This window comes from Niallia sp. M35 (genome assembly GCF_050971705.1).
In the GTDB taxonomy this organism is placed as follows: Bacteria; Bacillota; Bacilli; order Bacillales; family Cytobacillaceae; genus Niallia; species Niallia circulans_A.
The window spans coordinates 115,343-173,013 of the sequence record NZ_JBPCEP010000007.1 but is presented as its reverse complement, the minus strand read 5'-3'; the positions used below and the strand labels follow the sequence as shown (position 1 = coordinate 173,013).

At 35.5% G+C, this 57,671-nt stretch carries 60 protein-coding genes, 1 tRNA gene and 1 pseudogene; 15 read left to right on the top strand and 47 right to left on the bottom strand.

Features of this window, described 5'->3' with window-relative positions; all coding sequences use genetic code 11:
* Window positions 1–83 precede the first annotated feature (83 nt).
* A complete protein-coding gene (locus NiCM35_RS11340) occupies window positions 84–581 on the bottom strand; it encodes a P-loop nucleotide/nucleoside kinase family protein (protein WP_433779536.1) in 498 nt (165 codons plus the stop codon).
* 293 nt (window positions 582–874) lie between these two features.
* On the opposite strand from NiCM35_RS11340, the gene NiCM35_RS11335 reads away from it, so the two are divergent.
* The 3 genes from NiCM35_RS11335 to NiCM35_RS11325 are packed head-to-tail and all read left to right on the top strand — an operon-like array spanning window position 875 to window position 2,216.
* Complete coding sequence (locus NiCM35_RS11335; RefSeq protein ID WP_095330214.1) at window positions 875–1,210, top strand: PadR family transcriptional regulator; 336 nt, start codon at window positions 875–877, stop codon at window positions 1,208–1,210.
* Window positions 1,210–1,692 (top strand): hypothetical protein, encoded by a 483-nt coding sequence (locus tag NiCM35_RS11330; protein ID WP_095330215.1) that lies wholly within the window; start codon window positions 1,210–1,212, stop codon window positions 1,690–1,692. The genes NiCM35_RS11335 and NiCM35_RS11330 overlap by 1 nt, the downstream gene beginning before the upstream one ends.
* The gene (locus NiCM35_RS11325) at window positions 1,689–2,216 is read left to right on the top strand and encodes a permease (protein WP_123259040.1); all 528 of its coding nucleotides are present in this window, start codon (window positions 1,689–1,691) and stop codon (window positions 2,214–2,216) included. The genes NiCM35_RS11330 and NiCM35_RS11325 overlap by 4 nt, the downstream gene beginning before the upstream one ends.
* 326 nt (window positions 2,217–2,542) lie before the next feature.
* Here NiCM35_RS11325 and NiCM35_RS11320 read toward each other — a convergent pair whose 3' ends face one another.
* From NiCM35_RS11320 to NiCM35_RS11285, 8 genes are all read right to left on the bottom strand, one after another.
* Window positions 2,543–3,013, bottom strand: a complete 471-nt coding sequence (locus tag NiCM35_RS11320) for an NUDIX hydrolase (RefSeq protein ID WP_123259868.1) — start codon at window positions 3,011–3,013, stop codon at window positions 2,543–2,545.
* Between the two features lie 659 nt (window positions 3,014–3,672).
* Window positions 3,673–5,913, bottom strand: a complete 2,241-nt coding sequence (bglX, locus tag NiCM35_RS11315) for a beta-glucosidase BglX (protein ID WP_433779533.1) — start codon at window positions 5,911–5,913, stop codon at window positions 3,673–3,675.
* Window positions 5,914–5,929: 16 nt separating this feature from the next.
* Entirely contained in the window at window positions 5,930–7,333 is a 1,404-nt protein-coding gene (locus NiCM35_RS11310; protein ID WP_433779531.1) for a sucrose-specific PTS transporter subunit IIBC, read from the bottom strand.
* Between the two features lie 111 nt (window positions 7,334–7,444).
* Complete coding sequence (locus tag NiCM35_RS11305) at window positions 7,445–8,281, bottom strand: AraC family transcriptional regulator (protein WP_047942830.1); 837 nt, start codon at window positions 8,279–8,281, stop codon at window positions 7,445–7,447.
* Between the two features lie 657 nt (window positions 8,282–8,938).
* Window positions 8,939–9,934 (bottom strand): formylglycine-generating enzyme family protein, encoded by a 996-nt coding sequence (locus NiCM35_RS11300; protein ID WP_433779528.1) that lies wholly within the window; start codon window positions 9,932–9,934, stop codon window positions 8,939–8,941.
* A 13-nt stretch (window positions 9,935–9,947) separates the two neighbouring features.
* Window positions 9,948–10,484, bottom strand: a complete 537-nt coding sequence (locus NiCM35_RS11295) for a chromate transporter (protein ID WP_095330222.1) — start codon at window positions 10,482–10,484, stop codon at window positions 9,948–9,950.
* A 12-nt stretch (window positions 10,485–10,496) separates the two neighbouring features.
* A complete protein-coding gene (locus NiCM35_RS11290) occupies window positions 10,497–11,105 on the bottom strand; it encodes a chromate transporter (RefSeq protein WP_095330223.1) in 609 nt (202 codons plus the stop codon).
* Window positions 11,106–11,331: 226 nt separating this feature from the next.
* The gene (locus tag NiCM35_RS11285) at window positions 11,332–12,816 is read right to left on the bottom strand and encodes a sulfatase (protein WP_433779526.1); all 1,485 of its coding nucleotides are present in this window, start codon (window positions 12,814–12,816) and stop codon (window positions 11,332–11,334) included.
* Window positions 12,817–13,054: 238 nt separating this feature from the next.
* On the opposite strand from NiCM35_RS11285, the gene NiCM35_RS11280 reads away from it, so the two are divergent.
* Window positions 13,055–14,284: an anaerobic sulfatase maturase gene (locus NiCM35_RS11280; protein ID WP_433779525.1), complete on the top strand. Its 1,230-nt coding sequence runs from the start codon at window positions 13,055–13,057 to the stop codon at window positions 14,282–14,284.
* 43 nt (window positions 14,285–14,327) lie between these two features.
* On the opposite strand, the gene NiCM35_RS11275 is transcribed toward NiCM35_RS11280, so the two are convergent.
* The 4 genes from NiCM35_RS11275 to NiCM35_RS11260 all read right to left on the bottom strand — a co-directional run bounded on the left by NiCM35_RS11275 (window position 14,328) and on the right by NiCM35_RS11260 (window position 20,373).
* Window positions 14,328–16,262: a beta-glucoside-specific PTS transporter subunit IIABC gene (locus NiCM35_RS11275; protein WP_095330226.1), complete on the bottom strand. Its 1,935-nt coding sequence runs from the start codon at window positions 16,260–16,262 to the stop codon at window positions 14,328–14,330.
* A 136-nt stretch (window positions 16,263–16,398) separates the two neighbouring features.
* Entirely contained in the window at window positions 16,399–17,820 is a 1,422-nt protein-coding gene (locus tag NiCM35_RS11270; protein ID WP_433779523.1) for a 6-phospho-beta-glucosidase, read from the bottom strand.
* A 407-nt stretch (window positions 17,821–18,227) separates the two neighbouring features.
* Entirely contained in the window at window positions 18,228–18,992 is a 765-nt protein-coding gene (locus tag NiCM35_RS11265; RefSeq protein ID WP_433779521.1) for a MurR/RpiR family transcriptional regulator, read from the bottom strand.
* 196 nt (window positions 18,993–19,188) lie between these two features.
* A complete protein-coding gene (locus tag NiCM35_RS11260) occupies window positions 19,189–20,373 on the bottom strand; it encodes an ROK family protein (RefSeq protein WP_163188053.1) in 1,185 nt (394 codons plus the stop codon).
* Between the two features lie 229 nt (window positions 20,374–20,602).
* Here NiCM35_RS11260 and NiCM35_RS11255 point away from each other — a divergent pair, with 229 nt between their 5' ends.
* Window positions 20,603–21,583, top strand: a complete 981-nt coding sequence (locus NiCM35_RS11255) for an aldo/keto reductase (RefSeq protein WP_047942832.1) — start codon at window positions 20,603–20,605, stop codon at window positions 21,581–21,583.
* Window positions 21,584–21,643: 60 nt separating this feature from the next.
* Here the strand turns inward: NiCM35_RS11255 and NiCM35_RS11250 are convergent, their stop codons facing one another.
* The 5 genes from NiCM35_RS11250 to NiCM35_RS11230 form a co-directional block, all read right to left on the bottom strand.
* Window positions 21,644–22,549: a phosphotransferase gene (locus NiCM35_RS11250; protein ID WP_433779520.1), complete on the bottom strand. Its 906-nt coding sequence runs from the start codon at window positions 22,547–22,549 to the stop codon at window positions 21,644–21,646.
* 356 nt (window positions 22,550–22,905) lie between these two features.
* Window positions 22,906–23,421, bottom strand: a complete 516-nt coding sequence (locus NiCM35_RS11245; protein ID WP_249879090.1) for a DIP1984 family protein — start codon at window positions 23,419–23,421, stop codon at window positions 22,906–22,908.
* A 166-nt stretch (window positions 23,422–23,587) separates the two neighbouring features.
* Complete coding sequence (locus NiCM35_RS11240) at window positions 23,588–23,980, bottom strand: DUF454 family protein (RefSeq protein ID WP_176474200.1); 393 nt, start codon at window positions 23,978–23,980, stop codon at window positions 23,588–23,590.
* 58 nt (window positions 23,981–24,038) lie between these two features.
* A complete protein-coding gene (locus NiCM35_RS11235) occupies window positions 24,039–24,212 on the bottom strand; it encodes a hypothetical protein (protein ID WP_163188045.1) in 174 nt (57 codons plus the stop codon).
* A gap of 223 nt (window positions 24,213–24,435) precedes the next feature.
* On the bottom strand, window positions 24,436–24,924 hold the full coding sequence (locus NiCM35_RS11230) for a CBO0543 family protein (protein ID WP_095330234.1): 489 nt from the start codon (window positions 24,922–24,924) through the stop codon (window positions 24,436–24,438).
* Window positions 24,925–25,039: 115 nt separating this feature from the next.
* On the opposite strand from NiCM35_RS11230, the gene NiCM35_RS11225 reads away from it, so the two are divergent.
* Window positions 25,040–25,333 (top strand): hypothetical protein, encoded by a 294-nt coding sequence (locus tag NiCM35_RS11225; protein WP_095258692.1) that lies wholly within the window; start codon window positions 25,040–25,042, stop codon window positions 25,331–25,333.
* Between the two features lie 93 nt (window positions 25,334–25,426).
* Here the strand turns inward: NiCM35_RS11225 and NiCM35_RS11220 are convergent, their stop codons facing one another.
* The 3 genes from NiCM35_RS11220 to NiCM35_RS11210 all read right to left on the bottom strand — a co-directional run bounded on the left by NiCM35_RS11220 (window position 25,427) and on the right by NiCM35_RS11210 (window position 29,776).
* Window positions 25,427–25,828 (bottom strand): hypothetical protein, encoded by a 402-nt coding sequence (locus tag NiCM35_RS11220; RefSeq protein WP_095330235.1) that lies wholly within the window; start codon window positions 25,826–25,828, stop codon window positions 25,427–25,429.
* Between the two features lie 617 nt (window positions 25,829–26,445).
* A complete protein-coding gene (yhbH, locus tag NiCM35_RS11215; protein WP_047942843.1) occupies window positions 26,446–27,621 on the bottom strand; it encodes a sporulation protein YhbH in 1,176 nt (391 codons plus the stop codon).
* Window positions 27,622–27,880: 259 nt separating this feature from the next.
* Window positions 27,881–29,776 (bottom strand): PrkA family serine protein kinase, encoded by a 1,896-nt coding sequence (locus NiCM35_RS11210; protein ID WP_047942845.1) that lies wholly within the window; start codon window positions 29,774–29,776, stop codon window positions 27,881–27,883.
* A gap of 283 nt (window positions 29,777–30,059) precedes the next feature.
* On the opposite strand from NiCM35_RS11210, the gene NiCM35_RS11205 reads away from it, so the two are divergent.
* Complete coding sequence (locus NiCM35_RS11205) at window positions 30,060–31,067, top strand: ketoacyl-ACP synthase III (protein ID WP_095330237.1); 1,008 nt, start codon at window positions 30,060–30,062, stop codon at window positions 31,065–31,067.
* Window positions 31,068–31,219: 152 nt separating this feature from the next.
* Here NiCM35_RS11205 and nfsA read toward each other — a convergent pair whose 3' ends face one another.
* The 7 genes from nfsA to queG form a co-directional block, all read right to left on the bottom strand.
* On the bottom strand, window positions 31,220–31,975 hold the full coding sequence (nfsA, locus tag NiCM35_RS11200; RefSeq protein WP_433779515.1) for an oxygen-insensitive NADPH nitroreductase: 756 nt from the start codon (window positions 31,973–31,975) through the stop codon (window positions 31,220–31,222).
* Window positions 31,976–32,175: 200 nt separating this feature from the next.
* Window positions 32,176–32,649 carry a tRNA (uridine(34)/cytosine(34)/5-carboxymethylaminomethyluridine(34)-2'-O)-methyltransferase TrmL gene (gene trmL, locus NiCM35_RS11195; protein WP_163188428.1) on the bottom strand — a complete coding sequence of 158 codons (474 nt, stop codon included), beginning with the start codon at window positions 32,647–32,649 and terminating at the stop codon, window positions 32,176–32,178.
* 79 nt (window positions 32,650–32,728) lie between these two features.
* On the bottom strand, window positions 32,729–33,607 hold the full coding sequence (locus NiCM35_RS11190; RefSeq protein WP_095330240.1) for an amidase domain-containing protein: 879 nt from the start codon (window positions 33,605–33,607) through the stop codon (window positions 32,729–32,731).
* A 167-nt stretch (window positions 33,608–33,774) separates the two neighbouring features.
* Window positions 33,775–33,900, bottom strand: coding sequence for a hypothetical protein (locus NiCM35_RS11185; RefSeq protein ID WP_283959614.1), 126 nt, complete (start codon window positions 33,898–33,900; stop codon window positions 33,775–33,777).
* Between the two features lie 30 nt (window positions 33,901–33,930).
* Window positions 33,931–34,056 (bottom strand): hypothetical protein, encoded by a 126-nt coding sequence (locus tag NiCM35_RS11180; protein WP_433779514.1) that lies wholly within the window; start codon window positions 34,054–34,056, stop codon window positions 33,931–33,933.
* 238 nt (window positions 34,057–34,294) lie between these two features.
* Window positions 34,295–34,420, bottom strand: coding sequence for a hypothetical protein (locus NiCM35_RS11175; RefSeq protein WP_433779513.1), 126 nt, complete (start codon window positions 34,418–34,420; stop codon window positions 34,295–34,297).
* Window positions 34,421–34,619: 199 nt separating this feature from the next.
* A complete protein-coding gene (gene queG / locus NiCM35_RS11170; protein WP_095330244.1) occupies window positions 34,620–35,753 on the bottom strand; it encodes a tRNA epoxyqueuosine(34) reductase QueG in 1,134 nt (377 codons plus the stop codon).
* 92 nt (window positions 35,754–35,845) lie between these two features.
* On the opposite strand from queG, the gene NiCM35_RS11165 reads away from it, so the two are divergent.
* Window positions 35,846–36,511, top strand: a complete 666-nt coding sequence (locus NiCM35_RS11165) for a B3/B4 domain-containing protein (protein ID WP_095330245.1) — start codon at window positions 35,846–35,848, stop codon at window positions 36,509–36,511.
* Window positions 36,512–36,628: 117 nt separating this feature from the next.
* Here NiCM35_RS11165 and NiCM35_RS11160 read toward each other — a convergent pair.
* Together NiCM35_RS11160 and NiCM35_RS11155 are read right to left on the bottom strand one after the other, a co-directional pair.
* A tRNA-Gly gene (locus NiCM35_RS11160) sits at window positions 36,629–36,702 on the bottom strand.
* A gap of 419 nt (window positions 36,703–37,121) precedes the next feature.
* On the bottom strand, window positions 37,122–38,609 hold the full coding sequence (locus tag NiCM35_RS11155) for an MFS transporter (protein WP_095330246.1): 1,488 nt from the start codon (window positions 38,607–38,609) through the stop codon (window positions 37,122–37,124).
* Window positions 38,610–39,013: 404 nt separating this feature from the next.
* On the opposite strand from NiCM35_RS11155, the gene NiCM35_RS11150 reads away from it, so the two are divergent.
* Window positions 39,014–39,802, top strand: a complete 789-nt coding sequence (locus tag NiCM35_RS11150) for a formate/nitrite transporter family protein (RefSeq protein WP_047942853.1) — start codon at window positions 39,014–39,016, stop codon at window positions 39,800–39,802.
* 6 nt (window positions 39,803–39,808) lie between these two features.
* Here the strand turns inward: NiCM35_RS11150 and NiCM35_RS11145 are convergent, their stop codons facing one another.
* The 3 genes from NiCM35_RS11145 to NiCM35_RS11135 form a co-directional block, all read right to left on the bottom strand.
* Window positions 39,809–40,303 carry a hypothetical protein gene (locus NiCM35_RS11145; RefSeq protein WP_433779510.1) on the bottom strand — a complete coding sequence of 165 codons (495 nt, stop codon included), beginning with the start codon at window positions 40,301–40,303 and terminating at the stop codon, window positions 39,809–39,811.
* 62 nt (window positions 40,304–40,365) lie between these two features.
* Complete coding sequence (locus NiCM35_RS11140) at window positions 40,366–40,788, bottom strand: NusG domain II-containing protein (RefSeq protein WP_095330248.1); 423 nt, start codon at window positions 40,786–40,788, stop codon at window positions 40,366–40,368.
* Between the two features lie 170 nt (window positions 40,789–40,958).
* Entirely contained in the window at window positions 40,959–42,101 is a 1,143-nt protein-coding gene (locus tag NiCM35_RS11135; protein WP_095330249.1) for a zinc-dependent alcohol dehydrogenase, read from the bottom strand.
* Between the two features lie 220 nt (window positions 42,102–42,321).
* On the opposite strand from NiCM35_RS11135, the pseudogene NiCM35_RS11130 reads away from it, so the two are divergent.
* Window positions 42,322–42,910: pseudogene (locus NiCM35_RS11130) on the top strand (IS1595 family transposase); the annotation flags it as partial.
* Window positions 42,911–42,918: 8 nt separating this feature from the next.
* Here NiCM35_RS11130 and NiCM35_RS11125 read toward each other — a convergent pair.
* The 4 genes from NiCM35_RS11125 to NiCM35_RS11110 form a co-directional block, all read right to left on the bottom strand.
* The gene (locus NiCM35_RS11125) at window positions 42,919–43,485 is read right to left on the bottom strand and encodes a nucleotidyltransferase family protein (protein ID WP_123259017.1); all 567 of its coding nucleotides are present in this window, start codon (window positions 43,483–43,485) and stop codon (window positions 42,919–42,921) included.
* Window positions 43,486–43,696: 211 nt separating this feature from the next.
* Window positions 43,697–45,355 (bottom strand): ABC1 kinase family protein, encoded by a 1,659-nt coding sequence (locus tag NiCM35_RS11120; protein ID WP_433779507.1) that lies wholly within the window; start codon window positions 45,353–45,355, stop codon window positions 43,697–43,699.
* Between the two features lie 14 nt (window positions 45,356–45,369).
* On the bottom strand, window positions 45,370–45,669 hold the full coding sequence (locus tag NiCM35_RS11115; protein WP_047942858.1) for a phasin family protein: 300 nt from the start codon (window positions 45,667–45,669) through the stop codon (window positions 45,370–45,372).
* 15 nt (window positions 45,670–45,684) lie between these two features.
* Window positions 45,685–45,945, bottom strand: coding sequence for a hypothetical protein (locus NiCM35_RS11110; protein WP_303985294.1), 261 nt, complete (start codon window positions 45,943–45,945; stop codon window positions 45,685–45,687).
* A gap of 371 nt (window positions 45,946–46,316) precedes the next feature.
* On the opposite strand from NiCM35_RS11110, the gene NiCM35_RS11105 reads away from it, so the two are divergent.
* Window positions 46,317–46,805: a DedA family protein gene (locus NiCM35_RS11105; RefSeq protein ID WP_095330252.1), complete on the top strand. Its 489-nt coding sequence runs from the start codon at window positions 46,317–46,319 to the stop codon at window positions 46,803–46,805.
* Window positions 46,806–47,169: 364 nt separating this feature from the next.
* Here the strand turns inward: NiCM35_RS11105 and NiCM35_RS11100 are convergent, their stop codons facing one another.
* Window positions 47,170–47,535, bottom strand: a complete 366-nt coding sequence (locus tag NiCM35_RS11100) for a MerR family transcriptional regulator (RefSeq protein WP_095330253.1) — start codon at window positions 47,533–47,535, stop codon at window positions 47,170–47,172.
* A gap of 99 nt (window positions 47,536–47,634) precedes the next feature.
* Between NiCM35_RS11100 and NiCM35_RS11095 the strand changes: the two genes are divergently transcribed.
* Window positions 47,635–48,024 carry a carboxymuconolactone decarboxylase family protein gene (locus tag NiCM35_RS11095; RefSeq protein WP_123259015.1) on the top strand — a complete coding sequence of 130 codons (390 nt, stop codon included), beginning with the start codon at window positions 47,635–47,637 and terminating at the stop codon, window positions 48,022–48,024.
* A gap of 353 nt (window positions 48,025–48,377) precedes the next feature.
* Here NiCM35_RS11095 and NiCM35_RS11090 read toward each other — a convergent pair whose 3' ends face one another.
* Window positions 48,378–48,716, bottom strand: coding sequence for a winged helix-turn-helix transcriptional regulator (locus NiCM35_RS11090; protein ID WP_095330255.1), 339 nt, complete (start codon window positions 48,714–48,716; stop codon window positions 48,378–48,380).
* A 106-nt stretch (window positions 48,717–48,822) separates the two neighbouring features.
* Here NiCM35_RS11090 and NiCM35_RS11085 point away from each other — a divergent pair, with 106 nt between their 5' ends.
* Window positions 48,823–49,206 carry a RidA family protein gene (locus NiCM35_RS11085; protein WP_047942862.1) on the top strand — a complete coding sequence of 128 codons (384 nt, stop codon included), beginning with the start codon at window positions 48,823–48,825 and terminating at the stop codon, window positions 49,204–49,206.
* 191 nt (window positions 49,207–49,397) lie between these two features.
* Here NiCM35_RS11085 and NiCM35_RS11080 read toward each other — a convergent pair whose 3' ends face one another.
* Window positions 49,398–49,757 carry a MerR family transcriptional regulator gene (locus NiCM35_RS11080; RefSeq protein WP_433779503.1) on the bottom strand — a complete coding sequence of 120 codons (360 nt, stop codon included), beginning with the start codon at window positions 49,755–49,757 and terminating at the stop codon, window positions 49,398–49,400.
* A gap of 132 nt (window positions 49,758–49,889) precedes the next feature.
* Between NiCM35_RS11080 and NiCM35_RS11075 the strand changes: the two genes are divergently transcribed.
* On the top strand, window positions 49,890–50,732 hold the full coding sequence (locus NiCM35_RS11075) for an SDR family NAD(P)-dependent oxidoreductase (protein ID WP_433779501.1): 843 nt from the start codon (window positions 49,890–49,892) through the stop codon (window positions 50,730–50,732).
* A gap of 55 nt (window positions 50,733–50,787) precedes the next feature.
* Here the strand turns inward: NiCM35_RS11075 and NiCM35_RS11070 are convergent, their stop codons facing one another.
* From NiCM35_RS11070 to NiCM35_RS11045, 6 genes are all read right to left on the bottom strand, one after another.
* A complete protein-coding gene (locus tag NiCM35_RS11070; RefSeq protein ID WP_095330258.1) occupies window positions 50,788–51,066 on the bottom strand; it encodes a hypothetical protein in 279 nt (92 codons plus the stop codon).
* Window positions 51,067–51,205: 139 nt separating this feature from the next.
* Window positions 51,206–51,313, bottom strand: coding sequence for a DUF6980 family protein (locus NiCM35_RS11065; protein ID WP_420915972.1), 108 nt, complete (start codon window positions 51,311–51,313; stop codon window positions 51,206–51,208).
* A 125-nt stretch (window positions 51,314–51,438) separates the two neighbouring features.
* Window positions 51,439–52,047 (bottom strand): transglutaminase domain-containing protein, encoded by a 609-nt coding sequence (locus NiCM35_RS11060; RefSeq protein ID WP_095330259.1) that lies wholly within the window; start codon window positions 52,045–52,047, stop codon window positions 51,439–51,441.
* 210 nt (window positions 52,048–52,257) lie between these two features.
* Complete coding sequence (gene cysK / locus NiCM35_RS11055; RefSeq protein ID WP_095330260.1) at window positions 52,258–53,178, bottom strand: cysteine synthase A; 921 nt, start codon at window positions 53,176–53,178, stop codon at window positions 52,258–52,260.
* Between the two features lie 15 nt (window positions 53,179–53,193).
* Complete coding sequence (locus NiCM35_RS11050; protein ID WP_095330261.1) at window positions 53,194–53,817, bottom strand: lysozyme family protein; 624 nt, start codon at window positions 53,815–53,817, stop codon at window positions 53,194–53,196.
* 202 nt (window positions 53,818–54,019) lie between these two features.
* On the bottom strand, window positions 54,020–55,258 hold the full coding sequence (locus NiCM35_RS11045) for an MFS transporter (RefSeq protein ID WP_095330262.1): 1,239 nt from the start codon (window positions 55,256–55,258) through the stop codon (window positions 54,020–54,022).
* A gap of 319 nt (window positions 55,259–55,577) precedes the next feature.
* Here NiCM35_RS11045 and NiCM35_RS11040 point away from each other — a divergent pair, with 319 nt between their 5' ends.
* Window positions 55,578–55,916 (top strand): hypothetical protein, encoded by a 339-nt coding sequence (locus tag NiCM35_RS11040; protein ID WP_433779499.1) that lies wholly within the window; start codon window positions 55,578–55,580, stop codon window positions 55,914–55,916.
* 280 nt (window positions 55,917–56,196) lie between these two features.
* Here the strand turns inward: NiCM35_RS11040 and xylE are convergent, their stop codons facing one another.
* Entirely contained in the window at window positions 56,197–57,570 is a 1,374-nt protein-coding gene (gene xylE, locus NiCM35_RS11035) for a D-xylose transporter XylE (protein WP_413230964.1), read from the bottom strand.
* Between the last annotated feature and the right edge of the window lie 101 nt (window positions 57,571–57,671).

Below are 57,671 nucleotides of genomic sequence, written 5' to 3'. Positions count from 1 at the left end.
CTATTATTTTACTTCAATATTCAAAAGGTTAGAACACCTCCCCCAAAAAAGCACTCTACATACATGAATCATTGAACTCCTTGTTATTCTTTTCCGCTATACTCTAAAATATTTAAACCCTCAGATGCCTCTGGTGCTTCAAAAAATTTAGTAACATGAATAAACACCGCTTCTGTGTCAAAAGCTGATCTTTCTGGTTGTTCATTACGCCTTTGTGCGATTTGACGTAAGCATTGCTCGTTATTTAGATTAAGGAAAATTAGTTGATGGCTTGCATTGACCTCTGACGCCACATCCAAAAACCACTTTCGCAGTTTTTGAGTGTTTGCTGGAAAATCCATCACTACATCTGTACCAACACTTAATATGTTTTGGACATGCTTTTTCACCAATGACTTGAGTTGCGCTGAGAATTTTAGATAGTCCTCAAATGATGCAATTTGATTAGGATAAAGAGATGAAAGCCATTCATCCTCAGACAACAGTACCGCATGTTTATCTATCGCCAATTGCTTTGATTTAGTTGATTTTCCAGCTCCCATTTTTCCACAGAAAAAGTATAGAGTCCCCAATTTTTTCATTTTTTTAGTTATTCTCCTCTTATTAATATTTAAAAGTTAAGATTTATATCCAGTATACTTATTCTACCGATATCGTTTATTTTCCTTTTTTAGCAAACCCGCTCTTTAATTCCATAAAAAGAGATGCCGTAGCACCTTCTGTTCCTAAATATAAGTCTAGTTAAAATGTAAGCCTCACATTTAATTTTCATTATAAAAAGATTGACACATAACTAACAATAACACTATACTGTTAATAACAGTAATATATTGATAAAAAGTTCATTACATAAAATTAGGGGGTTCTATCTATTATGAAACATACAGGGAGACATACTGGTGCATTTCTTTTGCTGTTTTTAATGGAGGGAGATAATTATGGTGGAAAACTGTTGCAAAAATGTAAGGAAGAGCTTCCCATCAATCCAATTGATAGCGCCATACTATATCGCACACTAAAAAAATTAGAGGAAGAAGGTGCCATTGATTCTTATTTAGATGTTTCTGATCAAGATAAACCGGTAAGGATGTATAAAATTACTACACTTGGAAAAAGAAAATTAGAAGAATTTCAAATTGATATTCAAGAAAAAATTAAAAATTTATCATTTTTCCTGGAAAAATACAAAAAAATGGAATTGCGAAAATAATGGTTAATGGAATTGTTTTATATACGATAGCTGCTATTTATCTGAGCCTGTCTTTTATAAAAGACAAATATAAAACAAAGGTAGCCTTATTAAGCTCATGGAAAATGTTTCGCAATGTTTTACCGGATTTATTAGCCATTATGCTCTTCGTTGGGCTGGCACTTTCTTTATTGACACCGTCTCTTATTTCTTCCATTATTGGGGAAAATTCCGGTTTACTTGGTATCCTTTACTCAACAATCATTGGATCAATTGCTATAGTCCCAAGCTTTATCGTTTTTCCTCTTGGACATACATTAGTTCAAAATGGCGCTGCTCTTCCACAAGTTGCTGTATTAATGTCGACATTAATGTCTGTAGGACTGGCAAGTTTATTTATGGAGCAAAAAACTTTTGGTCAAAGTTTTGCTTATGCCCGAAATATTTCTGCCATAATAATGTCTCTTCTATTTGCATTAATTATTTGGGTGGTGATGACATGAAAAAGCTAAAAAGATATCGCTTCTTTCTCATTTTATTATTAGGGCTTCTGCTTATAGCATTTATGAATCAAACGATTGCTGCAAAAACAGTTCAGTTAACTGGTAAAAATATTTTGGATATGTTAATTCTACTTCCTCCAGTATTTATATTAGTGGGATTATTGGACCAATGGGTAAAGAAAGAAACACTCGTTAGATATATGGGGGAAAAATCAGGTATAATTGGTGTCCTCTTCACCTTATTATTAGCAACAGTAGCTGCTGGACCTCTTTATATAGCCTTTCCAATCGCAGTACTTTTATTGAGAAAAGGAGCTAGCATCCGCTATATAGTGTTTTTTTTAGGGGCTTGGTCAACAGTGAAATTGCCAGTTCTAGTGTATGAATTTACTTCATTTGGTCCTAAATTCACACTTATTCATATTTGTTTCGGACTCGTGTTTTACTATTTAACAGGAATTCTTTTTGAAAAAATGTATAGCCAACAAAAGTTGCTAAAGTATGATACAACTATCGGAAAATAGATTTAAATCATTTAATATTTTAAACCCCACAATTCCAAATTCTTTAGTAGCTGTAGTCATTAAATTGATAACATTCTGTTAGTCTTTTTAAAAGCAATACAAATAAAACTCCAACGAATTATAGAAACTCATTTAATTTAACGTCACATACACTTCGCCCAAAATGCCTGAAACCTCTTGATCAATCTCCCGGTGGAAGGCAATTATATGTTTCTATGGGTGAAGCCATTGAACGAGAGATTGTTAGATTACTTAGGATTGTACTCGTAGTATCTATTATAGAAAGCCTCGGTTAAAGACTATGTATAATTATTTTGAAGTTGAACTTATTTAAATACACCTTTTCTTTTGCAAAGCCAATCTTCTAAGGCATCTTCGTGTTGCTTAGTGAATAATTTCGGTATTTTATTTATTGGAAAGTACTTCAAATCCAATGTCTCAATACCATCTGCAGTAAGTTCCCCATCAATTGGCTTACATTGAAAAAAGTGAGTAATAGTCTGAGCTTTATCTCCGTTCGGAAACTCAGCAGAATATTTAGAGTAGACACCAATAAGATGTTCAACCTTAACATTTAATCCTGTCTCCTCAAGAATTTCTCGTTTTGTTGTTTCTTCAAGAGATTCTCCTAGTTCCATAGCACCGCCTGGAAAACCCCACTCATTTCCATCTCCCCTTTTTTGTAAGAGAATCTCATTTCGTTCGTTATAAACAATACCTCCAGCAAAATTAAGAAATATTAAATCTTGTCCCACTTTTCCACGAATATAGCGAATGTAGTCACTAGATGTAGTCATAAATTTCCTCCTATATATAAAATACAAGTTAATTATATACCAAATAGAATAAAATGGTATTTCAAGTTATATTTTTCCGTCTTCCACTAATTCCCTTTTGTCTAATAACTTAATAAAAAAGCATTAATCCTTCTTAATCTTAATTATGGTATAATAAAGAAAACGTCTAACCCTTATGTATCAAGGGGTTAGACGTTTCGTTTTTATTTTTTATTCTACCAATGTAGAGTTAACATATATTTCTTAATGCTATTATTTTAGTGATCCTAAATATTCCTTTTGATCGATTTAATTGCATTAAAATGCATTCCTTCATGATATAGACAAAAACTTACTAATTCTTTCACTGTTGATAGGGTAAGACCTGTAGAAGTAGTGTAGGGTATTATCTCATCATCTAAACGATCTTCTAAATTTTGCTCTATTCTGTTTAATTGAATTCTTAGTAGCTGAATTAATTAATGAATCGTTGGTAACTCTTGATTTCCCCATTCGGCAGCCTTTATACCCGAACCGAACAATTCCATAAAATCATTTAGTAATTGAGTTTCTTCCCCTATAATTTGAAAACCTTTTAATGGTAGTGAATTTATACATAAAACTAAGGAAAAGTGGTTATATTCCAGCCTTATACTTATTGCATTTCTATATAAATTCATTTAGCTTTGAATTAATTCAAAGCTTTCTTTTAAAGGTAAATCTTCACTACTAGAACCGATATAAACATCAAATTGACCTGGCTCGCTAGCAAAGCTTAAATCACTTTGATAAATTTTCAATTGCTCCTCTGTAATTGTAAATGAGATTGTTTTCACTTCGCCTTTTCTAATAAATACCTTTTTGAAGTCTTTTAGTACCTTTACTGGTCTAGCAGTACTGCCAAACTGGTCTCTTATGTAAAGCTGCACAATCTCATAACCGTCATAATCCCCAGTATTTTCAACCTCAACTGTTACAATTAATTCATCATGGCTATTTTGCCTTATTAAATTTTTATTAAGTGAGACAGAGTTATACTGATAAGTTGTATAAGATAATCCATAGCCAAAAGAGAATAATGGTTTATTAGATTCATCAATATATCGTGAAGCAAAGCGATAAAAAGCATTTTCTGGCAGATCTGGTCTCCCTGTGTTTAACTCATTATAATAAATTGGTATTTGTCCAACACTCCTCGGAAAAGACATCGACAGCTTTCCTGATGGATTACTTATCCCATAGAGAATATTCCCTAAGGCCTTACCTCCCATAATACCAGGAAACCAAGCCTGTATAAGAGCATCTGAGTGTTTTTCTACATCAGTTAAAATTAAAGGACGCCCACTATAAATGATAGTAATTATTTGTTTATTTAATTTTTTTATAGCATCGAATAATTTTTGCTGAGGTTTAGGTAATGTAATCTCTGTACGTGATCCACCTTCACCACTCTGAAAAATACTTTCACCTAATGCTAGTATTACAATTTCAGAGTCCTTTGCTAAGTTAACAGCTTCTTCTATTAATTCATCATTACTTATTCTTTCATTTGGAATTTTATCTTCAAATTTTCCAAGTAAGTGTGCCGTTTCCTTCTCTATTAAATGTGATCCTCTGCAAAAAGGATTCTTATTATTCCCTACAATCTCGTTTATCCCATCTTTCAGTGTAATAGTGTCATTTATATCGCCTTTTATAGCCCACATACCAAGTGTTGATTTTTCATCGTGATATGGTCCAATAATTGCAGCTTTTTTGCTCTTTTCTAATGGCAAGACACCATTATTCTTTAATAAAACAATCGATTCCTCACTTAACATTAAAGCAGTCTTTTTATGCTCAGAACATAAGATACTAGAGTTTTCTGCTGATCTTTCTTTTAATCCTCTATATGGATCTTCGAATAAGCCCAGATCATTTTTTAAGGATAAAATCCTATAAACTGCTTTATTTAGTAAATCCATCATTTGCTCATTGTTATTAACTATTGCACCTAATTCATTAGCAAAAACCGATGTTTTCATATCAATATCTACTGTTGCTTTTAATGCTAGCTGCGCTGCTTCTTTTGGTCCATTAGCATATCCATGAGTAATTAATTCCTCAACAGCTGCATAATCTGAAATAAGTACTCCCGCGAATTTAAATTCATCTCTTAATATCATTTTATTTAACCACTCGTTACCGGTTGAAGGTACGCCATTTAAAGTATTGAATGCCGTCATAACAAGCTTAACTTTTGCTTTTACTGCCGATAAATAACTCGGTAAATATACCTCCCGCAATGTATGCTCAGACATATCTACTGCATTATACTCACGCCCTGCTATAGGGGCTCCATATGCTGCAAAGTGTTTAACACATCCAGCAATTTTATCTTTCGGTATTTTTTGCTCGGAATTACCTTGAAGTCCTTTTATTACTCTTTCTGCAAATAATTCGGCCATAAGCGTATCTTCTCCAGGAGATTCCATCACACGGCCCCATCTTGGATCTCTTACAATATCAACCATAGGAGAAAATGTAACGTGTAATCCTTCTTCATAGGATTCCTTAGCACTAATGGAAGCTGCTTCTTCTATTAAATCAAAGTTCCAACTACAAGTTTGTGCCAATGGAATGGGAAAGATAGTTCTAAATCCATATATAATATCTGCCATAAAAAGCAAAGGGATTTTATGGCTTGAGTTTTCTAAATATTTCTCTTGAATTTTAATTATTTCATGAGCATTAGTAATATTTAAGATTGATCCTGTATGATAAATATTATAATTTTCATTTAATCCTAATTTTTTTATTGGACCAGTTATCGTTTCTTCCGTTTCATTAGTAAAAAAATCTCCAGTTAATTGCACAAGTTGACCGATTTTTTCCTCAACGGACAGAGAATCGATTAAAGCCATAACTTCATTTTTTTGCATCGATACTCCCTCCTTATTATTTTGTTTTTGGGTGATCTTTATATCCAAAAAGATAGGTAAGAATAAATGCCACACCAAACCCGATTAGGGATACTAATAAATATCCAAAAATTTGACTATTCAGAAATAGCAAAGTCCCTGGAATAGCTGTGATAGACATTCCTGTGGCTGATAAGTGCATTAACCCAGCTACAAATCCACCAGCAGCACCCCCTATTAATCCCATAATAAAAGGCTTCCCGTATCTTAATGTAACACCAAAAATAGCTGGCTCAGTAATTCCTAGTAATGCAGACATAGTGGAGGGATATGCAATAGCCTTAGTTTTCACATTTTTTGATTTAACCGCGACTGCAAATGCTGCTCCTGCTTGAGCACAGATCGAAGCAGTACTTATCGGGTTAACCAAATTTTTTCCTGTATCAGCAAGCATTTGGATTTCAATTAAATTAAGAGGATGGTGCAATCCTGTTATAACGATTACTTGATTAATCCCACCATAAATTAAACCACCAATACCAAATGGTAATTCTAAAACATATGTTACTGCATGTAATAATAATAATTCTACTTCATGAAAAACAGGGCCAATTAAGAAAAACGCTAAAACTATCATAATTAATAAAGTGAAGAACGGAGATAAAATTAAATCGAGAGCACTTGGCACTCTTTTTCTAATAAATCCTTCCACCTTTGCTCCCAAAGCCCCAACAATAAATGCAGGAAGAACAGAGCCTTGATAGCCTGCAACTTTTATAATTCCGAAAAATTTTAAAGGCTCTGCTACATTTTGTGCAACATCCCATGATGTGGGCAGACTTGGATGTACAAGCATTAACCCTAACAGAATTCCTAATAATTGCGAACCTCCAAATACTTTGAAAGCAGACCAACAAACTAATACAGGAAGAAATGCAAAAGCAGTATCTGTTAATATTTGAGTAAACTTAATAAAATTATCTGAAATATGATCTGGCGTTAAACCAAATACTGCGAGGATATCAGGTTGTAAAATCAATCCTCTTACTCCCATAAATAACCCAGTAGCTACCAATGCCGGTATAATTGGCACGAATACATCGCCGAACAAACGTATCATTCTTAAAAAGATATTATCATCTTTATCTGAAGCAATCTCTTTCAATTCAGACTTTGTTGTTCCAGATACGCCTTCTTGTACCATCGCATCATAAACATGATTTACTGTACCCGTTCCAAAAATAATTTGATATTGACCAGAAGTAAAGAAGAATCCTTTAGCAAAATCAATATTTTCAATCAATTCATCATCAATTATATCCCTATCTTTTACGATTAATCTTAGCCTAGTAGCACAATGAGCCATCGAAATAATGTTGTCAGTCCCACCAATACCACGTATTACTTCTTGAGCAATATTTTTATAATTTTTATTACTCATTTCTCCCCCTCATTTCTGTTTATTAATTATCAAAAACACGCGTAATTTACGCTAACCACACAAATAAGGATAACAGGAATACGTTTACATTACGTTGCATTTTCTTACTAATTAAGGGTCATTTTTTGACCTTTTATAGTATTTGGGATTAATATTCATAGTTGATCGAAAATAGTTTCTAAATGATTTTACATTTGAAAAACCTGATTCATAGGCAATTTGTGTAATGGTTTTATCTGTTGTATTCATAAGCTCAATTGCTTTTTCTAAACAAAGATTTCTTTTAAAATCTATGAAAGTCTGTCCAGTTATTGTATGAAATAATCGAGAGAGATACGCTTCAGAATATCCACAAGCATTGGCAATTTCTTTTAAGCTAGGATTATCTTTATAGTTATTTTTCAGATGCCTTATTACAATTTCAAGCTGCTTCAATTTTAATTGTTTGCGATTATTATCTTCACATTTCCCATTAGCTCCAGAGGAAAAATTTGTTACCAATAAATATTTTAGATGAAGTATTTTACTCTGTTCTAATAAGTAGTCATATTCGTTCGTCGATACATGGTATTCTATAATTTCAGTTATTATTTTCCTAGTATAGTCTATTACTTGCGCATCATATTTGTTTTCGCAAGTGCTTAAATGAATCGATTTATTTTCTTCTTCAAGAAAATTTCCAGGAAACTGAATGATGCATACATTATTATGAGTTATACTTTGGGTAGAATGTGGGGTATTAGAATTGATTAATAGCAAATCTCCCTTTCCTAGGGTAACAATTTTCCCTTCATACCAGACTTTTAGCTTTCCTTCTACACAATAAATTAGTTCAGGACTATCGTGCCAATGCATAGGTATAATTCTTTCTGTATCTTTGGCTTTGAATGAGAAAAATTTTATTGTTTTTTTCTGATTTATTTCAATATATTCATATAGTTCACCCATCAGTAATTTATCCTTTCGCCCCTATTAAACATTTTCCATACATTATAGCAGATTAATAAAATGAAGGAATTTAAAATAATCAGTGTATTAATAAAAACTTATTAATCGCTTTCTCATTTCAAACAGAATTGATTATAATCTTTAAATTCTGATGTCGTCTATTCTAATACAAAAAAAGGACTCCCTTTATAAAGAAAGTCCCATTTTATATTGGTTTTCATACCGTTCTTTATTCACATTACTGATATATTCAATAGCTGGAATCTCGTTCTAGCTTTTTGATTTTACGCTTATCTTTAATCAAACGATTAAAAGACTAAGCCTTTCCCCATCATTACTTCCATCCTCTTTTAATTAACAGCTATAAGGGAGGCAACGGTCATTATGATAAAAATAAAAGAAATGGTAAACCATATTGTATTTTTAGTAGTGCTATCTTCCTCTTGTATTTTCTTTAATAAGGATACTAGATTTAAACAGAAAATAATGCAATAAACTGGTAGTAAATAAAAACCAAAAATAGCAAAAAACTCTATCATTCATTCACAACCTTAATTTTCGTATTTCCTAAACTTATAGATATTATGATTGTACATTAATGTAGAGTCTAATTCTAATTCTAATTCTAATTCCATCTATATCATCTTTGCTAAATACTCATTTTCTGTTTTGATTTACTTCTACTTCATCCACATCTGCGGCACATCGAAAACCTAAATTGCCACTCGAGCTATCTATCGTGTTGCTTGTCCTTGCTGCCACTCGATAGCGATTACAATAGGAATCATGGCATAAGTAGGATCCGCCACGCAGCGATTTTGTGTTACCATTTGGAGGTCCTTTTGGATCTTGCAGGGAATCTTTCTGATGGTATGTGGGATGAAACCAGTCTGAACACCATTCCCAGACATTTCCCGCCATATTGTAGAAACCATATCCATTCTCTTCAAAACTGTCTACTGGCGCTGTCCCTAAATAACCATCTTCTATGGTATTCACTGTAGGAAACTCCCCTTGCCAAATATTACATATATGCTTCCCGTTCGGATTTAGCTCATTCCCCCATGGATATTTATTCTGTTCTAATCCTCCGCGGGCTGCATACTCCCATTCAGCCTCTGTTGGCAGCCTTTTGCCAGCCCATTTACAATAAGCCATGGCATCATTCCAAGATATATGAACAACAGGGTGATTCCAACGATCTTCTATCGAAGAATTGGGACCTTCTGGCTTTTTCCAATATGCTCCTTCTACTACACGCCACCAAGGTGTATTTCTGGGAGCTCTTGTATATATAGCAGCATCTTCCTTTGCTAACAGCAAATGAAATACAAAGGACCAGCCAAATTTTTCTGCATCTGTTTTATAATTTGTTTCTTCTATAAAACGTGCAAATTCCTCATTAGTAACTGCATATTTATCCATATAAAAGGGGCTTATCTTAACTTTCCTGATTGGTCCTTCTCCATCTAAGGGAAAACCATCTTGATCCTCTGTTCCCATTAAGAATTCTCCTCCTAGAAGAAGAAGCATATTTTTGCGGGAGTAAGAACTATTTTTTGTGAAAGTAGCATCTTCTCTTCCGAAATTTATAAAGTCCATTGACTCTCTACTTGCAGAACAACATGATTTGCTTTGTAATTCCTTATCCATACTTGTCTCCTTCCTAAAAAACAAAAATCCCTGCGATGCCAGCACCTAATAGAACAAATAAAGGATGAGCCTTCCATCTCCATAAAAAATAGAGAGAGACCAAACATATAAGCAAAAGAGAAATCATTTCCATATTAACATTTAAAGAAATAACATGATTCGAATAAGCAAATTTCCAAGCAGCATAAACAATTAAACTAGTAACAATTGGTCTTAGTCCATAAAAACTCTGTTTTACTAATTTATATTCATTTACTTTTGTAAAACAAATAGCCATTAATAGGATGATGACCAGGGAAGGAATCGTCATTGCTAAAGAAGAAATAATTCCTCCAGGAACTCCTGCTAGCTGATAGCCAACTAATGTGGCACTATTTGTTGCAATTGGACCTGGAGACATGCCGGCAATCGCCATTATATCAGTAAATTCATTCGTACTTATCCAGCCTCTAGCAGATACCCCCTGCTCAATAACAGGGATCATTGCATAGCCGCCGCCGAAAGAAACAGTTCCGATTAATAAAAAAAATAAAAATAGTTGAACGAGCATGCTATCCTCCCCCTAACTTGCTTGATCTGCTTCGTGAACTTGACTCTCCTCTTTTTCCAGCTTCACAGCCATTCCTAGTTTCTCTTTAACTTTTGCAATCATGATTCCTAGTAAAGCACCTAGTAGGATAACCACGATAGGATGAAGATTAAATATAATCATACTTACTATCATCACAATTGATAATACGGCGGTTGATTTATCAATAATGGACGTCTTTCCTATCTTTATTGCCGCATAACCAATAAGCGCCACTACTGCTCCACTAATCCCCTTAAATGCTGCATTTACAAAGACATTGTCTTGAAAATATAAATATAGACTGCCTAGAATTAATACAATCAGAAATGTTGGAAGAAGGGCGCCTAGCATAGCAACCAATGCTCCTAGAATTCCGCCTAGGCGATATCCAATAAATATAGACGCATTTACTGCAATAGCTCCAGGTGCTGTTCCCGCAAGTGCTAACGTATCTGATATCTCTCCCATTTTCATCCATTTTTTTCGGACTACTATTTCTTTCTCTATAATGGGGATCATCGCATAGCCACCGCCAAAGGTAACAGGGCTCATCTTGCAGAACACCCAAAATATTTGAAACAACGATACTTTCAACTTCATATAATCTCCCTCCGTCTATTTCAGAATAGAACGAATGAGTTTTCTGTTCTTTCTTTCATTATAGCACACTTTTATCCATTTTGGATAAAAGTGTGCAAATTAAGCAATAAACATCTAGAAATTCATAAAACTTCTAGGCATGAACTATCTATAAATCTCGTCTTACTCTATGAGAACTCCTTAATTATATATGCATAACCAAAGAGTCCTCACTTAAATTTATAAATTATCTTCTTTCTAATCCTAAACGTATATATTGCTCTTCTGGCGCATCGCTCTTCTGCATTAGATCTACTAATTTATGACTCATTTCCTTTTCCAATTCTTTATCAACTATAGGCTTTTCTTGTTTCGGGTCATTTTGGATATCAAATAATAAGCTGCCAGTCTTATAAGAATTATAATAACTCTTCACTGGAATTTTTAAGTAAGGGGAATAGTTTGTAAATCTTGTTCCTGGTTTTAATTCCGCTTTATTTATTGCTTCTTGATCTAAGAATCCCCTTATCGCGGTGACTGCTAAAGTATGATTATATAGGGGACCATTTTCTTCCTGACTGGAAGCTCTCATATAAGTATATCTTCCATCATGGATATTTACATAAGAACCGTGAGTGCCAAACAAAATGGACTTATGATTTTCTTCTTTCTCTTTTTCAAGAATCGGCAGGAGCGAATTCCCTAGCAGGAGTTTATTATCATAGGGAACATGAAAATAATCCATCAAAGTCACAGGAATATCGATCGTTTGCGATAACGCCGAACATCTAGTTCCACCTATAGTAATTTTAGGTACATGAATAAAAAATGGAATATGAATAATTTCTTCATATAAGGGAGCAATATTCTTACCAACCCAATTATGTTCTCCTAATAAGAATCCATGATCTGTATTGACAATAAGCATCGTATCTTTCCACAGATCATGTTCATCCATATAATCTAGTACTTTACCGAGGTGATAGTCACACATACTAATTAAAGCAGCATACTCTTTTTGCATGTCTTCTATATCTTTTTCTTCATAATCTCCTTCTTTTAATTGCTGATAGGCTGGCCAATATGGGATATCTTTTTTATCTTCACAATCATAAATTTTTCTATATTTCTCTGGTACATAGAACGGTTCATGTGGATCGAAGCATTCAATCTGTAAGAACCAATTATCTTTTTCCTTATGTGTGTGTAAGAAGTCTAAACCAGCTGCAATTGTTTGAACACTTGACATCTCTTCTTCCTCTTGTTGTCTTGTTCTGTTTGCAAAATGCTGGATCACAGACAATCCTTGCTTATTTAATTTATGGTTGTTTTCGTTTGGGAGTGCTTCCCCCCTTGCAATCCATCTATCGCCTTCCTGCCCGCGAAATCCTTCCCAGGTAGAATAGCGATTATGATAAGTAGCACCTCCATCCTCAAAATAATGAGAGTGATCTGTTACTAAATGTGTATACACATCATTTTTCTGCAATTCTTCAAATACAGAACGATCAAACGACTCGAGGGGACCCCATTGACGATGCAGGAAGTTATAATTCCCTGTATGCAGTTCTCTTCTTGCTGGCATACAAGGCATACTGCCACCATAAAAATGATCAAATGTTACTGTTTTATCCTGTAATCGCTTAAAATTGGGAGCATGCACCCAATTGTTATTATAATTCGGAAGAAAATTTCGAGATAAAGTATCAAACATTATCATAACTGCTCGCATTTTATTATTTCTTCTCCTCTCTGTGTAAGTACTATTTTATGAATAACATAAATTTATTATATAATTGCATTCCCTATTTTTGGTCGGTTTCAGGCAGGTTGGGAAATTATCCATCATTTTGGGACAATAAAGACTAATTTCTATTTGGTATATTTTCACTGTGACTTTAATCATATATAAATACAATGCTTTATGCTGTAATAAATAGATAATACATGGATAAGGTGGGTAGTTTAATATGATTCATTCTCCAATAGCAGCACCCTTAACTACTGTACTTTTAAAAACGGTATCAGAGGCTTGCAACCTGGCCTGTGATTATTGCTATTACAGTAAGTGTGAAAATAAGAGTACAATTCAAACATTCGATTTAGACGTTTTAGAAAAATTTATAAAGGAGTATTCCTCCTATAGCAATGGATTTATGACTTTTGTGTGGCAAGGTGGTGAACCTTTATTAGCAGGGCTTCCCTTTTTTGAGAAAGTAATTGAGTTACAAAAGAAATATGGCAAAAATGGGTCAATTATTAGTAACTCCTTGCAGACAAATGCGACCCTTATTACAAAAGAATGGGCTGATTTCTTTAAGGAATATAATTTTCTAATTGGGGTAAGTATTGATGGTCCTAAAGAAATACACAATAAAAGACGGCAAAATAGAGGGGGACAAGGCAGTTTTGCGCAAGTAATGCGCGGGATTTCTCATTTAAAAGCAGCAGGTGTGGAGTTTAATATTCTAACGGTTGTCCATGAAGATAATGTCTTAAAAGGTCAAGAATTAATGGCTTTTTATAAGGAAGAGGATTTCCGTTATATTCAGTTCATTCCTTGTATGGATTTTCAATCTCAAGATATAGATGCACCAGGAAAATTTTTAATTACTCCAAAAGAATATGGAAAATTCTTATGTGATGTCTTCGATGTTTGGTTCAATGATGGTAGCCCGGAAACTTCTATTCGTTTTTTTGATGAATATTTAAGTGTATCCTTGCATCAGCAGGCTGCCTTATGCACACATCGAAAAACTTGTCCCAAAACACTAATACTAGAATCAAATGGCGATGCCTATCCATGTGATTTTTATATCACAGAAGATCTTCGGTTAGGAAACATCGGAGAAGATAGCCTAACTGATATCTTATCAAGCCCTATCTATAATACATTCCTAACTAAGAAAGAGGATTTAGCTGAAAGATGCCTTGATTGTGAGTTCTTATCATTCTGCCATGGAGGATGTCCCCGAAATCGTAATTGGACAGAAGATGCTAATTATGATTACTTTTGCGAAAGTTTTAAGATCATCTACCAATATTCATCTGACCGGATGAATAGATTAACTAGAACCATTAAAAGCCAATGGAAACAGCAATTGATAAGAGAAGGTCATCCTCTCCCAGACCGTAATAGTTTATGTTTTTGCGGAAGTGGTAAAAAATACAAAAAATGTTGTGCGCTGCTCACTGTTTAGTAATAAAAAAAAGGAAGGATATACCTTCCTTTTCCATGTTATATTAAGCTTCTAGCGCCATTAAGGTTCCGCCAAAATTAATCTTGTGTCCGGCTGCAACTATTATATCTCTGTACTGATCATAGTTAGTAACAACAACTGGCGTAATTAATGAATAACCTGATTCTTGGATTTTATCCATATCAAATTCTATTAATAACTGGCCCTTTTCTACTCGATCTCCATCTTTAACATAAGCTGTGAAGTAATTCCCTCCTAATTGTACCGTATCCATTCCTATATGAATTAAAATTTCCGCTCCTGCGTCTGTTGTAATCCCGATAGCATGTTTCGTAGGAAAGAGGGCCGTAACTGTTCCGCCCACCGGCGATATTAATTTTCCTTCTGCGGGATTAATGGCAACCCCTTTTCCAAGTGTCCCCGAAGAAAATGCTGCATCTTCTACATCTGCTAACATTCTTACTTCTCCCTTAAGAGGGCTATATATTTCTTCATTACTAGCAGTACCTTGCGGATTGTTTGGACTTTCTTTTTCCTTTGCAGCTTGTTCTTGTTTTGCTAATTCTTCTTTTTCTTTATTCTTATCGATGCCAAATAAGTATGTTAGAATAAACCCTACTATTAAATTGGATGTCATCGCGAGGACTGCTCCCCAGAATCCCATATCGAAGCCATCAGTGGGGTTAATTTTGGTCGGCAAACCAAAAATACCAAGTCCTCCCATTGTATATGCCTTTGTTCCCATAATTCCCATAATACATCCACCTATAGCAGAAGTAATAAGGGTAATAATAAATGGTCTTTTTAACGGCAGGGTAATTCCATAAATAGCAGGCTCGGAAACACCAAATATCGCGGAGATAAAAGCTGGAATACTTAATGTTTTATATTTTTTTTGCTTTGTACGGACTAAAACACCTAACACAACCCCAGCTGTTGCTAAAGATGTTGCTGAATTAAATGCTAAGATATAATCACTGCCATGTACTGCAATATTATTGTAAGCAATCGGAATTAATCCCCAATGCAAGCCAAACATAACAAATACTTGCCACAAACCACCAACTACAATACCTGTAATAATCGGGCTTAAATCATAGACCCACAGAGTCAATTCTCCTAATAGCTTACCTAACCAAGTTGCAATTGGGCCAATAAAAATAAATGTTAATGGTACACTAATTAACAACGTAAGGAAAGGTACTAAGAAAGTTTTAACAACTGCTGGAATTACTTGTGCGAACCACTTTTCTAGCTTTGATCCAACATAGGTTGCAATTATTATAGGAATTACAGAAGAAGAATAAGACATTAAAATGACCGGTATTCCAAGAAATGTTATATGAATTGGCGATTCAAAAAGTGTTCCTGCAAATAAGGTGTACAGCGGATCACCTGCAGTCAATCCGGATAATGTCGGATAAACTAATGCAGCTCCGATTGCCATTCCAATAAAAGGATTACCACCAAATTTCTTCATTGCTGTATATCCTAAGAAAATAGGGAAGAAGTAAAATAAGGAATCCCCAACGGCATTAAGAATATGGTATGTCCCTGATGTATTTGCATACCAGCCCAATGCTACAAATAAAGCATTTACCCCTTTTATCATACCAGTTGCTGCTAATACACCTAGCGTCGGAGCAAAAATACCAGAAATCAAATCTATAAATTTATTAAAAAGTCCTTGCTTCTCTCCTGAATCTTCTTCTACTAAAGATGAATTAGATTGAAAATTACCAACTTCTACAACCGCTTTATATACCTCAGGTACATGATTTCCAATTACTACCTGATATTGCCCGCCGCTTTTCATAACAGTGATAACATCTTCCATGTTCTTTAGTATGTCTGTATTCGCTTTACTTTCATCTTTTAATTTAAACCGTAATCGCGTTACACAATGGACAACACTGTTGACATTCTCTCTTCCACCGACGTTTTTAATAATATCTTTCGCCAATTGTTCATATTTCATCTTTGAGCCCTCTTTCTAATTTTTCTAAAACTAGAGATATCCAACCCCACTAATAGGCATAAATATTAACCAGTAAAACTATTAGCGCTTTCCAATAATCTCATCAATGCTGGAACGCTTGGTTTTTTAACTGGAATTACAATTCTTCCCCATTTGTCTCAATTACTTTTTTATACCAATCAAATGACTTTTTCTTATATCGTTTGCCTGTCCCATTTCCTTCGTTATCTAGATCTACATAAATGAAACCATAGCGTTTTTTCATTTCACCAGATCCTGCACTAACAAGATCTATACATCCCCAAGAGGTGTAGCCTAACAAGTCTACTCCGTCATCAACCGCTTCCATCATTTGTTTAAGATGTTCTCTCATATAATCAATTCGGTAGTCATCTTCAATCGTTTCATTCTCCAGTTTATCTACCGCACCTAATCCATTTTCTACAATGAATAGTGGCTTCTGATAACGATCATACAAGTTATTCATCGTTACTCGTAACCCGATTGGATCAATTTGCCATCCCCACTCAGATACTTCAAGATACGGATTTCGTAGGGAACCAAACGCATTACCAGATTTATTACCTGCATTGATAGCAGGATCTGCACTCGTTAAGCGCGACGAATAATAAGAAAACGAAATAAAATCAACTGTATATTCTTTCAGTAATCGCTCATCATCTGCTTCCATCTGCAAATTCACACCTAATTCACGAAACATCCGTTTAGTATAAGACGGATAAGCACCGCGTGACTGAACATCAATAAAGAAATATTGTTTTTGATTTTCTTTCACTGATTTCAGTAGATCATTAGGATGACAAGAGTATGGATAAATTTCACCAGCAGCTAACATGCATCCAATCTTAAAATTGCTGCCATTTATTTCTCTTGCTGCTTTCGTTGCCAAACTGGAGGCAACAAGCTGGTGATGTGCTGCTTGAAATTTTATTTGATCAGCATTTTCATCATCATCGATTATTAATCCTCCACCAAAAAACGGAATATGAAGAAGCATATTAATCTCATTAAATGTTAACCAATATCTCACTTTATCTTTATAACGCTCGAAAACTACCTTTGCATATCGTTCATAATATTCAATGAGTTTACGGTTTCTCCAGCCACCATACTTTTCAACCAAATATAGCGGTGTATCAAAATGGTTTATTGTAACAAGTGGTTCCATTCCATACTTATAGCATTCAGAAAAGAGATCATCGTAAAATTTAAGCCCTTCCTGATTGGGCTCCAGTTCATCCCCATTTGGAAAAATCCGCGGCCAGGAAATAGATGTGCGAAAGACTTTAAATCCCATTTCAGCAAATAACTTTATATCCTCTTTATACGTATGATAGAAATTAATTGCCCTATGACTTGGATAATAGTCATATTTTGTTTCTAAAGCTTTTTTAGGATTATATAATGCCTCCCAGCGTTCTTTTCCTGCAGGCAAAATATCTACTAACGCTCGTCCTTTTCCGCCTTCTTGATAAGCACCTTCAGCCTGGTTAGCTGCAATGGCTCCACCCCATAAAAAGTCCTTTGGTAAACTCATTCTGCGTCTCCCTTTCTTTGCTCTTCTAGAATCTTGCCTGTAACTATCCTTCTAGATTACTAATTACTCGCTCTAATACCTTGTTTCTTGTTTATCCTTTATACAATGAAATAATAATGTTTAATTCTTTTCATTTACGAAAGCGCCTTCTAAACGAATTATAATTTATTCCTGCTATTTGTGGATCATTTCTAGCAATCTTGGGAAAGCGCTTCATAGTTTGGGAATATTCTAGATATCCAAACTATATCTTCGATGTGATTCTTCCTTTTATATACAAAAAACCTAGCCTTTTTATAAGGACTAGGTTTGAATAAGGACGAAGCCATAAAAATAGCTTTATTATATTTATGACTGGAATTGTAATTTATTTGAGGTTTAATCTCTTGATCATAACTAAACAGTAATTATGTTTTTCTATTCAGATATTCGGCATAACTATAGACTAACATTTCAATAATGGCATGAATTGGACTATATAAAGAATAAATATTTCTCATACTTGTTGGTGAATCTATATAGGCATAAATATTAAATGTCGAATGATTGGCTAACCAATTATTGGAGTTGGCAGTAATCCCAACTATTTTGACATTCTTTAGAATAGGGGTAGTCAATGCTTCCTTTAGAATCGGATTATTGCCCGATCCGGAAAAGACTATAAGTAAGTCTTTATCACACATTCTTTCGATCATTACTTGATAAAGGCTTGTATGCCCAAAAGGAAGCACCTGCATCTCTTTCCCCACACCTAAGAACATTCTTTGTAATTCAGAGGCTTGGTTCTGTTGTGCCCAGCCTGTGCCAATAATATAAATATGTTCACTGCTATCAATTGCTTGAAACATTTCATCCATATTCATATTTTTTAAATGTTCAATTGTAGTAGTAACACTATTTACGATTTGTTCGCCTAGACTACTATTAACAACAGGATTATCTGAAAAAAAATTCCCCCATTTCATGAAATTTTTCAGCTCGGTAAATCCAGAAAAACCTAGTTTTTGAGCAAATCGCAGGACTGATGATTTAGATGACAAACTGTTATTTGCAAGCTGGTTAATGCTTAACGTATGGATGATTTCTTTATTTTGTAAGATATATTTTGCTATTTCCATTTCTCCGTCGCTAAAAGAATTATATCGTTCATTTACCAAACTTTCGAGTTTCATTAGATAACCCCTTTATCCACCTTTTTAAGTTCTAGTATTCCTAAAACTATATGTAATTATATTATCACAACTTTTTTTCAAAATGGATGAAAGTTATCTCTTTATCTTTGATTATTACCAAAATAGAAATAAGGATGAAGAATATTCTCCTCATCCCACCTCGTAATATGCAGAACAAATTAACTAATGGATGTAATTAGTTATGCATATTAAAATAAGTATTATAAAGCTCGATTGCACCGCCTAAAGCAACGGATTTTTCTCCTATAGTGCTTTTTTGAATAATAATAGTATCTTTTTGATATACATTATTTTTAATCGTTTTTACTACTTCTTGATAATAAGAAGGATATTGATATATTAATTTTCCATGCAAAAACACTTTTGTAGGATGCAATATATTAACCATATTACTTATCCCAATACCATAGTAATAGGCTGATTCTAAAACTAACTCTTTTACTAATGGATCATTCTTTTCTATTGCTTCTATAATATATTCAAAAGCATTGATTTCCTTTTTTGGAAAAGAAACTTCCTTTTTCTCCATTATTTTTTCCAATAGTGCTTCATAGGTTGTATAAGTGGCTAAGCATCCTTTTTTTCCACAAATACATTGTCTTCCATTAATATCAATAACGATATGCCCAGCTGCACTCGAATCACCTTCATGATTATTGCCGATTATTCCTCTTTCTAAAAATCCAGTTCGAACACCATATCCATTGATACAATACAAAATAGAATCATCTAACAAACTGTTTAAGTAGTATTCTGCATATGCTGCTGTATTTGCACCATTGTTTAAAGTGATTGGCACAGGAAATTCCTGTTTTAGAATATCTACAATTCGTACATTATTCCATGCACTAGCTGCAAAACTATCAGGATTAAGAATAATTCCTTTTTCCCTATCCAGCGGGCCAACAGAACCTATCCCTATTCCGAGTAAGTACTCTTCCTCAATCTTATGCATCTCTAATAACTTCCTTAAATCCGAAATCAATTTAGGAACTAATCTATCTGGTGTATCTGTAGTCTCAAGCTTTGTTTGTATCTTTCCTAATTCTTCAAAGGCAATATTAGTAAGAATACAAGTTACATGTGTCCTAGATATATCAATCCCAATCACATATGCAGCATCTGGCAGAACCGCATAATAGGTAGGTGGCCTTCCTCCTGTTGGTTCTCCTTTTCCATCATTGTATATATATCCTTTATCATGTAATTCATAGATAATTCTTGTTAAAGTTGTTTGAGGTAAATGAAATACTTGTAACATCTCGTTCTTAGAGGCTCTTTTATGTAAATGAATGTATTTATAAATTTGTTTTTTGATATTATTTTTCTCGGAAGTATCTAATAAAAATTCCTTTAACATATCATCACTCTGTTCCATGTTTTTTTGTTAATATATCATACCTATTGAATAATATGGAAGAATAAATCATTCCTTTATCAAAATCCCTTAAACTCCAGCTGCTTCTCCAATTATTTTTATATTACTCTTTAAAAAAGATTAACATGGATTCTTTATTTAAGACCTAATTCATTTCTCTCGCATAATGAATAGCCACTCTTTTATAATAAAACAAAAGGAGGAGTAGCAAATGGATTATGTTAAATTAGGATCTACTGGTTTAGAAGTCTCTCGTCTTTGTCTTGGTTGTATGAGTTATGGGGAACCCGATCGTGGCGGACATGCATGGACATTAACAGAAAATGATAGTCGTCCCTTTATCAAAAAAGCATTGGAGCTTGGCATTAACTTTTTTGATACTGCTAACGTCTACTCTGATGGATCAAGTGAAGAGATAGTAGGACGGGCATTGCGTGATTTTGCCAATCGTGATGAAGTTGTTCTTGCTACAAAGGTACATGGAAGAATGCGTCCAGGTGCTAATGGAGCTGGTCTTTCCCGCAAAGCAATTATGAGTGAAATTGATAATAGTTTAAAAAGGCTTGGCACCGACTATGTTGACCTCTACCAAATACATAGATGGGATTATGAAACACCTATTGAAGAAACAATGGAAGCATTACATGATGTTGTAAAAGCTGGCAAAGCCCGCTACATTGGTGCATCCTCCATGTTTGCATGGCAATTTTTAAAAGCAAATCATGTAGCAGAGAAAAATGGCTGGACTCGTTTTGTTTCCATGCAAAATTACTTAAATCTGCTCTACCGAGAAGAAGAACGAGAAATGCTGCCCCTCTGTAAAGAAGAAGGTATTGGAGTTATCCCTTGGAGCCCGATGGCACGCGGCCGCTTAACTAGAGATTGGGAAGACACAAGTACGCGTAAAGAAACGGATGCCTTTGCAAGAACATTATACTCCCAAACAGAAGCAGCAGACCGTCAAGTAGTCGAGCGAGTGAAAGCAATAGCAGAAAAACGCGGTGTGCCTCGTGCCCAAGTTGCCCTTGCATGGGTTTTACAAAAAGAGCCTGTTACTGCTCCAATTATTGGTGCAACGAAACTGCATCATCTAGAAGATGCGGTTGCTGCACTTTCTTTACAATTGTCACACGAAGAAATCGCTAGCTTAGAAGAACCATATGTCCCACATCCAGTTCTAGGGTTCAAATAATTTTTTTAACCGGGCGTAACCATTAATGTTCGTCCGGTTATTTTAAAAAAGGGAAAAAAATTAGTTTTCTCCCATTAAAGCGAAAGATAAGCTAATTTTCCCCTCTTGATAAAGTTCCCAGTCTTTTTTATCTATACTGTAGATAAGCAAGGTTACTGTCGTAAATATTGCTTTAAACTGAGCGAGTTTCAACGTAGTATCATCTACTTCGCCATAGTTAGTAAAAAATTGTTTTCTCCCTTCAGAAGGGCACAGACTGTAGGCAATCGATAAATCCACGGCAGGATGACCAATATGCGTATCTCCCCAATCAATAATTCCCGTTAGTTCCTTTTTTTCATTAATAAGCATATTGCGAATATGGAGATCACCATGTGTAAGGACATGAACAGTTGGGACTGCTATATGGGTTAATTTTTTTGCATAGTCTTCTACTAAATGGAATAAAGCTATATCTTCATGCATACGCAGCTTCTTAATCGAATCGATTAAGCGGGATTTTCTTTTATCAATATGAAGTCGATCAAATTCATCGTATGGAACAAGCTTGAATTGCTCGGTGGAGAAAGAATGCAATTTTTTCAAGAAGCGTGCTAATGGCTTTGCCATCTGAATTCTTTCCTTATTCGTTAAACCTTCTGGAGTATTTCCTGGTAAATGCTCATATCCTATAAAAATTCGCGGAAAGATCCTGCTCGCTGACCCTATATAAACCGGCTTAGGTATGGGGATAGGCAGCTGATCTGCAATAATCCGCAATAGCTCCCATTCACTTGTTAAAAGTTTCACCGCTATTTCTCTTCTTGGGAAGCGAAACGTATAACAATCGTTAACGAGAAGGATTGTATTATCAAACCCTTCCCCTATTTCTCTAATAGAATACACACTGATTGGAAACTGTTCCTCCACCAATTGAGAAGCTTGCTCCTTTGTTATGGTGTATTCGGGCTCCCATATATTTGGCATTAGACTCCCTCCTTTCTAATCATTTTAATGATAAACAAAAATAAAGCCAACCAAAGAATAAAATCTATTCTTTGATCGGCTTCGTCATAGAAGGATTAGAGGACTAAATGGTCCGCAACCACCATTGCAATAATTGGTAAAAAGTAAAGGGTAAACGAGTAATGGGTTAGTGGTCATTGGTTTAGCCAGCACCATGTAAACGTACCTTTGTACACAAAAAGAGAAATCCTTCTATCCTTGAATAGGAGTCTCACCTATTCAAGGCAAAAATGGATAAGTAAGTGGCGTTCCTTCCGCACTTTTTCAAGGCAGGAGCAGCAATTTTGATGCCTGCCCGTTAAGCATGCTAAAAAAAATTAAAAATATTTTTCCCCATCAAATTCTAGCTCAATTTGATAGTTTTTGCTGTTAATTAAATTGGATAAACGGTTTGCTTTTCGTTCACATTCTAAGCTTTTTAAACGATATTCCTCTGGTTCAAAGGTCGCTACCTTCATTAGTTGAACTGTTTCACTATAAGAATAGACGTATTCTTCCTTTTCCGCTGCGGCAAACTCTTTATATTTTCGTGCCTTTGCGCGGAGCTGTGTCGCCAGTTCAATTGCTTCCACAATGGTGATATTCGTATTTTCAAAGCTAATTTCGTTTTCGATATTGGCACAATACATTAATTTATCAAGCAATCGATAATCAGCTCGTACTTCTTCTAGCTCTTTCTCTACATCAAGGATTGTTCGTTTTTGCTTCGGAATAGGCTTGCCTGCTTCAACTTGTACAAATGCAACTCTATCCATTTCCTCCTCTAGTTCATGAATTCGCTTAGAAAGGACACTTTTTAATTTAACTGCTTCTGCTTGTGAAATTTTATTCATCTTTACCTCCAATAGGAAATGTTAGTATAACTGGGGAATTATCTTGAGGCTACTAATTGGAAATTACTAGAATCCTATTTTACTATTAAACAAGTATTTTTTTCAACTATTAACCTATAAGTACAAAAAAAGGATTCCTTAAAAAAGGTCATCCACTGTTTTTTTCTTATTCTTTTATGATTACTTCCGGTTCCTCTTTTTTCGTCTTTATGATAAACATTGAAATGGCTTGAACAATCGCAATACAGCCCAGCATGATCCGAGTATAGAAATGATCTACAAGGATAGCACTGATAGCTAAGCAGCTATAGCACGTGATAATGATTTTGATTTTTTGCTTTTTCGTCAATTCGCCTTTACGAAATCCTTTCACATAGTCACGATAAAACGTTGTAGATCGGAACCATTTATTAATACGCTCAGAACCCCGTGTGTAGAAAAAGGATGTTAATAATAAAAAAGGTGTAGTTGGCAGCAAAGGCAAAAAGGCTCCAATTATTCCTAAAACCAAAAAAACTGTCCCTAGAAATATATAGATCCATCGATAAATAGGCTTCATCTTTTGCTCCCTTCCTACCCTTTTTAAGCAACATTCCATTTCATAAACGGCCAAATTCCTAACGTCTTTTTCTTTTCGCTCCTCTAACAACATCTCTTAAACCAAAAAGAAGCATGATTACACCAGAGGATAAAAACTCCACACGGAAGATATCCGTATCAAGCACTCCTGCTGCATAAAGAACAATTCCAATGACATTAATTAACAGAATGATATTTACGATTTTTGTCATTTGCTTTCCTTTCTTAGGATTAACTTCTATCCTAATCACGTACAGTATGTAATTACTATTATTGAATGAAACAATCTACGTTACACTATTCTACTTCGCCATTTTACAATAAAAAGAAGGAAATAACTATGTTTTCTTTTAAAATGGGATAGAAAGATTTAGTCTGTCTCCAATATTTTCCCCTTGTTTGTAAATACATAAACTTTAGAGAAAGCAAATTAGCTCATTTTGTCAAAAAGTTCATTTTCCTTAACATTCCGATAACGAATCTTGTTATTAATGACTTAAGAATTATGCTTAGAAAAGAATAGTACCATTTCCACCACTTATTCCATTCAATTAATTTTGTCTTATTTTCAGCCCATAATTCAATAATAAAAAAGGGAAGAGTAAAAAAAATCAATTTATAGAAAATAGCAAAGGGCTTATCTCTCTTCGTTAATTGATTATAGAAAACAGTAAATGTCGGATAAATTAAGAAATCAAATAATATATGTATATTAAATATCTTCGGCAGAAAGCGAACTGGATATCTAATTACTTTATGAGATGTTAAAAGCATATCAAGCAAACCATTGGTAATAGCATTATACACAAACACAATAATCCAATCTCTAATTGGGGGTTTTCTATATAAAATCGGCAGCAGGATCAATAAATTCCCGATAAGTAATCCATTTAAAAATCGTTTCTCCATTTTATTTTTCTCCATTAAATACCACCTCAGCATTAATATGCGCTTCCTTGAGCGGTTTATTCGATACTTTTGAATTATGTATTAGTTACAAAGGTAAATGGAATACTAAACCGTAAAGGTGGTGGATGTAATGGATTTCCCAACTATACAAACAAACTTCTGGGATGCTGTCATCGCAGTCCCTGTAGTGATGATTATGACACAATTACTGAAAATGATGATAAAGATACCGAAAAAATATGTTCCGACCATCGCCCTAGCTTTGGGATTATTGATTTCTGTCTTTATTAGTCATAGACATAGTCTTGTTGCTGGTTTGTTTATGGGCTGGTTTTACGGCTATTCAGCCATTGGTTCCTATGCTTCTATGAAAACAACGATTTTAACTTTTCTTGAAAAGAGGAAGAAAAAGGCAGGCAAATGATAAGATATTCAATCGCAACCATATTTAATCGTATACAGTTTATTTGAGGATGCATGGAAAGTTTCTCTGCCATTCAAATAAGTAACTTCTTAGCTATATTTTCACAAATGTAGTGACACTTCTTTTAGAAGCAATGGTTCGGCTTGAAAGATCTTCCCGCCATCTTTTAGGATCCAATTGATATGCACCATATTGATCCTTATACGTTTTCTTCCAAAGATTAATGGTTCTTGCTTCTTCTGGAAAATTTTCAGAGAGCGTTATACCATTTCGTCCTTCTTCATAAATATAGTGTTCCACAACATCCCCTAATTGCATAAAGTCATCAAGAAAGATTATTAACTCTCTATCATCTTCATCCACTTCATAAACATATGGTAATGTAAAAGGTAATACCTCTTTATATGCTTCACCACTTAGAAAAGAGTAGTTATTGTCTCCTTCATGAAATTCAGGAATAGCTCGCATGGTAGCAATAAAATAATGACTCGTCATTTTTCCACTTCTTTCTCTAGAATTAATTTAATATCGGAGTAAAACCTACTCTTTTTTAATATTTGCTAGTATTGTATAATATCAATTACCAAACGGTAAACAATCTACTTAAGAATTGGGGATGAAAATGAATAGATTTTCTCTTGCTACTATATTAACAATTTTTATTCTGATTTTATTTATGATGGATATGATTACCGATAGACTTTTTGTCATAGCCTTTATTCCTTTGAGTATTTGGATGCTATTTATCGGTGTCTCTGAATTTAAAAAAAACATTAAAAAATAGAAGTACTGTTGAAGAAGATGCAAACAAGCTTAAATAAGAAAACACAAAAATATTCCTTTTTACTCTTTCTTACTAGTCATTCTTCACAAAGTGATGGTCTCTCTAAGTTTTAATCTTTGTAAAAGTAAAGACTTGTATCAGTCATTAAATTTTGTATACATTTAGACTTGTTAGGCCTACATAAGTACCATTTTGTCAAAAAGAGTCTAATAATGGCCAAATGAGAGAGTGCTCTTAAGAAAAAAGTATTATAACATAGACGTCCTATTCCATCACACTTGTCCTATCAAAAAAACACAACCCATTTGATGAGTTGTGCTTCTATTTTTTATGCGTACATCTGTCCCTCCTCCTCTTTCCGGAAGAAACTTGCCATAGCATTGAACACATCGGCTTTTTGTCTTAGTAAGTAGTAGCGGAATCTTTCATCTTGAATATTTTTGTAGGCAGACATGAGCGTACTGTGTCGATTGTATTGGTTAACTTCCCCATAGCCAAACATATTGGATACTTCCATCAGCTCTTCTACTAGCTTGACACATCGAGCATTATCGGACGTTAAATTGTCTCCGTCTGAAAAATGGAAGGGATAAATATTAAATCTGCCTGGATCATACTTATCATTAATCAATTCTAATGCTTTGCGATAAACAGAAGAACAAATCGTGCCACCGCTTTCTCCTTTAGAAAAGAAATCTTCTTCCGACACAACTTTTGCTTCCGTGTGATGGGCAATAAATTCTATTTCTACTGTTTCATATTTGGTGCGAAGAAATCTCGTCATCCAGAAGAAAAAGCTTCTTGCCATATACTTTTCCCATAACCCCATCGAGCCGCTCGTATCCATCATCGCAAGGACAACTGCTTTGGACTCTGGTTTTTGTACTTCGTTCCACGTCTTGAATTTTAAATCCTCGGGATAAATCGGGTGAAATGCTGGTTTCCCAGACATGGCATTGCGCTTAAATGCTGAGATCATTGTTTTTTTCTTATCAATATTACCCATTAAGCCTACTTTTCTAATATCATTAAATTCAATATTTTCCACAACAATTTGATCTTGTTCTTTTCGTTTTAAATTCGGTAATTCTAATTGCTTAAACAGAGCTTCTTCTAATTCCATTAAAGAGACCTCTGCTTCAAAATAATCTTCTCCTGCTTGATCTCCTGCTCCTTGCCCTTTTCCTGGGCCTTTTTGATTTCCAGAACCATCGCGTGCGACCACATCGCCAACTTGACTGTCTCCATTCCCTTGCCCAATATGTTTGTTTTTATCGTAATTATATCGAATCTTGTATTCATCTAATGAACGAATCGGAATTTTTACAACTTCTCGCCCATTTGACATGACGATGTTTTCTTCTGTAATTAAATCAGGGAGGTTATTTTTAATGGCCTCCTGCACCTTTTCCTGATGTCGCTGTTGATCATCGTGGCCTTTGCGATGGAGGGACCAATTTTCTTGGGATATTACAAACTGATGTTTATTTTGCTTTTCGGTCATTTTACCCCTCCTAAAAATTTTTTCTACGTTTTGTGCACATATGAAGTCCTTTGCGCATACACTAATTTGGGTATCACTCTATCTAAATAAAGTGATTACTCTATCATATGCAGTTGTCTTAAATAATTTACTAATAATTTCGATAATTTTACTTTTTTTAGAAAAAGCTTTAGATATGCTCCAATTATTCACTTTTCTTTATCTTTAGGCGAAAAGAGGAACAGACGTCTTTTAGCCTGTTCCTCCTTGACCAATTTAATTAACGATTTAATAAGCTTCCTACATAACGCAGCAACTCATTTGCTGAAGTGGAATTATAGCCGTGTTCATCGATAAGGCGTGCAACCACTTCATTTACTTTCTTCAATTGCTGTTCATCTGGTGTCTTAGTAGATGTAGTAATTTTTACAACATCTTTCAGATCTGCGAATAACTTCTTCTGGATAGCTTCCCGTAAGCGATCATGAGAGTTATAATCAAATCTTTTTCCTTTTCTTGCATAGGCAGAAATGCGAATCAAGATTTCTTCACGGAAAGATTTCTTTGCATTTTCGGAAATACCAATTTGCTCTTCAATCGAACGCATTAGTTTTTCATCTGGATTGATCGGCTCGCCCGTTAATGGGTCACGAAGCTTATTTTTATTGCAATAGGCTTCTACATTATCTAAATAGTTATCCATTAACGTTTTCGCTGACTCTTCATACGAATAAACAAATGCCTTTTGTACTTCTTTCTTCGCAATTTCATCATATTCCTTCCGTGCTAAGGAAATGCAATTTAAATACTTTTCTTTTAATTCATTCGTAATAGAAGAATGCTGATCCAAGCCTTCTTTTATAGATAAAAGCACATCTAATGCATTGATGCTTGTGACATCTTTGCGAATAATGGTAGAAGAAATCCGATTAATCACATAACGGGGATCAATGCCACTCATTCCTTCATCGCCATATTCATTTTGCAGTTCCTTCAAATCAGCCGAACTGAAGCCTTCTACACTTTCGCCATCATATAGACGCATTTTTTTCACTAAATCAATATCACCTTTTTTCGGCTCCTTTAATCTAGTTAAAATCGTAAAGATAGCGGCTATCTTTAAAGTGTGTGGGGCAATATGAACATCGGCAACATCACTTTCGCGAATCATTTTCTCATAGATTCTTTCCTCTTCTGATGCTTTTAAATTATATGGAACTGGCATGACAATAATCCGGGAATGCAGTGCTTCATTCTTTTTATTGGAAATAAAGGAGCGATATTCCGTTTCATTTGTATGGGCCACAATCAACTCATCAGCAGAAATGAGAGCAAACCTTCCCGCTTTAAAGTTTCCTTCTTGTGTTAAGGATAATAAATGCCATAAGAATTTCTCATCGCATTTTAACATCTCCTGGAACTCCATCATCCCTCGGTTTGCCTTATTCAGCTCGCCATCGAAGCGATAGGCTCTTGGATCTGATTCAGATCCATATTCAGCAATTGTCGAGAAATCAATACTTCCCGTTAAGTCAGCAATATCTTGGGACTTCGGATCAGATGGACTAAAGGTTCCTATTCCAGTTCGCTTATCTTCTGAGAAAAATACTCTTTCGACGATTACATCTTCGATTTTTCCATTATATTCTTCCTGAAGTCTCATCATATTAAGTGGTGATAAGTTTCCTTCAATGCGGATTCCATATTCATCATAAAAATCTTTTCTTAGACTATGTGGGATCATATGAAGTGGATCTTCATGCATTGGGCAGCCTTTAATCGCATATACCGCTCCACGATCCGTGTACGTATATGCTTCTAAGCCTCTTTTTAACATGGTTACCAATGTCGATTTCCCACCGCTGACTGGACCCATTAGTAATAGAATACGTTTCCTTACATCTAAACGCTTAGCAGCTGGATGGAAATATTCCTCTACTAATCTTTCTAACGGCTCTTCTAAACCAAAGAGCTGATCAGAGAAAAATTTATATTGTTTTTTTCCATTTACTTCATCAATACCTGCATCTTTAATCATGTTATAAACCCTTGAATGCGCGGATTGACCAACCCATGGCTTTTCCTTCAATATTTCTAGGTACTCTTCAAATGTCCCTTCCCACTTCAACAACTCTTCTTCTTGTCTATGCATCTCGATTTTCTTTAATATACTCATATGGACCTCCCCTGTCACTTTATCAGAGACGATTAATATAATCTATGCACCAGCGAATACGAACATGCTTAAAAGAGGGAATAGTTTTTTTAGTGAAGCGAACTAATTGGAGGAAAAACCTTTTCTTTCGTAGGGGGACCGCTATCTTATAATCACTAATTTCTTACGCTCTTGTATTAGAAGTTAAAACCATCAAAAAAGAAAAATTGACTTGTAAAAATATACCTTTATAATTAGCACTAGGTACTAATACTAACTAATAATAAAATATGAGGTGGATCAAATGGTCGGAGCGAGAATAACAGCTATCGGTACTTATGTACCTAAACGAAGATTAACTAATTTAGAACTTGAGCAAATGGTTGATACAAATAATGAATGGATTATTCAAAGGACTGGAATAGAAGAACGCCGAATAGCTCGTTCTGATGAATTCACTAGCGATTTATGTATCTCTGCTGTTAAAGATTTAATGCAAAGGTACAATAAAAAAGTTAATGATGTAGATATGATTATTGTAGCAACAAGTACACCTGATTTTCCATTTCCCTCTGTAGCAAGCATTATACAGAATAAATTAGAAATATCCAATACAGGTACCATTGATTTAAGTGCAGCTTGCGCAGGATTTGTTTATGCCTTACACACCGCACACGGATATATCGCATCCGGACTACACAAAAAGATACTTGTTATAGGTGCGGATACATTATCAAAGATTACGGATTACAACGATAGAAGTACCTGTATATTATTTGGAGATGGTGCAGGAGCTGTTTTAGTGGAAAGAGACGAGAAAACAAGCAGTTTCATTGGATTTCATTTAGGAAGTGATGGAAGCGGAGCACAATTTGTATATCGTCCTGGCTTGACAAAAAAAGTAAATGATATTGAATTAATAGATACAGAGTATCTTGTTCAAAATGGTAGAGAAGTTTTTCGATGGGTTGTTAGGAATGTGCCAAACAATGTTAAGAAAATTTTAGATAAAACACATATCAGTATGGATAAAATAAATTGGTTTATACCTCATAGTGCTAATTTAAGGCTAATCGAACCTATTTGTGATAAATTGGGGTATCCGATGGAAAAAACATTATATAGCTTAACCAAATTTGGCAATACTTCTGCTGCTTCCATCCCTTTAGCACTTGACCTAGGTATTCGAGAAGGAAAAGTAATGAACGGGGACAAAGTACTAATGTACGGCTTTGGTTCAGGTTTGGTTCATGCTGGAGAACTTTTAGAAATAAATTTTGACGAAGCTAATAATGAAACAAGTACGTTATAAAGAACATCTTAATGCCACTATTTATAAAAAGTTCATTAATCATTTTTAAAGCGAGAAAAATGACGTGTCAAATTCACACGTCATTTCTGTCATTTTATCGATTTGCATCTTAAAACGAAACCCTTCAGTATTCCTCGATACTGTTTTTTTACTTATTTCAAATCAAACTTCTTCTGCTGCACAAATTCCTTCATATACATACGTGATTTTTGCTCAAAATTAGCAGCCATTTGCGCAGTCCATGTATCCGATCTTGCTCCATTTGTTCTTTCCTGATAATAAGCTTTGATTTCTTCATTATATTCCTGTAGACCTTTTTTATATTGTGCTTCATCTTGCTCATATTGATCTTCATGATAAATATGATGAAAAGGAGCTCTAGGCTTTTTCTCTGTTTGTTGGTCTGGATGACCTACTACTAAAGCAAATAACGGCAGAACATAATCAGGCGTTTTCAATAGCTGACTTACTTCCACTAAATTATTGCGAATACCACCTATATAACAAATACCAAGTCCTAATGATTCTGCAGCAATGGCCATATTTTGCGAAGCAAGCGCAGCATCAATAAGGCTTACCATAAACTTTTCCGTGCTTTCAATGGAGTCCTGAGCGGCTTCCTTCTTTCCTTCCATTTCAGCAGCAACTGTATGACGATATAAATCAGCACAGAAAATAAATAAATGACCATTATTCTCTACGTATTGCTGATTTCCGGCTAGGACTGCTAGTTTTTTCTTTTTCTCCTTATCCTTTACCCCAATAATACTATATGCTTGTACAAAGCTAGAGGTAGAAGCACTTTGCGCAGCTTCAACAAGGAGACGAATTTGCTCTTGTGTTAACTCCTCATCTGTAAATTTTCTAACAGAATGATGATTGAGTAGGGTTTCGATTGTTTGATTCATGAGATCTTCTCCTTTGTTTTTTCTTATTGTCTCCCAAAATTACTGATAGTAACTATAATATAATATACCAATAATCTTTTAGACCAAAAGAATTAGCTTGCTAAACTAGCTGCTTTTTTCACTGTATTTCAAAAAAATAAACAAGTATACGTAGAATCTTCGTATACTTGTTTCGATTTATCCAGTTTTCTGGTTTCATTTTATTTTAAATGAGCGAAGTTTTGCTGTCTTAAAGCCTCATAAATAAGGACAGCTGCTGTATTCGAAAGGTTGTAGGAAAGAATATTGTCCGTCATTGGAATTCGTAACGTTTTATTTACATTATTCTGAATGACTTCTTCAGGGAGACCTGTTGTTTCACTTCCGAAAATAAAATAATGCTCTTTATTTATCGCACTGTAATCGAAGGAGTCATATGGAGTTTCCCCTGCCTTCGTCACATAGTAAAAAGCTCCACCTTCATTTTTATCGTAAAATTCCTCTAAAGAGTCATAATAATAAATCTTAACAAACTCCCAATAATCTAAGCCGGCTCTCTTTAACGCTTTATCCTCCATAGAAAATCCAAATGGTCGAATTAAATGAAGCACCGTGTCTGTTCCCGCACATGTTCTGGCTATATTGCCTGTATTGGAAGGAATTTGTGGTTGGTATAAAACAATATGTATTGCCAAGTTTGTCACCTCTAACTATTACTTTCCGTTCCATTATACACTTTGTGAAAAGGAAATGCGAAAGAGATAAATCTCTTTTTTATCCATCAATAATCGTAAAAAATTTGTATTTAATATTCGGTGTATAAGCTGTCGAATCTTCATATTTCCAGTAACGCATGCGACTATTATACGTATGCGCATTTACTAATGGCTCGCCATTCGCATCTTTTCCCGTAACAATCGTTGTATGATTATATTTCCCATCTCCTTCAAAATCATAGCAAATGACATCTCCAAGCTTTAACTCCATGGCACTATCCACCCGCTTTGCCCGCAAGCCAGCAGTAGAGGTTTCCAAGTATCTTGGGAACGCATTTGCTACGGCCCAGCTATAACTCCAATTATTATTTTGCATCCACCAGCCTTTATTTCGATTAGGATAGCCTCTCATTGGTGCCCCGCCTTCATGGACACACTGAGATATATAATTGGTGCAATCTACTTCAAATTGATGGTATTTCGGATTATAGCTATTCCACCATTTTTCTGCATATTGAACAGCCTTTAAACGATCATACTTATAGCGGCTTTCTCTTTCTTTCGTTTCTCGCCATTCTTCCGCTAATGGCACCTCTCGATAGTCTTCTGGATAAGCTGGGAGAACCTCTGTATCTTCAATTATTACCCCCTTGTAAACAACAGCTTTTCTATTTTCCACCTCTTCTTCAATCAAAAAAAGCTCGCCTTGCTTGATAAAATATTGAAGATGAACAGAATACACTAATTCTTCTGTCTCATCCGCCTTTTTTTCCATATCTTCAATTTTCCCTTTTGCCTTTACATGAACAATTTCAGCCTTTCTTTTATACATGCTATTTCTTTTTCTCTCTAATTTTTCATCCACTATTGCTTCCCTATCCTTTGTAACGCATTGCTGAATCCTTTTCTCGATTAACTCCATTAATTGTTGTCTCATTCCATCTACTCCCTTCATTAATAACTATGTTAAAGCGGAGTAGAAGTATACAAAAAAAGAAGGCATTGCTAGCCTTCTTTTTTCTTCTCGTATTAATTTGTTAAAATGATAAAGAGTATTTTTCTAATGAACGCCTGTTTTCTGCTTGCTCTGTGGATTTTTAGCGTTCATCCAACTGCTGAACACCACTTTTTCTCTTGCTCCACGAGATTTCGGCTTTCATTCGACTTATGAACACCACTTTTCCCCTTGCTCCACGGGATTTCAGCTTTCATTCGACTTATGAACACCACTTTTCCTCTTCCTCCACGGGATTTCGGCTTTCATCCGACTGCTGAACACCACTTTTTCTCTTCCTCCACGGGATTTCGGCTTTCATCCAACTGCTGAACACCACTTTTTCTCTTCCTCCACGGGATTTCGGCGTTCATTCGACTGCTGAACACCACTTTTTCTCTTCCTCCACGGGATTTCGGCTTTCATTCGACTTATGAACACCACTTTTCCTCTTCCTCCACGGGATTTCGGCTTTCATCCAACTGCTGAACACCACTTTTCCTCTTGCTCCACGGGATTTCGGCTTTCATTCGACTTATGAACACCACTTTTCCCCTTCCTCCACGGGATTTCGGCTTTCATCCGACTTATGAACACCACTTTTTCTCTTGCTCCACGGGATTTCGGCTTTCATCCGACTGATGAACGCCTCTTTTCCTCTTCCTCCACGGGATTTCGGCTTTCATCCGACTGATGAACACCACTTTTTCTCTTGCTCCACGAGATTTCGGCTTTCATTCGACTTATGAACACCACTCTTCCCCTTCCTCCACGGGATTTCGGCTTTCATCCAACTGCTGAACACCACTTTTCCTCTTGCTCCACGGGATTTCGGCTTTCATCCGACTTATGAACGCCTCTTTTCCTCTTCCTCCACGGGATTTCGGCTTTCATCCGACTTATGAACGCCTCTTTTCCTCTTCCTCCGAAAAATTTCAGCATTCATTCCTATTAATTATTTTGCTAACCGCTGTAATGCATCGTCCATTTCTTTTAATACTTCATGATCAGATTCTTGTTGTTTGGCTGATTCTAGGGCTGTCTTTGATTCATCGCCGCCGATTTTCCCAAGTGCCCAAGCGGCTGTTCCTCTTATTACTGGTCTTGGATCTTTGTTCATGACTGTAATTAAATCACCGATTGCACCTTCTTCTTTAAAATGGGCAAGTGCAATAATCGCATTACGCTGGATCGGCTTCTTCCCACGCCATGAACCAGAAATATGACCATATTTTTCTTTAAATTCTTTATTACTGATAAAAAGAAGTGGTTGAAGCAATGGTTTTGCGATTTCAGGGTCTGGTTCCATTTCTGGATGATTATGAAAATCAATGCCCTTATTTTTTGGACAAACCGTTTGACATGTATCACAGCCATAAATTCGATTTCCAAGCTTTTCTCTGAATTCTTCCGCTAAAAAGCCCTTTGTCTGTGTTTGAAATGCTATACATCTTTGTGCATTTAATTGTCCACCTTGAACAAGGGCACCTGTTGGACATACATCAATGCATTTATTACAAGTTCCACATTGATCCTCCATCGGTGTATCAGGCTCGATTGGAAGATTGGTAATCATCTCGCCTAAATAAACATACGAACCAAATTCAGGAGTAATGATTGCACAGTTTTTTCCAGACCAACCAATTCCCGCTCGCTGGGCAACTGCACGATCCACTAATTCCCCGGTATCAACCATTGACTTACACAAAGCATCTGGAATTCGTTCTTTTATATAATCTTCAAGCTTTTGCAAGCGATCTTTTAAAACAACATGGTAATCTGTTCCCCAGGAAGCACGACAAAAAATCCCTCTGCGCTCCCCTTTTTTGCTAACTACTCTTTCCTTCATTTTAGAAGGATAAGCTAATGCAATCGAAATAATGGACTTTGGCTGATGTAATAGAAGGGAGGGATTTACCCGCTTCTCAATATCCTTCTCTTCAAAACCAGATTGATAGTTTAACTCCTGCTGGGTTATTAGTCGTACTTTCATTTCTTCAAAGGTGCTCGCACTCGTAAAGCCTATTTTATCGATCCCGATCGTTTTACTATATGCAATGATATCTTTCTTGAATTCACGGTAATCCATAGGGCGCCCTCCTTCCTTTTAATTGGTTTTTTATAAAGATTACGCTAAAATATAGAATAACATAGACAACTATTATATTGGAGGTGTATATATTGGATATTTCAATCGCAAAAGAGATTAAAGAACGGATACCCAATTTTAAGATTGGCTTCATTCATTATCAAGGCATGCAAGTAATGGACACCCCGCAAATGATTAAAGGGCGGATGCGACTTTTTCAAGAGTCTATTTTTTTTGATTTAGAAGATAGTAATGTAACGGATATCCCTTCTATAAAAGAATGGCGGGAAATCTTTAAAAAGACAGGCAAAGATCCAAATCGTTATCGTCATTCAGCCGAAAGCCTGCTGAGACGCATCAAAAAACAGAATTACTTAGAACCAATTAATAGTAGTATTGATATTAATAACTTCTTTTCCCTTCAATATGGTATTCCGATCGGTATTTATGATTGTGCCAATCTTCAAGGAAAAATAAACATACGTATCGGAAAAGAAAGCGAACAATACGCTGGTCTTAACGGAAGAATAAATTCGATTGAAAATTTGATTGTATCAGAAGATGAACTTGGTCCATTTGGAAGCCCCTTTGTCGATTCAGACAGAGCCCCTGTCCAATCATCTACGAAAAATGCCATTCAAATCATTTATCTCCCACCCTCTATTGCAAATGAAAAAGCCAAACAAATGGTAGAATCTCTACTTAAAATGTTTCTACAAGTTCATGGAGGAGAAGCCACATTTTCCATTGTGGAATAATATAGTTGGGAGAAGCGTTTTTTATAAAACGCCTCTTCCAACTATTTTCTTCGTAAAATATAAAAAACGCAATGCTTCGTTCTTAATGAAACGAAACACTGCGTTGTGAGTTATGTATGGAGCGGGTGATGGGAATCGAACCCACGACATCAGCTTGGAAGGCTGAGGTTTTACCATTAAACTACACCCGCATTTATTAAGTTTTCTTTACTGTTTTTTAACATGTCCTTAACACGTTTTTTATTATATAACCATCATGTAAAAAATGCAACCTTTTTTTCGACAAATTTTTTATTATTTCTTTCCGTTTCTATTTCTTGCACCAATCTACTGCATATAGTTTTCATTGGTTAAGGGAATCTACCTATCTTTTCAAACCTTCAAGCTAGCCTCCTAGATCGTCTCTGTCTATGGGGCCATCCAATTCGTTTCTATGATATATCATAGCAGATTCCCTTGCCAAATCTTCTACATCAACATTCTATTCAACATCGAGATAATTATTAATACTTTTTTATTCCTTTACAATTCTTTTACTTTTAATTGATAGGGATGACAATAGACCAGTTTACTTTTTAAAAGTAAATCCGGCCTTTTAATTTAGAATATTTCATTTAGGAAAAATGGATTTCCCCTCTTTCCATGCAAAGCCTGCAATTCCTACTAACAGTACTCCCATAATGAGTACATAAGTCGTTACAGCCCCCGCTACCCCGAAAGACTGAGATAAATAGCCAAGACCAATAACTGGCAGGCTCACACCAAGATAAGTAATGACAAAGAAAGTAGATACAATATTTCCTTTCGTTTTACTTGGAGCTACTTCATTAACTAGTGCCAGACTTCCTGCATAAGCTGGTCCATTTCCTCCACCAATCAATACAGCAGAAATCAACAGTAAGGTCAGTGATTTCGTATCAATCGTAATAACTAGAAAGATAAGACCCAATGCAAGAAACACATATCCAATTGTCATTAATTTCATTAGTGATAATTGTTTTAATAAAATTTGATTAAAAGCAGCAGCGATTAATCCAAGTGCTACAACTACGCCTGATATTGTTAAACTAGTTACCGTTGTAAAGCTAGACAGATTAGACGGAATTAACGACATAAACATACTAATAATCGACCATGCTACAAAAGAAGTAAATGATGCTAGTAAGAATGGTTTCATAATCTCTTTTGGAACAAATGGCTTCTTCAATTGAACAGGCTTTAAACCAGGTTTAATATTTTCATTTAAGAAAAATAGGAAGATAAAGCATGGAATGATAAATAATAAATGTACATAATAGGATAATCTCAATGGGATTGGAGCAAAATCACCAAGTAATCCGGAGAGAATTGGGCCGAATGCATTCCCAAGCGTAACAGCAAGAGCACATATTAACGCAGTCTTTTTTGTATTTTTATTCTCATCAAGCTCCGTTAAAGCAGCTACTGCTACCCCATTTAAAATACCAACAGATAATCCTTGGAATAAGCGACCAATAAGCAGCATTCCCAGACCATTCGCTACGGTGAAGCAAAGAGTTCCTATAAGGGAAAAGAAAATTCCCGGGATAAGTACTTTCTTTTTTCCAATCTGGTCGGATAATTGCCCCGCAATCACAATTGCTGGAATAACCGTAAAAGCATAAATAGCAAATACAAGGGTAATCATTCCCGATGTAAGTCCCCATTCTACACGGTAAAGCGAATACAGGGAGGCAGGAATATTCGTACCGAATAATGTTAAGAACAAGCTACAGGCAACTAGCCAGTAAGATACTTTTTTGCTTAGTGTTTTTTGCTCTCTTAGGGTTTGAATAGTATTTGTACGTTGAAGCAGTCGTTGCTGAAAAGCCGATTGATGAATAGCATCTGCATCCACCTCTACAACATCCATTAATCCCTGTAATCCTAGGATAAGGTTTTGTACTTGCTTCTCTTCTGCCGAACTAGAAATTTGTATTCTAGTCGTTGCTTCTCGTTTATATTTTTTCGTTTTGATATCTTCAATATTAACATGATGCGTTCCAAATAAGCTGGATATACGAGCCAGAACTCCCGGCTGATCGTTTACAAGCATCGAAATGCGATATGCTGAAGTCATGAGCTCTTCACTCCCTTGTTAGTTTCCATCTTCTATTTTATGATTGAATAAATATAAAGTCTATACATTTGTAAGAAAATATAACATGAATTCTTCGACAAATTATTCCAAGCTGATATTACGCGTTTTATTCTATTTTCCAATACATAGCTCAGTCTTAATTAACAGTATTTTCAGAAAAATGTTGCATATTTTATGAATATTTTTAATTTAGTCTATTTGGGAATATAATAAGATCGTTAACTTTTCAGTAGAAATGTGAACAAATTTCGAATATATATTATTATTGTGATTTTTTTCACATAATTTTATTGACCTCTTAAGGAATCAACATGATAATAATAGGGTAAGAAACATTATTACAGTGAAAACAAAGAAAACCTTTTTTCAGGAGGATTAGGAATATGGAAGGCGCATCTCTTTATGAAGTAGAAAAATTAGCCTTAAAAAAATTAAAAATTTATAAACGCAGTAAGTTTCGCTTTTTTATGCGTGCCGTTGTCGCCAGTATGTTTATTGGATTTGGAGTAATTGTTGCATTTAAGACAGGGAACTTCTTCTATGCAGTAGAATCTCCTTTTGCGTATCCTATGGCAGCATTAGTATTCGGTGCAGCTATTATTCTTATCGCTTATGGTGGCGGAGATTTATTTACAGGAAACACCTTTTACTATACTTATGCTGCACTAAGAAAAAAAATCAAGTGGACCGATGTCTTTAAAGTTTGGGGAACTAGCTATGCAGGAAATATAGTCGGAGCAATTTTCTTTGCTGTTTTCATCTTACTAACAGGGCTATTTAAGTCACCTAGTGTCAATGACTTTTTGCTTCACGCTGCAGAAACTAAATTGCAAGCACCCATAAGTGAACTTTTCTTTCGAGGAATTTTATGTAACTGGCTTGTGTGTTTAGCATTCTTTATCCCAATGGCTTTAAAGGAAGATATCGCTAAAATAACGGTAATGATTTTATTCGTTTTCTGCTTTTTTATCTCAGGTTATGAACACAGCATTGCCAATATGGCAACATTCTCTATTTCTTATGTACTAGATCAGAATCCAGCTGTCACTATCCCAGCCATTATTCGCAACTTAGTGCCCGTAACAATAGGGAATTTAATTGGCGGGGTTGGTTTTATGGGGGTTATGTATTATTACGTTAATAAGCCTTTTATGGAAGACGACGAAAAATAAACATTTTTATAAAAAAGAGCCGATTCTCCTTGGAATATCAGAGTGTGAAATCGGTTTTTTATTATTTTTTGGATCAGTTCCCTTTTTTCCTTCGCTATAAGAGAATATATTAAAGGCTAATTTTGCGGATATCAGCCAAACTTGTCTGTCTATCAGCCAAACTTCTTCCCTTATCAGCCAAACTTCTTCCCTTATCAGCCAAACTCCTTCCCTTATCAGCCAAACTTCTTCCCTTATCAGCCAAACTCCTCCCCTTATCAGCCAAACTCCTTCCCTTATCAGCCAAACTCCTTCCCTTATCAGCCAAACTCCTTCCCTTATCAGCCAAACTTCTTCCCTTATCAGCCAAACTCCTCCCCTTATCAGCCAAACTTCTTCCCTTATCAGCCAAACTCCTTCCCTTATCAGCCAAACTCCTTCCCTTATCAGCCAAACTCCTTCCCTTATCAGCCAAACTCCTTCCCTTATCAGCCAAACTCCTTCCCTTATCAGCCAAACCACCAACATCACAAAAACAAAAAGAAAGCGATGATTGAACATCGCTTTCCACACAAATCAATTAACTAATGGGACAAAATCAATCCATCCTCATTCGTCTTTTCTGGTTTCTCTGCTACTATTTCAATTAAAACTTTATGGGGCAAACAAATAATTGTTTGGCCCGGTATGCCTTTCCATCCCATTTTGACTCCAATTTGGTCTGGACTATTATCTTCTTTAATTCTGATTTGTTCATTTTCCACTTCGATTAAATTATATTGTTTTCCTTTTCCTTTTATCATAAATTGTTCATTTTCCGTATGACCTGTTAGTTCTACTTCACGAATGACTTTCCCGTCCTGTGTAATAACGGCCATGACTTTATTCCCTTCTTCTTCCTTCCCTTGGTTCATCGCAAATACGGCCATTGGGACAAATGAAATGATTAAGAGGAGAACAACCATAATAATATCAAAAGGCTTAATCATCTTGGAGTATTTTCTCATCGAAAACGTCCCTCTCTGTGTTAGCTAGTTTACACTTTTATTATAAAGGGTTAGATAGTAGAAACATATGGATAGCGTCAAATCGTCGATAAATTGCCATATGTTCGGACGGGTTTGATAAAAAAGTGAAAAGCAATCGGTCTTCTTCCTTCGATGGCTTTTTCGAATTATTAAGGTTTAAGGACAACTTTGATTACTTCATCTTGGTGATCATTGAACATTTGATACGCATTGCTCGCATCATCTAATGCAATGCGATGGGTAATAATCTCCGTTGGATCAATTTTGCCTGTAGTAATCCAATCAAATAACATAGGCATATAGTGTATTACTGGTGCTTGTCCTGTTTTCACAGTAATATTTCGTTCAAAAATATTTCCTAATGGGAACATATTATATTTAGATCCATAAACACCTGTTAAATGCATGGTACCAAACTTGCGCACAGCATTCATGCCAATTTCGATAGCACTGATTGTTCCGCCCTGAATCTTCAACTTTTGACCTATTGCTTCCATAGGCGATTTCTTTCCGTCCATTCCTACACAATCGATTACGACATCTGCTCCACCTGAAGTCAGTTCCTTTATATAGTTGCCTGTATCTCCATGATTATCAAAATTGACAATTTCTACTTGGTTCATTTTTTGAGCGTGGTTTAAGCGATATGGAATATTATCAACTGCTATAACGCGCTTCGCACCCTTCATCCAAGCAAATTTTTGAGTCATTAATCCAACAGGTCCACAACCTAAAACGACGACCGTATCACCATCTTTTACGCCTGAATTTTCGACACTCCAATATGCCGTTGGAAGGACGTCGGACATAAATAACAAGGCTTCATCCTCTAATTCACAGGACTCCGGGATAACAAAAGGGACAAAATTCCCGTATGGAACTCTTAACAATTCAGCTTGTCCACCTTGATAATCCCCATACCGTTCTGTAAAGCCAAAATATGCTCCCGTATCTGCAATATCCTTATTGGGATTAGCATTATCACATTGACTTTCCATATCGTGCTCACAATAGTAACAATGTCCGCAAGCAATGTTAAATGGCAGTACCACACGATCTCCTTTTTTTACTCTTGTTACTTCAGGTCCTACTTCTTCAACAATTCCCATTGGTTCATGTCCTATAACATAGTCTTTTTCAGCTGGTAACGCTCCTTGATAAATATGTAAATCAGATCCGCAAATAGCCGTAGATGTAATACGAACGACGATATCATCCTTTTTTTGAAGCTTCGCATTTGCCACTTCCTTTACTTGTACATCCTTCGTTCCTTGAAATGTAACAGCCTTCATCTGCAAACTCCTCCTGTTTTAGTTGATTGTTTATCTATACCATTTCCAGAAGAAGCTACAAACATCCAAATATTTCCGCGATTTACTGTAGAATTAGATTCCTAGTGCGGTTAATTTTAGGAATAACCACCGATTAAAAGACTAGATTTGGAGTAACGATGACGGTTAGGATCAAAATAGAAAAATCTACTACTTCACTTGATATAGCTACACATCCCAAGGATTTCTAATGTTGAAAGGAATTGCGGAAAGTGATGAATCCTTTTTTAAGGAGTCTTTAAAAGAATGTAAGCCTTAGACAGAAAACCAAAGAAACATGTGGAGGAAGAGACGGATTAGTAACCTTAAAATTGCAGTTGTGGTAGCTCAAAACCGTAATTGCAGGTTATATCTCAAGGCCGAGTGCGAGCGGAGGAAATAAATGCGGTTATAGGGAATGATAATGAACCGGCTTCTTTGCTATGCACTAATACTACATACTATAAGAAATTCGCTCTGATAAAGACATTGAAACACGAGCCCTATTAATCTTAGAAAAGAAGGATATGTTCAAAAAGGTATCCACCACCTGAATAATGTAAACCAACTATCAAAAACGGTTAAAGGATTGGATGGAAAGGTTTCAAGGGATGGCGACTAAATATCTGAACAACTACCTTTATTGGTTTAGCTTTCTTCAACAAAACAAGAAAATTGAAGAGAAGGAACGGATTAATCAAATGTTTCTCAGTGCTTGCCAGAACTCAAACACAATCACTGTAAATTTTTTTTGCGGGAGGTATAAAAAAATAAAACGCCATATTTCCTAATCAGTTTTTTAATATGTTTGGACTTTAATTTTAGGCCAAATAGCCTTCCAATTCTTTTTGATAATTCGCTCCTCGTAAATTGCAGCAAGTTCTTTTGTTTCGATAAAATAGGGAGTCGGTTTCAGTTCTAAATTAATGACATCATCAATTCCACAAGGAGAAGTAAGAACCAGTTTATTATCCTTGTCTATCTTTACTCCGATGGCAGTTGCAGTTTCTGGAAACTTTGAAATAGCATCTTCCGAAGAAGAATAAGGAGGAAGATTATTAATGACGTGCATTCTTGCTTCATTTTTAACAGACCAAGGTATATTAGGCATTATGCTTTTCAACTTATTCTCTAATTCCTTTTCAAAATTCTCATCAATTTTTGTGTTATCAAAATAAATAACATCTACGTCTGGCGTCTCAGTTCTTTCAATAAACCCGTGCAATGTGTCCCAGATTTTTGAACGTACAAATCCTGCACATATCCACCAATCAGGCAAATTCAAGGAACCCGCAACCTTTATAATCTCCATCATTTTTTCATCGCTTTGGATTAGCTTTATTACATCTTCTCTATTCTTTAACATTTTAAAGTTATCCCCCTTCTACACAACCGAACATACATCCTTATTCTAACACAACAAAGCGCGAAGGAATATTATTCCAAAAGATTTCCAAACACACTCCCCTTAATATCTAAAGCAACAAGTTTACAAAAAGACCATAAAAAAAAACATGACCGAAAAAAGTGTCAAAAACTCGAATAGAGAGTCTTTGACACTTTTCATTTTCATTATTCTAAAACCTGCCAGACCGAAAAATCGAGTAAATAAGCCATGCAACCATCAACATGGCAATGGAAAAGCCAATTTCAATGATTGGAAATTTCCAGAGAACGGTTTGTACTCCGCTAAGTGCGACACCAATAATGAGACCGACCATCACGATACTTAATGCCAGCAGCACTATACTAAACGCGATTTGATTACTGAATCGATCAATCTTTTTGATTAACAAATCCAACTGTGGGGAGGTAAACTCTACCTGCACCTTTCCCTTGCGAATAATTCCCATTAACTGTTTAGCGGTAATCGGAATATCTTTCAGAGAAGCAAAATATTCTGGTATTTCATCTACTATATTTTTCACTATTTTCCATGGCTTTAGCTTATCAAGAAATAGCTTTCTTCCAAATGGCTCCGCCACATCAAATACACTAAAAGTAGGATCTAGTGCAACGACAACTCCCTCCATCGTCATGAGTGACTTTCCTAAAAGGGTTAATTCGGAAGGAATTCTTATATTATGACGAAAGGCAATAATAAATAAATCATTAATTGCTTCACCCACACTTACGTCTTTCAGCGGAATATCATAATATTTATCGCGCAGTTCTTCCACATCAGCTGTTAATTTTTTTATATCAACATTTTCGGGAATCATGCCCAAATCAGAAATCGCGCGGATGATTCCTTTCGTGCTTTTATTACGAAGTGCAACAACGAAGGAAGCAAAACTCTTTTTCGTATAAGAGGAAAGTTGTCCTACCATTCCAAAATCTAATAAAACGATGCGCCCATCCTGTAGTGCAAGTACATTTCCTGGATGAGGATCAGCATGAAAATGACCAACCTCTAGAATTTGATAAAAAATCGTATAGGCTAATCTTTCGGCAAGCAGTTCTCGATCAATTCCAGCTTCATCTAATCGCTTATGGTCAGATAGCTTTATTCCCTCTATATAATCCATCGTCAATACCTTTTTTGTGGAATAATCCCAGTAAACCGACGGGATGACAACATATCCTATCGATTTATTCTGTTCTAGAAAACGCTCCATATTTCTTGCTTCGATTCCATAGTCTAATTCAACCAGCAGACCTTTTGCTAGTTCATCAACAATTTCGCGAAGCCCATACTGCTTTGCCCAACCCCATGTATTCTCCGCAATTCGGGCCAAATCGGCGATAATTTCTAAATCTGTTTCGATGATAGCATGAATATTAGGACGTTGTATTTTGACAGCAACTTGTGTCCCGTCTTTAAGGATTGCTTTATGCACTTGCCCAATGGATGCTGCCGCCAAAGGAGTTTCAGAAAAATGTTTGAACAGATGATCGACAGAATCACCTAATTCTTCTTCTAAAATCTGAACGGCTTCTCCATAGGTAAAGGGAGGTACTTGATCTTGCAGTTCTTTTAATTCATTAATTATTTCTGGTGGGATTAAGTCAGGACGAGTACTGGCAATTTGCCCAAGTTTAATAAAGGTAGTTCCAAGTTCTTCGAGTATTAAGCGGATGCGTCTTCCAGTGCTTTTAGGAGGATGTTCTTTATGAAAGAAAAACTTCTCCTCCAATCCGATCTTATTGGAAAAAAAGCCTATTCCGTTACGAGCGAGAATAGACGTTATTTTGCGATATCTTTTCATCTGTCTAATACGTTTACTTACACCCATTTTACAAACCTACTTTATTCGTCGAGATTTTTTCTTTCTAATGCCTCTATTCTTTTTTCTAATTTCTTTACATCCTCTAAAGTAGCCAGCTTTAATTCCCCATAAGCAGCATTTACCTTTTCTTTTGCTACTGCTTCAAGCTGACCTTTCATTTCCTCTCCCTTTTGAATCAAATGATTGATTAAATCTTTTGATTCATTTTTGCTTACCTCTCCTTTTTTCACCAACTCTTCAACTGTTTTTTCTACTTGTTCTTTACCTGCAATCGCTAAACCTAAACCTAAGGAAAGTGCTTTTTCAATCGTTGTTCTCATCCTCAAAAAACCTCCTTATATTTTTCTAGCATGCTTCATTTTCCCATTGACTACTTTTCTATTTGTCATTAAAGTAATCCAAATATGATTCAAAGTCAAATCATTCGAGTGTAATTTCTTTCTTTGTACCAACATACTTATGATATGCTTAATAATGTAAATAATGGTGACTTTTTCATAAGGAGGTGTCAAAATTATGGAGAATAAAAGAAGTCTGTATATCGAATTAGTATGGGGTTCCATCGGCATGCTGATTATCTCTCTGGTTATTGCCAATGCCCTCACTTGTCCTCCGAGCACTCCTTTTCTGTACCTACTCTTATTCTAGGATTTGCTCTCATAAACGGTTATATCTTTTTCCTAGAAAAAAGAGCGGGACTCAGCCAAAAAGTAATCTGGACACAATCATTGATTCTTGTTTGCATTATTATTATTTACATCGTTAGCAACTCTTCATAAAGTGATCTTAAAATGAACTTCTTAAAACTTTTCACTCCCATTTTTCTTTATTTCCCTGTATGATAGGAAAGTCGCATTATTTCTTTACTATTTTGTCATAGAATAGGTGCATTTTACTTAGCTACTATATACTGTGGATTTCTTCCAAATTAGCTAGTTAACGAGAAATAAAGAACGGAGTAATATAGATGAGTACATCCATACATTTCATTTCCCAATTCGGCTACATTGCCATTTTTGCGCTTTTTGCATTAAGCGGGTTAGGTATTCCTGTTCCAGATGAAGCATTGCTAACCTTTGTAGGCTATCTTTCTTCCATTTCCATAATGAATTTTCTTACTGCAGATATCATTTGCTTTATTGGTGCCCTTAGTGCCATGGTCATCAATTACGCACTAGGCAAGAAAATTGGCAAACCATTTCTGCTTACACACGGAAAGTGGATCAAGCTTACCCCTAGCAAATTAGAACGCGTGGAAAATTGGTTTGATAAATATGGCCCTTGGACAATAGTCATTGCTAATTTCATCCCAGGTGTCAGAAGATTAACTTCTTATTTTTCAGGCATTTCTGGCATGAATTTATCAAAATACATGTTATTTGCCGCAATCGGTTCTTTTCTTTGGTGCTTACTTTTTAATATTATTGGTTACTATATGGGAGTGCTTCCATTTTAAATGGGAAGCACTCCTTTTTTTGAAGAGCAAATTCCAGCCCAAATACTGTTCCTTCTAGCTTTCTAATTGATTATTTCATCCTAAATAATCAATTGTGGTGGCGTAGATCTAGCTCGACTACATAAGCTAAAGTAAAGTGAAAGGAGGGCTTTCATCCTCTAAATGAATACCACATTTCCATTGAGTAGTAACAAAAAAGGTGTTCACCATTTATGAAGATTGCCCTAAGATATTTGTATAACTTGCTAAAACCTTTAGCCAGTAATTGAAAAGCTTCCTTCCTGAGAGAGAAGGAAAAGTAGATTCTCTATTTCCTTGCATCATTTCTTTAGGAGCAATCGCAAATTGAATACCATTATTTTATTTACTCCAATTCCTTATAATAGTTGATTTTCTCCTCAATCTTATGAAGATTATTTTGTAAGTCTTTTATCTGTTCCTGGATACTTTTTTGATGATCTTCTAATAACTTCCGACGTAAACTTATCGTAGAATCCCCTTTACTCCGCAGATCAGAAAACTTTTTCATCTCAGACACTGGCATCCCTGTTACTTTTAAACGAATTAAGAAGTTTATCCAAGAAATATCTGACTTAGTATATTGGCGATAACCATTTACATCCCGTTTTACATTGTTAAGCAGACCAATTTTTTCGTAATAACGTAAGGTGTGTACGGATAGCTCCGTCATATTTGATATATTTCGAATTGTAAAATATTTTTTATCCATAAATTTAATTATAGCATAAAAAAAGCCTTGCTTTAGAGTGCAGTCTAAAGTGTAAATTATTTTATATTATTGATTTTAAACACTAAGGAGGATAATCAAATGTCAAATGACCGTTATCAAAGAGGTTGGGAAAAACTAATGGAAATAGACGGAGAAGGCGGAGAGCGAGTTATAAATTCTCTAAAAGATATTGCTCCCGACCTCGGTAAATATGTTGTTGAATTCGCTTTTGGAGAAATTTATACTCGAGAGGGATTAAATTTAAAACAACGCCAACTTATAACCATTGCGTCACTTGCTACTCAAGGAGGGTGTGAACCACAACTTAACATCCATATTAATGCTGCACTGAATGTGGGACTCACCCCTATAGAAGTGATCGAGGCCATTACTCATTGTGTTCCTTATACAGGTTTTCCAAAAGTTCTTAATGCTATTTTTGTTGCTAAACAAATTTTTAAAGAACGTAATTTGCAGATAAAAAACTAATATTTTTCAAGATGAGTTTCAATTCCTCGAAAAATATTAATTGTGTAGTAACTTTATATCCCTATTTTTTTTATTATATTTACCTATCACAATAGCGGCAAACGAGTAGGGAGCAGCATTGCCGTGACGACCATGGTTCCTTTTAATTCCGTGTCATCACGGATATCTTTGCCTTTGACTAATGGTTTTCATAACCTAACCGTCCAAAGCAGACTTTCACCTCCTGCTAGTGAACATGCCAGGCACACTACGAAAACAGCTACCATTAGGTAACTGTTTTCTGTTTTCTAATGCAAGAGACTAAATTTAGCTCATATTGATCCAAATAAGTTCTTATTATCTTACAAAAAAATTTAAATATTGCGGTTTTTTTCTCCCCATTCACATAACTGTTCTAAAATAGGCAATATCGATTCTGCTTTATGTGTTAGACTGTATTCCACTTTAGGAGGAATTTGAGGATATTCCTTTCGTATAACCATCCCATCTGCTTCCAAATCTTTAAGCTGTGAACTTAATGTTTTAAAGGTAATTGTTCCTATTCTTCTTTTCATATCATTAAAGCGAACAGGTTGACTTTCTGAAAGGAGATAAAGAATTAGCATTTTCCATTTACCTCCAATAACTGACAGTGTATATCCAAAAGGTGTCTCTTGGATATTACCCTTTTCTTTATAATCAGCCATACTCATATTGACACTTTCCTTTCTGATAGTAGCTATCTAAATAGTGCGTACTATTTTTTTCTTTATATTCATTTTATACTTTACCTTAATTCGAGATAAAGGAGAGAAAAAAATGACTACTATTAAAACCTACAATCACAACCTATGGGACCACGGTATTACCCAAGGATATAGTGTCAACGGTACTATCTACATTTCAGGTCAATTTTCGCACGATAAGGATGGTATGTTCGTTGGCAAGGATAATATTGAGGCACAAACTCGCCAAACATTAGAAAACCTCGATCGAGTTTTGAATGAATTTGGTATCACGAAGTCCAACCTCGCTTATGTGGAAATCTTTCTAACAAACCCGCAGGAGCACACTGAGCCAGTCATCAGTCTGTTCAAAGAATACCTGGAAAAACACAGACCAGCCGGCAGCCTCATCGGCGTGACTTATCTGGCGTTTCCGGAGCAGTTGATTGAAGTCAAGGCTGTCGCACACTCTGATTAAGTAAGATATTATTTCAAAGTAATTAATGTACCTGACCTATACCCCTGTAATAATATTGATTTAAATATCATTACAGGGGTATAGGAATATTAAATTTCCTATTAGTTATGTCACTAACCCTTCCACTTTAGTTGTGAAATACCAAAATCTATTTGATTTAAGAAATATCCTTAAATTAATGATATACGTTTTTATACTTTTCTTTTTAACCATGTTCCTTCGGCTAATTTTTCATCGATAAAATCCAAAACAGACTGTAATTGAGCCATCTGATTTTTTACTTTTTCTTTTTGCCGAAGCATACCTGCTATCATTTCAGGAGTCATCTTACTTGTTTCCGCAATATCAAGATATAATTTCACTTCTTCTAAACTAAGATTTGCCTTTTTCATACAAGTGATCATTTGAAGCCTATCAATATCAGCTTGTGTAAAGACCCGATGCTTATTCGGCAGCCGTTTAATGTTTGGGAGCAAACCAACTTTTTCATAATATCTGATTGTATCAATGCTTAGTCTAGTAAGAGCACTTGCCTTCTTAATGGTATACATTCGTTCGTCCTCCTTCTTATAAAGTCATTATAAGATATGAAGTTAACTCCAGGTCAAGGAGAATTCTTTTTATTGACATGGAGTTAACTCCATGTTCTATACTTCCTTCATTCACCAATAGGAGGTAATAAAATGATTATATCAGAAAGAAAAATAGCTCTTGTTACGGGGGCGAACAGCGGAATAGGACTTGAGCTGACTAAGAAATTAATTGAGAATGGATGGGAAATTGCAGCTTTAATTCGCTCTGAATTTCCCAAAGAAGAACAAATGCTACAGCAAAAAATCCAGACAGGAGAAATCCGTGTTTATCATGCTGATATAGCTGATTTTAAGCAATTAAAGTCTGCTTTGAAGCTAATAAAAGAGGAAGAAACAAAGCTTTATGCTCTCTTCAATAATGCTGGAGGCAGTTTTTCGAAGCTCATCTTTTCCCCACAAGGGCGTGAGCTACATTACGAAATTCAGACTGTTGTTCCCTTTATCATTACGATGGAACTACTTGATCTTTTAAAAAAAGGAAAGCCTTCTATTGTTATACAAACTAGTTCAGATGCATTTCATTTTAAAAAATCTTTCGTACCAGAGGAATTGGCAAACCCGCCCAAATTTCAGAAATTGATTGGTCCCTATGCATCGACGAAGCTGGCAATCACTTTGTGGACATATGCTTTTGCGCAAGAATTAAAGCGAGAGGGTGTCACAATTGTCAGTATAGATCCAGGCAATAACAATACAATGCGCAAAGGAAGAAATGGAGGCCTGCCACTTATTATACAGCCATTCATCCGTTTATTTGGCCCACATCCTAGTGTAGGGGCAGATCGGTTGTTTGCTGGATTAGAAAAATCCCCGCATGACGCTGGGCTTTATTTTAGAAAAGGAAAGCCTGCAGAATTCAAATTTAAACAGCATGCTGGCCAAGTTTTACTACAAGTGCAATCTGTATATGAAAAGGAATATTTGCCACTTTGAAGAAAAGAAGGAGGCTGCCAAAACTATCTTGACAGCCTTTTTTCCTGCAACTGCTTTAGACAATATTCCCATTTTTCAGTAGAGCTTTGTATAATTTTTCTTGACACTTATTTTGATAAGAATGATTATGAAGTTTACTACTTTTGAATTTCCCAATACATTGTCGGACATCCTTATCATGAATTATAAGCCCACGATACTCTTCAACATTAAGGTAATTTTGGAACCATTGATGTTTTTTTAGATGTTTTACATTTCTGCATACATCTTCTTCATCGACCTTAAAAAAAGGTATATAAACAGCAAAATTTAACAATTCGAGTAAAATTCCCAATACTTTCCCTCCCTAATAATTTGTTTATAAATTGTACGCTTATATGGAATAAAAAGTTTCACCTTATGCAATTTTCAGCTGTCCTAATTCTCATTCTTCCAACCGATACTTGGCCAATACGTAGGTAAATCTGCACAACCTATGCTAATTTTGACCTACACCACGGACTAAATTCAATTCCAATACTTGAAGTACCACCATCATGTATGATCAATCCGTAGTCATGATCCTTTTCATTGAATAAAATTAATTTATCTGGACAGTCAAAGGGATTTTTATGAATATCACACTTGAATGTTGCATGATAATCATCTCCCTACAGCAATGCATTTTCCTCTTTCTCATCTCCTTGTAAACCATTAAACACCTGCACTAAATGCTATCAGGCAAATGATGTTTGTACATTTCTAATGCATCATTATGACCCTTTAACACATTTATTGTTTTGGTATTTGGCTGAACATAAATAACGGGATAGTCCTTTTCATCCATTTTTTCATTAACTGTAAAAGCTAACTTTTCTTCCTCTAAGGAAAATTGTGCATCAATGCCAGCTTTGTTTCCACGAGCATCTAATCGTATCCATTTATTTAGAGATTTTAAATAAACGGCATTTAAAGCATGTAGACAATATCCTTTTTCAGGAGAGTCAAACAACATCAATCGCTGATAACAGAAACCTGTTGGAATATGCTGAGAACGTAATAAAGCTGCTAATAGATTAGCTTTTGCATAACAAATTCCTTCTTTGTACTTCAAAACATCGGATGCCTTACAAGTCACTCGTTTGCCTTGAATATCCCAAGAGTGAGATATTTCATCACGGACGAATTCAAAGGCTACTTTAGTTTTTTCGATTTCTGTTTGAGCTGAATTAAAAAGCTCCTTTCTTTGTTCTTTAATAATTGGATTAGAATAATTAACTTTCTTTTGTTCAGATAAGTAATCTGTTAATTGGCCGGACTCACAAATCAATTTCATTAGCTCCATTCCCTTAATTACGTATAAAAATTTGTTTGTATGTATTATTATACACACGATTCAAAACAGAGTTAAAGATGTATTATAAAATCAAAACATTATTATGCTAATTGGAGAAAAAAAGACCAAATCATAAATGATCTGGCCAGTTAATGTCATTTGAAATTTTTTCTCCCAATAGGAACAGCTTATTCCAATGTCTCCATACTTTTATGAAAATAAATCTGAAGATAAATAACGTTCTCCAGTATCAGGTGCGATGCATAACACTTTAGCAGATGATGGTAGTTCACTTGCTATTTGCACAGCAAAATGCGCGCTAGATGCACCCGATGCACCTACAAAGATCCCTTCTTCCGCTGCTAGACGTCTCGCCATGACTTCCGCATCATGATCTTTTATTAATAAGACTTTATCAAAAATGTCTCTGTTTAAGATTTTCGGTATAAATCCTGGGCCTGTCCCTGGAATTTTATGAGGACCTGGTTTACCTCCTGATAATACTGGTGAACCAAATGGCTCCACTACATATATTTTTATGTCTGGAATCATTTTCTTTAATTCTTCTCCAACGCCAGTAACTGTTCCCCCAGTACCAGCAGTCAAAACAAGTGCATCTAGCTTTCCTTCAAACGCTTCAAAAATTTCAACAGCGGTAGTACCTCGATGAGCATCGGCATTTGCTGCATTTTCAAATTGCATGGGAATAAAGCTGTCAGCAATATCTGTAGCTAAACGATTGGCTTCATCAATTGCCCCTTGCATTCGTCTGTTACCTGGAGTTAAATATACCTCTGCTCCATATGCCTTTAATATTTGGACACGTTCTTTTGTTGCATTATCTGGCATTGTAATGATACAACGGTATCCCTTTACGGCAGCAACCATAGCAATTCCTATCCCTGTATTACCTGAGGTCGGCTCAATAATAGTGCTTCTTCCTGGGATAAGCTTTCCCTCTTTTTCGGCACGTTCAATCATATTTAGAGCCGCACGATCCTTCACACTTCCGCCTGGATTGAAAGATTCTAATTTGATAAAAACCTCTGCTCCAGTAGTATTAGGTATTTTATTCAATCGTACAGTTGGTGTATTGCCAATTAATTCAAGTACAGAATCGTAAAGCTTCATTTTTCTTTATTCCTCCTATAATTTACGAGCATATTTTTCAATTATATTGCTCATCTCATCGACCTTAGATGTCACTTTATCTGCATAAGTAAAATCTCCATAGCAATATGGATATCTAAAATTCAATTTGTCATTATTACATGTATAAATGTCTGGTGACCGTTCAACCATATATTCAGAGTATGTTTTGGCTGATTCTTCACTATGTTCGACTTGATTATTGCTGACAATGAAATCAATATAACCAGGTCCCATATTATAGCTTTGAATGATTGCTTCAATATCTACTCCTTGCTTTTGCCCATACTTGTACACTTCTGCAAAATGAAATACTCCTTGCTTAATGCTCTCGGCTGGGTCTTCAATTGCATTTCTCTTCAGCCCCGCTGATTCAGAGGACTGCATGGGATCATTTCCTTTTCCGCGACTTTCTTGATCCATGATAGCAAGCACAACGGGTGCTAGCTCTTCTGCATTTAATTCATTTTTTTTCAGTTGAGTGGCAATTTCCGGTAAATATTTCAATAATCTTTGTTCTTTATTTTGCTTAATTGTAGTAGAAGCAAATAAATAGCCAAAATATATAACTAATATTAAGACAATAATTGTATTTGTTGTAGTTTTCCTTCTTCTTTTCATACCTATCCCTCGTTGACGCTTAAATATCAATTAAGCGTTTCGTTTTTGAACGTTGCATTTCCCGATACATTTATCCATTATACAAGAAACACTATCGAATTTCATTCCTCGTAAGAGAACTTTTAAATTCTTCCACCTTTTAAAAGAAAAAAAGACTTAGCTGCGCAAACATAATATGCGCTCACTAAGCCTAGCAGTTGAATCAAACTCCTTCAATAGAAGGTTTTCCAGCTTCGATTAATGCTTTGTCTTTTCCTAAAAAAATCGACAGGATCATAATAAAAATTCCTGTTCCTAATAATAACCATTCGACTTTAATAAAATCGGCAAGCGGTCCAAATATTAACATGCCAATTGGCATCATAGAGGTAGAAATCATTCCCATTACACCGAAAACTCTTCCTAAAAACCCTTCTTCTATTTTTTCCTGCAATAAGACCGTGGTTGGTGTATTAAATATAGGCATTGCCACTCCGAATAGTGCCATGAATACTAAATAGATCCAAAAGAATGGAATCATCCCGAGTGCAAAAGTACAAACTCCCATAATAATGCTTGCTAGGGTCATTGTTTTCACTTTATTCTCAAATCCACCCCATGCTGCAATGACTCCTCCGCCTACCATCATTCCAATCGAAAAAGCTATTTCAATGGCTGTAAGCCGCCAGACATCATCTCCAAAACTGCGAGTAACCTGCAAAGGAGTTAAGAATGCTGCTGGTGCCATCAGCACAAAAAAGATGGAAAAATAAATAAAGAATTTTTTCAAAAAGGCATGATGATGAACATATTTCAGTCCTTCTTTAAAATCACTAAAATAACTAGTCGCTTGTTCTAGCGATGCCTTTTGATGTGCAGGAATCTTTAAAAAGGCAAGCAAAGTAAAAATAGCAATAGCTGCCGTGATAACATCAATGAAAAAAATCGCTTCGATGGATCCCATCGTCAATAAAGCAGCACTAACCATCGGAGATACAAACATAATTACTGCCTGAATACTCCCATTAACACCATTCACTTTTGTCAGCTTATCTTTTGGCACTATTTGTGGCAAAATCGCCCCAACAGATGGCGTTTGAACACCTGTTCCAAACGCTCGAACTGCTGCCATCACAAAGAGTAGCCAAATGGAATCATATCCCATTAAAAAGAGCAGTGCCAATATTAATGTCGCAAATGCAATTAATCCATCAGATATCATAATCAAGAGTTTCCGATTATAGCGATCGGCCCATACTCCAGCCACTGGCGACAAAAGAAACGTGGGAAGAAATCCACAAAGGATATATAATGTCATCATTAAACCGGATTCAGTGGTTAACGTTATATGCCACATAATAGCGTATTGCACAAGCGATGATCCAAACAAAGATATCGTCTGGCTGCTAAGAAATAATACAATATTCCGATACCAATTTTCTTTATTATTAACTGTACTCATTTATAAACCTCACATTCTAATTTTTTTGTCATGTGAATAAGTCTATCTATTAGAGCAGAAAAAAAGAGCGAAGACTTGGTATCTCCCCTCTTTATTAACCATTATTAGGTTTCCAATAAACAGACAGACCAATCCCACTTCTTCTCAAAAGAAGACTATCCAAACGTATTTAGTTAACGATGAAATGTGGGAATCTTAGTCTCATTGATGCTGTCACAAGGAAAACCTCCGCTTCATTTATATTCCAATTAATCATAGCATATGCATCACCTTTGATACAATTTGCTTACAAAATAAATTTTTTAGACCTTTTTTATGATTGCTGATTGAATTAGCCAATTATGGCTGCCTTTTTGAGATAAGACTTAATTTTATCAGCCAAAACTGCTCCCTTTTCAGCCAATTCCGCTCTCTTTTCAGCCAAACTACTGATTTATCAGCCAAAACTGCTCTCTTTTCAGCCAAAACTGCTCTCTTTTCAGCCAAACTACTATTTTTTCAGCCAAAACTGCCCTCTTTTCAGCCAAACTACTATTTTATCAGCCAATTCCGCTCTCTTTTCAGCCAAACTACTGATTTATCAGCCAAAACTGCTCTCTTTTCAGCCAAACTACTGATTTATCAGCCAAAACTGCTTTCTTTTCAGCCAAACTACTGATTTATCAGCCAAAACTGCTTTCTTTTCAGCCAAACTACTATTTTTTCAGCCAAAACTGCTCTCTTTTCAGCCAAACTACTGATTTATCAGCCAAAACTGCTCCCTTTTCAGCCAAACTACTATTTTTTCAGCCAAAACTGCTCCCTTTTCAGCCAAACTACTATTTTATCAGCCAAAACTGCTCTCTTTTCAGCCAAACTACTATTTTTTCAGCCAAACCATCCACTTCTCAAAATACTAAAAAGCAGAGGATGGTCTCCTCTGCTTTTACCACTTCATCTTACGCTACATCTTCATCTTTTTTCTGAGAGTTAACTAGGATCTTCTCTAATTCTTCTAATGATCGACCTTTTGTTTCCGGGACAAACTTCCAGATGAACAATGCTGATAGCAAACTCATGATTCCATAAAAAGAATAGGTTAAACCGCCACTTACCTCCATCATTGCAGGATAAGTAGAAGAAATAAAGTAGTTCGCTGCCCATTGTGCTGCTACGGCAATTGCGACAGCTTGTGCTCTTATTCTATTCGGGAAGATTTCTGAAATTAATACCCAGACAACTGGTCCCCAAGACATCATAAAGGATGCTGTATAGATAATAATAAAAATTAATGTAGCAATTCCGATTTTGTTTGAGAAAGCCATTGCTGCTACCCCAAACATCCCAATCGTCATCCCGACAGAGCCAATAATTAATAATGGTTTGCGTCCAAATTTATCGACTGTGAAGATTGCAATAAGGGTGAAAACAACATTTACTAAGCCCATAATAATAGTTTGGAACATCGAAGCATCTCTTGCTGCGCCCATGCTTTCAAAAATACGCGGTGCATAATATAAAGCAACATTAATTCCAACGAATTGCTGGAAGACTGATAGTAAAATTCCAACGACAACAATTTTTTTACCAAATGTAAATAGTTTTGCTTTCTTATTACTTTCCTTAAAGGATGCTTTAATTTCAAACATTGTCGCTTTCGCCATTGTTTTCTCATATATTCTTGAAAGGATATTCATCGCCTTTTCATCTTCGTTCTTTGATACAAGATAGCGTGGTGTTTCTGGCACTGTAAATAATAGAACCATGAATAAAATTGCTGGGATTGCTTCTGACAGGAACATATAGCGCCAGCCGATATCATTTACCCACTCTAGTGTTTGTCCTTTAGCAATGCCCCAGTTAACAAAATAGACAACAAGCATTCCAAAAATAATAGCAAATTGATTTAAAGAAACTAAAGTGCCTCTTATTTTGGGCGGTGCCATTTCGCCGATATACATAGGGGAGATGGCTGAAGCTAAACCTACGCCAATTCCTCCAATAATTCGATAGATATTAAAGGTAATGAGCAGCGCATAGCTTGGTTCCCCTCTTGTGAAAAATAAAAATTCAGGAAATGCAGATCCAAGAGCGGATACTAGAAATAATACAGCGGCAATAATAAGCGAATATTTTCTCCCAAAATTGGTAGCGAAGTATCCAGATATAAAGCCTCCAATAATACAACCAATTAAAGCACTTGAGACAGTTAGTCCATGGATAAGTGAACTAAGTCCTAATCCCTCAGTAAAATAGGCTTGAAGTGAACCTTCTGCGCCGGAGATTACTGCTGTATCATACCCAAATAACAAGCCTCCAAGTGTTGCAACCATTGTAATTAATCCGATATAAAGATAGCTATTTTTATTTACCATATATTCGAAAGAGACATACTCTCTTTCTTCCCTCCTCTTGTGATACTGTCCGTCTTTCT

Coding starts and splice junctions, on each gene's coding strand:
- NiCM35_RS11340 (WP_433779536.1), bottom strand. CDS start 581: ATGAAAAAATTGGGGACTCTATACTTTTTCTGTGGAAAAATGGGAGCT.
- NiCM35_RS11335 (WP_095330214.1), top strand. CDS start 875: ATGAAACATACAGGGAGACATACTGGTGCATTTCTTTTGCTGTTTTTA.
- NiCM35_RS11330 (WP_095330215.1), top strand. CDS start 1,210: ATGGTTAATGGAATTGTTTTATATACGATAGCTGCTATTTATCTGAGC.
- NiCM35_RS11325 (WP_123259040.1), top strand. CDS start 1,689: ATGAAAAAGCTAAAAAGATATCGCTTCTTTCTCATTTTATTATTAGGG.
- NiCM35_RS11320 (WP_123259868.1), bottom strand. CDS start 3,013: ATGACTACATCTAGTGACTACATTCGCTATATTCGTGGAAAAGTGGGA.
- bglX (WP_433779533.1), bottom strand. CDS start 5,913: ATGCAAAAAAATGAAGTTATGGCTTTAATCGATTCTCTGTCCGTTGAG.
- NiCM35_RS11310 (WP_433779531.1), bottom strand. CDS start 7,333: ATGAGTAATAAAAATTATAAAAATATTGCTCAAGAAGTAATACGTGGT.
- NiCM35_RS11305 (WP_047942830.1), bottom strand. CDS start 8,281: ATGGGTGAACTATATGAATATATTGAAATAAATCAGAAAAAAACAATA.
- NiCM35_RS11300 (WP_433779528.1), bottom strand. CDS start 9,934: ATGGATAAGGAATTACAAAGCAAATCATGTTGTTCTGCAAGTAGAGAG.
- NiCM35_RS11295 (WP_095330222.1), bottom strand. CDS start 10,484: ATGCTCGTTCAACTATTTTTATTTTTTTTATTAATCGGAACTGTTTCT.
- NiCM35_RS11290 (WP_095330223.1), bottom strand. CDS start 11,105: ATGAAGTTGAAAGTATCGTTGTTTCAAATATTTTGGGTGTTCTGCAAG.
- NiCM35_RS11285 (WP_433779526.1), bottom strand. CDS start 12,816: ATGCGAGCAGTTATGATAATGTTTGATACTTTATCTCGAAATTTTCTT.
- NiCM35_RS11280 (WP_433779525.1), top strand. CDS start 13,055: ATGATTCATTCTCCAATAGCAGCACCCTTAACTACTGTACTTTTAAAA.
- NiCM35_RS11275 (WP_095330226.1), bottom strand. CDS start 16,262: ATGAAATATGAACAATTGGCGAAAGATATTATTAAAAACGTCGGTGGA.
- NiCM35_RS11270 (WP_433779523.1), bottom strand. CDS start 17,820: ATGAGTTTACCAAAGGACTTTTTATGGGGTGGAGCCATTGCAGCTAAC.
- NiCM35_RS11265 (WP_433779521.1), bottom strand. CDS start 18,992: ATGAAACTCGAAAGTTTGGTAAATGAACGATATAATTCTTTTAGCGAC.
- NiCM35_RS11260 (WP_163188053.1), bottom strand. CDS start 20,373: ATGTTAAAGGAATTTTTATTAGATACTTCCGAGAAAAATAATATCAAA.
- NiCM35_RS11255 (WP_047942832.1), top strand. CDS start 20,603: ATGGATTATGTTAAATTAGGATCTACTGGTTTAGAAGTCTCTCGTCTT.
- NiCM35_RS11250 (WP_433779520.1), bottom strand. CDS start 22,549: ATGCCAAATATATGGGAGCCCGAATACACCATAACAAAGGAGCAAGCT.
- NiCM35_RS11245 (WP_249879090.1), bottom strand. CDS start 23,421: ATGAATAAAATTTCACAAGCAGAAGCAGTTAAATTAAAAAGTGTCCTT.
- NiCM35_RS11240 (WP_176474200.1), bottom strand. CDS start 23,980: ATGAAGCCTATTTATCGATGGATCTATATATTTCTAGGGACAGTTTTT.
- NiCM35_RS11235 (WP_163188045.1), bottom strand. CDS start 24,212: ATGACAAAAATCGTAAATATCATTCTGTTAATTAATGTCATTGGAATT.
- NiCM35_RS11230 (WP_095330234.1), bottom strand. CDS start 24,924: ATGGAGAAAAATAAAATGGAGAAACGATTTTTAAATGGATTACTTATC.
- NiCM35_RS11225 (WP_095258692.1), top strand. CDS start 25,040: ATGGATTTCCCAACTATACAAACAAACTTCTGGGATGCTGTCATCGCA.
- NiCM35_RS11220 (WP_095330235.1), bottom strand. CDS start 25,828: ATGACGAGTCATTATTTTATTGCTACCATGCGAGCTATTCCTGAATTT.
- yhbH (WP_047942843.1), bottom strand. CDS start 27,621: ATGACCGAAAAGCAAAATAAACATCAGTTTGTAATATCCCAAGAAAAT.
- NiCM35_RS11210 (WP_047942845.1), bottom strand. CDS start 29,776: ATGAGTATATTAAAGAAAATCGAGATGCATAGACAAGAAGAAGAGTTG.
- NiCM35_RS11205 (WP_095330237.1), top strand. CDS start 30,060: ATGGTCGGAGCGAGAATAACAGCTATCGGTACTTATGTACCTAAACGA.
- nfsA (WP_433779515.1), bottom strand. CDS start 31,975: ATGAATCAAACAATCGAAACCCTACTCAATCATCATTCTGTTAGAAAA.
- NiCM35_RS11190 (WP_095330240.1), bottom strand. CDS start 33,607: ATGAGACAACAATTAATGGAGTTAATCGAGAAAAGGATTCAGCAATGC.
- queG (WP_095330244.1), bottom strand. CDS start 35,753: ATGGATTACCGTGAATTCAAGAAAGATATCATTGCATATAGTAAAACG.
- NiCM35_RS11155 (WP_095330246.1), bottom strand. CDS start 38,609: ATGACTTCAGCATATCGCATTTCGATGCTTGTAAACGATCAGCCGGGA.
- NiCM35_RS11150 (WP_047942853.1), top strand. CDS start 39,014: ATGGAAGGCGCATCTCTTTATGAAGTAGAAAAATTAGCCTTAAAAAAA.
- NiCM35_RS11140 (WP_095330248.1), bottom strand. CDS start 40,788: ATGAGAAAATACTCCAAGATGATTAAGCCTTTTGATATTATTATGGTT.
- NiCM35_RS11135 (WP_095330249.1), bottom strand. CDS start 42,101: ATGAAGGCTGTTACATTTCAAGGAACGAAGGATGTACAAGTAAAGGAA.
- NiCM35_RS11125 (WP_123259017.1), bottom strand. CDS start 43,485: ATGTTAAAGAATAGAGAAGATGTAATAAAGCTAATCCAAAGCGATGAA.
- NiCM35_RS11120 (WP_433779507.1), bottom strand. CDS start 45,355: ATGGGTGTAAGTAAACGTATTAGACAGATGAAAAGATATCGCAAAATA.
- NiCM35_RS11115 (WP_047942858.1), bottom strand. CDS start 45,669: ATGAGAACAACGATTGAAAAAGCACTTTCCTTAGGTTTAGGTTTAGCG.
- NiCM35_RS11105 (WP_095330252.1), top strand. CDS start 46,317: ATGAGTACATCCATACATTTCATTTCCCAATTCGGCTACATTGCCATT.
- NiCM35_RS11100 (WP_095330253.1), bottom strand. CDS start 47,535: ATGGATAAAAAATATTTTACAATTCGAAATATATCAAATATGACGGAG.
- NiCM35_RS11095 (WP_123259015.1), top strand. CDS start 47,635: ATGTCAAATGACCGTTATCAAAGAGGTTGGGAAAAACTAATGGAAATA.
- NiCM35_RS11090 (WP_095330255.1), bottom strand. CDS start 48,716: ATGAGTATGGCTGATTATAAAGAAAAGGGTAATATCCAAGAGACACCT.
- NiCM35_RS11085 (WP_047942862.1), top strand. CDS start 48,823: ATGACTACTATTAAAACCTACAATCACAACCTATGGGACCACGGTATT.
- NiCM35_RS11080 (WP_433779503.1), bottom strand. CDS start 49,757: ATGTATACCATTAAGAAGGCAAGTGCTCTTACTAGACTAAGCATTGAT.
- NiCM35_RS11075 (WP_433779501.1), top strand. CDS start 49,890: ATGATTATATCAGAAAGAAAAATAGCTCTTGTTACGGGGGCGAACAGC.
- NiCM35_RS11060 (WP_095330259.1), bottom strand. CDS start 52,047: ATGAAATTGATTTGTGAGTCCGGCCAATTAACAGATTACTTATCTGAA.
- cysK (WP_095330260.1), bottom strand. CDS start 53,178: ATGAAGCTTTACGATTCTGTACTTGAATTAATTGGCAATACACCAACT.
- NiCM35_RS11050 (WP_095330261.1), bottom strand. CDS start 53,817: ATGAAAAGAAGAAGGAAAACTACAACAAATACAATTATTGTCTTAATA.
- NiCM35_RS11045 (WP_095330262.1), bottom strand. CDS start 55,258: ATGAGTACAGTTAATAATAAAGAAAATTGGTATCGGAATATTGTATTA.
- xylE (WP_413230964.1), bottom strand. CDS start 57,570: ATGGTTGCAACACTTGGAGGCTTGTTATTTGGGTATGATACAGCAGTA.